Below are 57037 nucleotides of genomic sequence, written 5' to 3'. Positions count from 1 at the left end.
GGCGATTTATGCAAGTAAATGGTTAATCAACAGACGTGTTAAATACCATTCATTATCATGATTAACAACAGAGCCAAGTCACATCTTTCCCCAGCCTGAATAGAATGTAAAAGACTGCATGAACTTTGAATAGGAGGGGAATAGGTGACGCATCAAAACCATGAGCGCCAAGATCAATACTGGGCAAACCATTGGCAAAACCCACAATACCGCAGGATTACGATGGATCAGGCGATGGCGATTGCCTTACAACGTGTGCCAGGTCAGGTTGTAAAAGCGGAATTAGACTACGATGATGGAATGTTAATCTATGAAATTGATATTAGAACAGCAGAGGGACAGAAGTACGAAGTGAAAATTGATGCAAATACAGGAGTCATTCTTAGAGTGAAATTGGATTGACTAGGAGAGCTACAGCGGTAAGCGATACCGTTGTGGCTTTTCTGTCGGGACCTGCAGTACCAATCTCCCTATTATCTCCATGTATAGCCACCAAGCAATAGTGGAACACTTTCTAAATGACGGGAGTGTGGCTACTTATGGTTATGGATGAATTATCGAAGATCCATTTTTGGGAAACGTTACTGAGGACAACACTTGCATTTATCGTTTTACTTATTATGGCAAGGGTAATGGGGAAAAAACAGATTTCCCAGCTAACATTTTTCCATTATGTAACGGGCATTACAATTGGTTCAATAGCAGCAGAAATTGCAGGACAAAACGAAACACCGTTTGTGGATGGGATTATTGCAATGATTTGGTGGGCGCTATTAACGTTACTCATGAGCTATATCGCGCTTAAGTCAAGGAAAGCCCGCATACTACTAGATGACAAGCCGACGATTGTTATGTTTGAGGGGAAACTCATTGAGGATGCAATGAAAAAGTCACGACTCCATTTGAGTGACTTAAACATGATGTTGCGGGAACAAAACATTTTCTCTATTAAGGATGTTCAATATGCAATACTGGAAACGAACGGGAATTTGAGTGTTTTGAAGAAAGCTGGTCAGGAGCCTGCGACAAAAAAAGATGTCAATGCCCCGGCACCTGAGCCCAAATATATTCCATCTGAAATCATATCTGATGGGAAAATTGTTAAAAAGAATTTGGCCGAGCTCAATTTAACGGAAGAGTGGGTGTATGAACAGCTGAAAAAACAAGGTATCGGTAAAGTTGAACATGTATTTTATGCTGAAATACAAACAGATGGAAGTCTTCATGTCGATTTGGGAGCCAAAGAGAATAAGTAGAGAAAAAGCGTCATCAATGCGGTCTGAATCGTATTGATGACGCTTTTCTAATTTGGAGTTATAAGATAGCATACTCTTTAATGGTGGAAGCGCCTGACTCAATCGCAGCTTTACTAACTGCCTCTGCCACAACTTTTACAACCCGCTCATCGAAAGGGTCGGGAATGATGTAATCGTCCCGTAGGTCAGATTCGTCAATCAATGAAGCAATGGCATAGGTTGCGGCCAATTTCATGCTTTCATTTATCTCCCTTGCACGGACATTGAGAGCACCGCGAAAGATACCCGGAAAGGCAAGAACATTATTCACTTGATTTGGATGATCAGATCGTCCTGTTGCGATAATGCGAACTCCGTAATCCTGCGCTTTGTCAGGAGACAGTTCTGGATTTGGATTAGCAAGACCAAAGATAATAGGGTTATCATTCATACAAGCAATGAGCTCCTTCGTCAATAAATTAGCAACTGAAACCCCTATGAACACATCTGCACCAGCCATAGCATCTTGCAGAGAGCCTGTAAGGCCATCAGGATTTGTTAGAGCAGCAATTTCATGTTTGGTGGAATTCATGCCATTTGGTCGTTCTTTATAAATGACGCCCTGTGAATCACAAACGGTAATTTGTTCAAATCCAATTGTAAGTAGAAGTTTTGTAATTGCAATCCCAGCTGCCCCAGCGCCGTTGACTACAATTTTAGCCAATTGTATGTCTTTATTGACGACTTTTAAAGCATTTAATAAACCTGCACCAACGACAATTGCGGTGCCGTGTTGATCGTCATGAAAAACTGGAATATCGCACTCTTCACGTAGTCTCTGCTCAATTTCGAAACATCGTGGCGCAGAAATATCCTCTAAATTGATAGCGCCAAATGTAGGGCTAATTGCCTTTACGGTCTGGACAATCTCCTCAACATCCGTCGTTGCTAAACAGATTGGAAAAGCATCGATGTTCGCATATCTTTTTAACAGCAACGCTTTTCCTTCCATGACCGGTAGAGCTGCCTCAGGCCCGATATCCCCTAATCCTAATACAGCTGTTCCATCTGTCACCACCGCAACTAAATTTCCCTTGATGGTATACTCGTATACTGCTGCGGGATTTTCGGCAATTTCTAAACAAGGTTCGGCCACTCCTGGAGAGTAAGCTAAACTTAAGTCCACTCTATTTTCTAGCGGAACTTTAGACACGGTTTCCATTTTTCCCGTATGAAGCCGATGCATTTCTAATGAAGACTGATAATGATTCGTCAATGAATATCCCCCATTCCCTACAGTATTTTATTGAGTATTAAATTTTTACCATGAAAGCAGAAAAAATACAAGTCAGAAAATTTAGTTGAGTTTGAAAATTCTTTGAAATAAAGCGCTTTCATTGCTTTTGTTATAATGTTTTCAATGAATATAATTTTTTGAAAAATAAATTGTTATTAGTTTGATTTATGTTACGTTATTGGAAGCATTGAGGTTATACTACTGATGAAAAAAGCGGTTATGTGATGGGGGAAATAATCATTATTAGCCTAATGTGATGGATTTTGAGGATGAATTTGTTATTCGATAACGTATTTCTGGAAAAAGAATACGTTATCGAATTTAGAAATAACCGCTAGGAGCGTTCTTTTAAAGCTGAAGACAAATTGTATGAAAAACGAGTTGTACTTTTAGATGATTTCCCACATACGTTGTGTAGCAATAGCCTGTAATCGGGGTTCGGGTCGCACAGCCACAGGATGGCCAACTAGTTCCAAGACCGAAAGGTCTGAAAGACTATCTCCATAAGCAAAGCTATTCTGCCAGTCGATATTTTTCCCTTTCAGGGCCCGTTCAATTTTCTCGTTTTTTCTTAGACCGTGAACATGATGAATCGGTGCTCGGAAATCAATATTTTTCCCATTTACAGGGACTTCTGTGCCAATGATTGTATCGAATTGCAATTCTTTTGTAACGGATTGTAATAATGGAATATAGGCACCGGAAACGAGCATTACATGGACGCCGTCGACAATATGCTGTTGTAATCGTGACAATACGTCTGGATTGAAGCCCTGTTGTACTTTATCGGTCAATTCCTCGAAATACTGATCTAACTCGATTTTCGATTGTTGTCCGAGTGCATCTAAATAGATTTGCATGGACTGTTCTTTCATTTTAGCTTCAGGAACGAGTTTCATTTTATACCCAATGTAAGGCTTAAGGATCGCCCGGTAAAACTTTTTGAATTTTGGATGGTGAACGGGATGATGTTTTAAATGGTCCATTAACAGCTGAAAGGTTTCTTCCGCATAGAGCGTTCCGTCAAAATCAAATATGGCAACTCGCATAACAATCCCCTTTTTTTCGTCATATTCATCACGCCCAGCGTGATTGTGTCGGATTTTTTCGAGTGAGCTCGAAAGGCTTCCTTAGAAATCCGTGACATCCGCTAAAGGCTTTTCTGAATGTAAATAAATAATTCTCTTGTTCAATCATACAGTGTTTGTATTATGGAGGCAATTTGAGGATAATGAAGGTGAGAGTGAGGCGTTTTTAATATGCAAAAAGATCGTAAGAATTCAGTAAACAAAAAAGCAGATACATCGGTTTACACAGTAAAAGAATCGTCGGAGCTATTACCTTTTTTATTGAAAATGATGGTGGGTAGCGGGCGTAATGCAGTGAAATCCATATTGACACGTGGACAAGTGAATGTGGATGGGAAAATGGTGAAACAACATAATCATTCACTTCAGCCCGGCCAAAGGATTGAAATTATTAAGAATCAAGCAGCTTTAAAGGGAGACACATTAGTAGGTGTCAGTATTTTGCATGAAGACGAAGATATTATTGTCATCAATAAAGATGCGGGACTGCTATCTGTTGCCTCAAAAAATGAAACAGAGATGACAGCATATCGTCAAGTACGTGACTATGTGAGCAATGGCAATCCGAATAAGCGAATTTTTATTGTACACCGACTTGATAAGGATACGTCTGGTGTTATGTTATTTGCCAAAAGTGAAGAAGTGAAGGAATCCTTACAGGCGAATTGGAGTAAAGTGGTGAAAGAACGTGTCTATATTGCACTTGTAGAAGGTACTGTTCGCAAAAAGACAGGTAAGATTGCATCGTGGTTGAAGGAAAGTAAAACATTTAAAGTGTATTCAAATCCGACAGACAACGGTGGACAACATGCCGTGACGCATTACACAACACTGCAAGCGAATAAACAATTTTCACTGCTAGAAGTGCAGCTTGAAACGGGACGGAAAAACCAAATCCGAGTCCATATGGAAGAACTAGGCCACCCAGTTGTGGGTGACAAGCGATACGGAGCAACAGGAAATCCCATTAAACGATTGGGCCTTCATGCAACTCGACTAGTGCTGACACATCCACGAACAGGAGAGCTTGTTCGGTTTGAGGCGGATGCACCGAAGTCATTTTATGCAAAATCAAAATGACTAGTTCAAATGGGAATGTAAATCAAATCGAATAAAGAAGAGGTGCTCGCTTTTTGCTAAGTGAGCACCTTTTTGTATAGAAATTATTGAACTGTGTGATTTGGCATCGCCGGTTGACCTACAGTGGCGAATGAATTCAGCAATTGTTGCATATCTTGCTGGGCAAGCTGTGGCACTTGGTAATAATGATGCTTATTTTGATAAATCGCCATTTCGTAGGCCATTTCGATACAGTTGGGTACAGAGTCGGCGAGTACGCGGCGGACGACAGGGTTACATGTTTCGAGTGCAGCTACCGTTTTCATGGATGCTCCAGCTTTGGCGGAACTAAGTAAAAAGCCTGAAATGATTTGGTCTGATATTTCTGAATCAGATTGTATTGGCTTTGTCGGTTGAGATTGCTTCATGCCATAAACGAAGTCATTCCCTTGTTTCATTTCATAGCTACCCGTTGGATGCGATGGGTCTTGCCCGGTTTTAAAGCATTCGACAGTAATATTGTATTCATCTAAAGTAAAGCGGTATTGGCGATCCAAAATATCCAGTAACTCAGGATCTTTGACATGTGGGCGTAACAAAATAGCTTGGTTGAGCGCTCCGACAGTCCCTGATAATGCTTCGTGGATATCGAATAGCTCATGCCCACCGTGATTCATCTGTTGCGAAACAGGTCCGGTATGCATATTTTCATGTGTTTGACCGAATGGATTTTGCGTCACTACATATCCTCCTAAAGATTGATTATTTTTATCGTCAGTAGTATGGATGTTGAAATGAAATCTATACATTAGAAATGATGCATAATTATCACTGCGCAAAAATAGGCTTAGATAAAGCCTCTGGCAGATGTCGCGGATTTTTAAGTGAGCTTAAGAAGGCAGTCTAAGTGTGCCACTTCCTAAATATGTGCCTTAATTTCTGCAAAAGGCACAGAAATACGGCAAATCGAACCCTCTGCAGTTCGATAGGCTTGAAAAAATCCGGACGCCATTACGCCAGGGCGTAATTGATTGATGAAAGGCAGATGATAAACATGCAAATTCATGTAGTTCAAAAGGGGCAAAGTTTGTACGGCATCGCTCAGGCTTATGGTATTAGTTATCAAGATATTGCAACAGCCAATGAAATCCCGAATCCTGCTCAAATTGTAGTTGGTCAAGCGTTGGTCATCCCGATTACAGGCAGCTATCACTGGGTGCAGCCGGGTCAATCGCTGTATCTCATTGCTCAATTATATGGCTTGACCGTCAATGAACTGGCTACGATTAATCGTATCTCTCCGTCTAGCACGCTACAAGTGGGGCAGCGGCTTTACATCCCACCAAGACCTAAAAAATTGGCAGAGGCTTTGCTGTATGTCGAACCAAGAACACCGGTGGCACAATCGATGATTGATGAAGTGAGGAGGCGTGTCGATTCAATAACCTATTTAGCAATGTTTAGCTACGAGGTTATACGCGATGGCTCATTAAAAGCCCCGTCGATTGATGATATTCCGAATATCGCACAATCGGCTGGGGCGGCAAATGCACTTGTTGTTAGTAATTTAGAGGATTTTGCATTTAATGCAGATTTAGCACATGCAATCTTTACAGACCAAGCAGTCCAAGATCGCTTATTCAGTAATCTTATTCAAATCGCCAATGAAATCGGCTATAAAGACATTCATTTTGATTTTGAACTTTTACACCCAGAGGATCGTGAGCTCTATAATAGCTTCCTTCGAAGGGCTAGAGACCGTTTCCATCCAGAAGGGCTGACGCTATCGACTGCGCTTGCTCCTATGACAAGTGATATACGAACAGGGATTTATGGAGCGCATGACTATAGGGCGCATGGAGAAATTGTCGATTTTGTTTCCCTTATGACATATGAATGGGGTTATACGTATAGCGATCCGCAAGCTGTAAGCCCGATTGGTCCTGTGCGGAATGTTGTGGAGTATGCTGTCAGTCAAATCCCAAGGGAGAAAATTTTCTTAGGCCAAAATTTATATGGCTATGACTGGTCTTCCCCTTATCCAAGCCAAGGTGGATCACCCGCTAAGGCACTTAGTCCTCAGCAGGCGTTGGCAATCGCAGTTAGCCAAGAGGTTGACATCGACTATGATTATGTTGCACAGGCTCCGCATTTTAAGTATACGGACGATACAGGTGTACATCATGAAGTATGGTTTGAGGATGCGCGTAGTATCCAAGCTAAATTTGATTTGGTCAAAGAATTTGGTTTGCGGGGCATGATGTATTGGAAGCTCGGCTTGGCCTTCCCACAAAACTGGCTGTTGTTAACAGATAATTTTACGATACGGAAAATCAAATGAAAAAAATGAACCGCTGTGATGTACACAAGCGGTTCATTTTTTAATTGAAAAGGCTTACTCTTTATTAATATAATTGATGAAGCTTTGAAGGACTTCAATATCAGGGTTCAGCGCAAGGACAGGTAAAAACGCAAAGGTCATAAGTAACATGACAACCCCACCTATAGATACTCGAAAAATTTTGCTGATCTTCATAATGCTCTCCCTCTTTCTGTGAGCTACCAATTTTCAAACAACTGTCTAATCCATTGAATTGTTTGACTACTTAAATAATAACTCCTGACCAAAGAAAAGTAAATATTTTTTTAATTCTTTATACATAAATAGGACACAATATAGTATAATTATTGATTATCCACAAAAAATATGTTGTATCTCTTCCTTTTTTCAGCGATAATATTTAAAAACGATTCAATTTTTTGAAATATCAATATACGATTGATATTGGAGATTCACTAAGATTCTCTATTAACTTCATTCACTAGAAGTCTCCGACTTTTGCTGAATGAAGTTAAGTCTCCGGCGGAAGTCACAGATTTTCAAATGAATTTTTCAATCGGGCTCGATGAAAATCTGGACGTAATTACGCCTAGGCGTAATTGATTATATAGCATTTTTACGAAAGGGATGAGCGAGAATGACTAAATTGGATTCAATTCATACAGATAATAAAAAAAGGGCTAATGATTACGTTCATGAAGTATATGAATTAGTGAAGAAGCGTAATCCAGATGAAAAGGAATTTCTACAAGCGACAAGAGAAATCTTCGACTCCCTTCGCCCCGTTTTTGCCCAGCATCCCGAGTATATTACGAATGGAATACTTGAGCGTATTACAGAACCGGAGCGTATTATTACATTTCGTGTTGCATGGGAAGATGATCAAGGAAAAGTTCATGTGAACCGTGGTTTCCGGGTTCAATTTAATAGCGATCTAGGACCTTATAAGGGCGGTATTCGTTTCCATCCATCAGTAAACGCCAGTATTATGAAGTTCCTTGCTTTTGAACAAATCTTTAAAAATTCTTTGACAGGCCAACCAATAGGAGCCGGTAAAGGAGGCTCCGATTTTGATCCGAAGGGGAAATCGGATCGTGAAATTATGCGCTTCACACAAAGCTTTATTACAGAATTAAGTAAGTATATTGGTCCGGATCGAGACGTTCCGGCGGGGGATATCGGTGTTGGCAAAAGAGAGATTGGGTATATGTTTGGGCAATACAACCGCTTGAAGGGCGGATACGAGGCTGGTGTTTTCACCGGAAAAGATCCGAATCACGGTGGAAGTCTTGGTCGTAAAGAAGCAACGGGTTATGGTACTGTCTATTTTGTAGAGGAAATGCTCAAGGTGAAAAATGAGAGTTTCGATGGGCAAACGGTTATTGTTTCTGGCTCGGGGAATGTCTCAATTTATGCAATGGAAAAGGCCATGCAATTAGGTGCAAAAGTAGTCGCCTGTAGTGATTCAGGTGGTTATATTTATGATGAAAATGGCATCAACTTAGATACGGTGAAACGTTTGAAAGAAGTTGAGAACAAACGAATTTCCGAATATACGAAAGAGCATCTGCAAGCAGAGTATCATGACGACTGTTCAGCAATTTGGTCTATTCCTTGTGATATCGCTCTTCCATGTGCAACGCAAAATGAAATTGATGAGATTGCTGCCCGGATGCTTGTAGCCAATTCGGTGAAGGCGATTGGTGAAGGTGCCAATATGCCTTGTACGCTAGAGGCGATGGCATTGTTCCAGGAGAATGGTGTATTATTTGGTCCGGCAAAAGCTGCCAATGCAGGCGGCGTGGCTGTTTCAGCAATGGAAATGTCGCAAAATAGTATGCGTCTGTCATGGACAGCTGAAGAAGTTGATGAAAAACTTCATCTTGTCATGAAAAATATTTATACAAGTTGCGTGGATGCTGCAGATCGCTTTGGTCATCCCGGCAATTTAGTCATGGGTGCCAACATCGCAGGCTTTTTGAAAGTTGCAGATGCCATGGTCGCACACGGTCTTAGTTAAGATATGTTGGGGCAAATAAAACGTCTACACAAGTTACTTATTGTGTGGACGTTTTTTGTTGGTTTTACGGACATGGTCATTCGAAGGTCTGACGTTCTCTTGTAAGATAAACCGGGCTTTCCACTTGATTAGTGTGTGGTGTTCTTTTCAGATGAATCTATTGGTATAATTTCCTCAATAGTGATTACTAGTCATTTAGTAGGTTTAGGTGAATTCTCCCATATTTATTTTGAGTAAAGGTATTATTTATGATAATATGAAAAAATGTGAATAAGGGGAAATTTTGACCAAGTTCACGATGGGATTGTGAGGGGGAAGAAGCTGATGGAAGAAACAGTGGTTAAGAAAAAATCGTTTAAGACTTTAATTGTTCTGATTGTTACGGCTTTAGTCGTGGTAGGCGGAAGTGCATCAGCATTTTTCCTATTGAATAAGTCATCAAAAGTCCAGTACTTTTTGGCTGAAGTGGAGACGTACAAACAAATGAGTACACTCGCAGAGGAACGCTATAAAAATGAAGTGAATTGGATGAAGGTTCAACAAGAGAAACCAGTGGAAACTAGGTATGATTTATCTGGTGAATGGAATGATTCATCTGTTGACTATATGATGCAGGAAATTCAAAGTATCGTCAATAGTGTTACATTGTCTATGAATCAAGTATACGATCCAACGAACAAAGAGCTTGAAGTAGCATTGAGTGGAGAGCTTGGCAATCTATCTGTCGATTTCGGCTCCATTTTTGCGACGACTGAAAAGCTAGTGGCAGAATTGCCGTTTGTGGATGAACTTATCCGATTTGACGATAAGGATTTCGGGAAAGTAATGAGAGAGTTTGACGAGAATTTTGAAGGTAATGAAAATCTGGGATTGCCTCAGTTATTTGAAAGTAGTTCTTCGTCAATGGAAGAAATGAATATGTATATCGAAAAAGAGTATATTGAATTCTTAATAAAAGAGCTTCCAGAAGATGCCTTTACGACTGACAAAGAAGAAATACTTGTAGCAGATCAAAAGGTGAAAGCGAAAAAAATAACAATGAACCTCTCTGAAGAACAAGTGAAAACACTGTTGAAGGATCTATTGGCGAAAGCAAAAACGGATGAAAAGTTGAAAGAAATCGTCAAGAATCAATTGGGTGTTTCCGCATTTGCTGGGGATTTATCTGCAAGTGATCTTGCAATTGTTGTTGAGGAGTTTGACAAAGGCATTGACGCTGCTATTGAAGGTGTGGATACATTAAGCATTCCAAACGGTCTTCAATCAACTATTTGGCACCAGTCTAACCATATTGTGAAGCGGGACTTTGCGTTGACAATTGGTTCTAATGAAGTTGATATAGTAGCAATTAATGTTACGGGTACACAATTACTGGAAAAAACGGCTCAGCAATTAGATTATAAGCTTGCTTTCACAGATTCCTTTGGTGACGAGAATGCTGTGAATATTAAAGGGAATTTATCATGGAAAGATCAAAAAGCTGACGACTCTATTGCTATTTCTGTAGAGGATTTGAAGTTTAGTTATGATGGGCAAGAGGAATTGAAAGATAACAAAAGGACATTTACCCGTACTTTCAAATTTACAGATGGTTTCAGCGAACCAGCACTTATTTGGAAAGGTAGTGCAACGCATGATAGCGATGCAATGAAGGCCAACCATGAATTTACAGTGAGTGAACGAGGCTTAGATGGAGATATGTTCAATTTACTGATAAAGCAACAAGGGAAAGTCGTGAAAAAGGTAGATATGCCGGAAGAAACGGCTAATACGGTAAACGTTGGTCAGATGGACAGAGAACAGATTGAAAGTTTTATAGAATTAGAAGTAGTACCGAAAGTGGAAGACTGGTTTTACGATTTAATGGGTGATGTTGAAGGAGAACTTTATTAACTTGATTCAAGTTAAGCCTCCGACGTACAGGATGTGGCGTTATTGTCGGCCGGCGGATGTTAAGGATTTTGACTGAATAGGATGGAAGTGAGCTGTATGCTGTCTGTTAGAAGATTATTATTTTTTATGCAGCAATATACGAAACAATTGAGGAAGAAGTGGGCGACCCTTCTTCTTCTTTTTCTATTTCCTATTCTTTTAATAGGGCTGTTATTGGGGCTTGTCGCTGGCTTGTTAGTGCCTGATGAACATTCTTCTATTCGGGTTGCCTTGGTGGATGAGGACGACACAAAGGAGTCGCGGTTATTTGCAAGCTTGCTAGAGGAGACGGCAGCGGGCGGAGCCTATATTCAAATCATTGCCTTATCGAAGGAGCAAGCACAGCAACTAATACTGCAAAATGAAATCAGTACATATTTTTCATTCCCAGAAGGGTTCACGGCGGATTTGTATGAAGGAGAATCTGTAACGATTCCGATTGTTGGGAATCCTTCCAAACCTACGGATAGCTATTTGGTGAAAGAGTTAGTAGAAAGTATGATGCGCTATATTGGTGCGGCACAGGCTAATATATTGACCGTTCATGACTATGCTAAAAAAACAGATATGTCGCAAGAACAGCGACAACAATTGATGTTGCAGCAATTTATAGATTTTACATTGTATACACTTGGTAAGGATAAATTGCTGGATGAAGAGGTGCTGACGAATGTCGCCACGTCCACTCCGCTTCATTATTATGTATTAGCGGGCTGGTTTATAAGCTTGTCGATTTGGGTGTTCGCTTTATATAGTATGCTAGGAAAAGAGCAACACCAGGCTATGCATATTCGTCTAACTTTAGCAGGCGTAACACTGGGGCAACGTGTTTTTGCGCGTATGCTCGTTGCTCTAGGTGGAAGTGTTGTCTATGCAGCCATTTTATTTTTCATCGCTAGTCAGTTTGTTCATTATGACTTGTACTTGTTAGACTATTTGCGCTTTGCATTGTTTACCGTTTTATATACCTGGTTACTAGTAGTAGGAATTGCTGTGCTAGATATATGGGTTACGTCGCAGAAACTGGCTCTGCTCTTGCAAGGCTTGTGGACTTTTGTACTGATTTTCACAAGTGGTGCTGTGATTCCAACAATCTATTTTCCACTAGTCGTGCAACAGCTTGTGCCATATATCTTTTCTTATGATAGCTTGAGCTGGATGATTGATATTGTGCTGGAAGAACGTAATTATGCTGATTTCACGTTCCTGATGATTATAGCTGGTGCTGGAATGCTAGTAGTTTGGCTGTCAACAGCTACCAAAGAGAGGTGGACCCGATGAAGACGATTCTGGTTACTCGGTGGATGCGTTGGCAGAAGGAATGGAAAAGCCTCGTATGCTGGTTGCTTTTGCCGATTGTCTTGACTGTTCTGCTCGTGATGAGTATCGGTCTGTGGCAAGAAGAAATGACGGTACCAATTGGACTGATCGTAGAGGAACAGACGGAATTGGTGCAACAGCTTGTTGCAGACATTGAGGGCGTAGAATTGTTGCATATCCATTATATAGAGCTAGAAGATGCACTTGGCAAGCTACAGCAGCATGAATTAGATAGCGTGTTTGTTATTCGAGAAGGTTATACAGACACAATCCTTGCAGGAGGACGCACTCAACTGATTGAAGCTTACTCATCGAATCGTTCTTATGCCTATCAGACTGTTGTTGAAGCGATTACGTCTTTCGCGCAACAAGATGCAGCTCGTTCCAAGGCGGCATTTGTTGTCAAACAATTGTTCAAAGATGCACATATCGAGGATGAATGGAACTACACAGAAATCATTGAAAGTAGTCGCGCACGTCAGCAAAAGGAAGCATTGCTGAAGTCCAGTTTTTCGTATGCCAATAAAGAAAGTGAAGTGCTAGATCAAAAATTACGCATCATACCTGTATGGGGTGTCTGGGCATTCAGTGCGATGATTACCGTGTTTTTCTTATTTGATTGGCTATTGAAGGAAAATCGAACGGCTATGCAAGCTCGCTGGCATTTTACGACGTTGTCATTTTGGCAATATGCAGCAGGTACGTTTATGATTTATACATTTTTGTTAGTTGCTGTGGACATCTTTGCGCTACTGATTTTTGCAGGTTTATGGGATGAAAAAGTAACAGTCCAAGTGATCATATCTCTTGTCACTTTTCGACTCACCATCAATTTGCTCGCCTTTTTAACGGCTAGTGTATTCAGGCAATTGTTCATGTATTATGTGAGCGGCATAGCCATTGCATTAATACTCACTGTAACCGGAGGGGCAATTATACCTCTAGATGGGCTTATACGAAAGTGGCCATGGATGGAAGTACTTAGTCCGGTTCATGCCTTATTGGACGAGGCGATTCCTGTTGTTTGGCTCATGACGTTAGTAGTCTTATGGCTTGTATGGCTTTGGAAAGGGAGGTATTCATATGCTTGAAGTATCTGGACTTCAAAAAAAGTATAAGAATAAGGTGGTCATTGAAAACCTATCATTTCAAATGAAACCAGGGGAGATTGTCGGACTGGTTGGAGAAAATGGTGCGGGTAAATCGACATTGCTGCAACTATTGGCGACGGTGATGCAACCGACACGAGGCGATATTCAATTGGACGGGCTTTGCTATCGACAAGATGTTAAGGGAATTCGACGGAAGATTGGCTATGTGCCGCAAGATATTTCAATTTGGGATGAATTCACCGTAGAGGAAAATATGCTTTTTTTTGAAAAGCTATCGTGGAAAAGACGGTCCAAAGAACAATGTCGCCAGCTGTGCTTAGATATGCAATTAACACAGTGGAAGGAAAGTATTGCGTCATTGTCGGGTGGTATGAAAAGGAAATTGAATTTGGCGATTAGCCTGTTGAATGACCCCATATTGCTACTATTGGATGAGCCAACGGTTGGCATTGATCTTAAATCGAAAACGGAAATTGGAACGTATTTGCATAACTTGGCGAAAAGTGAAGGGAAAATGATTATGTATACATCGCATGATATGGACGAAATTACGAACGTCTGTGACCGCGTTTATGCAATCGGTAAAGATCCATTTTATGCGGATTTATTGCAGAAGAAAATGGCGAAAGTTGAGGTGATGGCATGACAATATCGCAAAGGAAAATTGTACTAGCCTGCCTGGTAGTTGTTGCTATTGGCATTTTCTGCTGGTGGAGAACAGGGAAATGGATAACGGCAGGCATGGAGCCAGTAGCAGATGGCACAAATGACTATGCGATTGTGCTGGGGGCGAAGGTAAAACAAGATAGCCTATCGTTATCATTACGCTATCGTTTGGATGCTGCACTAGATTACGCCAATGAACATCCTCATGTGACACTGATTTTATCGGGTGGGCAGGGCCCGGATGAACCGATGAGTGAAGCCGAAGCGATGCGGCAGTTTTTGACAGACAATGGCATTGAGGAAAGCCGGCTATTGCTAGAGGATGCATCGACTTCAACGTATGAAAATATTCTTTTTTCGAAAAAACTACTGCCAGCCGATGTCGATTCCATCACAATTATTTCAAGTGATTTTCATTTAGCGAGAGCTCAAAAGATTGCGGGGAGTCTGGACTTGCAATCCGATGTAGTAGCGGCACAAACGCCGAAAGTAGTAGAAGCAAAATCGAACTTTCGTGAGCGTCTTGCGCTGGTGAAAACGTTTATTTTGGGGAAGTAAGTGATAAGTCCTCTCTATTTTTACAGGAGAGGATTACTACATATCAATTACGTCTTGGCGTAATTGCGTCCTGATTTTTTCGAGCTCGAAAAGCTCCACTTAAACTTTTCTATTGCAAAAGAAAGCGTAATCATTTATAGTGAAAGTAATCAGAGGATTGTTACTGTTTGGCAGGCAAAACCTGAATTGATTTAATTTATGGAAATGTTTATTTTCTATGAATTACATTAGTTCAGGTTTTTAATTTTTAAAAGGAAAAGTGGTGCCTATGAAAATAAAAAAAGTATTCAATAACAATGTCGTTTTAACAGAAGATGTTAATCAAGTCGAAATGGTTGTTATGGGAAGAGGTCTGTCATTCCAGAAAAAAGTAGGAGACAGTATTGATACCGAACGAATAGAAAAGACATTCGTTATGCCTTCAGAGAGCTTTGCCAATAAGTTATCTGAGCTACTTGACGAGATCCCATATGAAATCATGTCACTTTCAAAAGACATTATCGACCTAGCAACGAAGGAATTACAGACAGAGTTAAATGAATCTCTTTATTTATCATTAGCAGATCATATCCACTTTGCCTTAACAAGGTTACATGAAGGGCTGTCTATTAAAAATGCACTGATGTGGGAAGTACAAAAGTTTTATAAAGAGGAATATCGAGTCGCACGCAAGGCATTAGATTTGATCGAAGCTAGAACTAAAGTAAGATTACCAGAAGATGAAACGGCTTCAATTGCGCTTCATTTGTTTAATGCAAGGCAAGATAGTGCTGGAATGGAAGAGACAATGGAAATGACGAACATTGTTAATGATGTCACGACGATTGTAAAGTATCATTATGGCATTGATTTTGAGGAAGAGTCTATGAACTATAGTCGGTTTATTACTCATCTTCGTTATTTTGCTTATCGAATGCTACGGGGTGAGTTAAATGATGATCACCAGGATGCATTATATGAGCAAGTGAAGAGTCAATATCCAAAAGCTTATGCGTGCACGGAAAAAGTTCAAGCTTATTTAAACAAGCAATACAAGATGGAAATGACAAAAGAAGAATTAACTTATTTTATGATTCATATCCATCGGGTTTCATATCGGGAAAAAAGTGAATAGATAAGTACAGGATTGTTACTGGTAGGCAGGCAAAACCTGAGGAGAAGCATAAATAGACAGCAGTCTGTTTGTATTCTCTTCGGGTTTTTTTCTTTCATTAAAATAGTTAGAACAGGAGGAAGAAGGATGAATAATAAAGAGTTAGGGAATAAAATTATTGACTTGGTTGGTGGAGAAGACAATGTTCAATCACTTGTCCATTGTGCAACACGATTAAGATTTAAGTTAGGGGACCATAGTAAGGCGGATAAAGAGGCATTGGGCAATATCCCAGATGTCCTGACAGTGGTAGAAAATGGCGGACAATTCCAAGTCGTTATTGGAAATAAAGTAGGGAAAGTCTATGCGGAAATTATGAAGGATCACAATATAAGTGCTGGAGATTCAGCTGACAAAGGAGACAATAAAAAGAAAGTCGGTACAATGGGGAAAGTTTTTGAATACATCTCCGGTACATTTTCACCTTTAATTCCTGCGTTGGCAGGGGCAGGGATGATCAAAGCATTACTGGCGATTCTATCAATTTTAAATTGGATAGACGTGGAAGGCTCGACCTATTCCGTATTAAATGCAGCATCGGGTGGAGTATTCTATTTTCTTCCAATATTTATAGGGATTTCGGCCGCTAAGAAATTAAATGTAAATTCATTTGTTGGTGGAGCGATAGCGGCAGGATTGTTGGAACCGAATTTTACAGCATTACTTAGTGCTACTGGTGATATTAGTTTTCTAAGTATCCCATTGATTGCAACGGATTACGCATCAACGGTCTTTCCATTGTTAATTGCAATGGCGATTTATGCTCCTGTTGAACGTTTTTTGAAAAAATATACACCAGATACAATTCAGTTATTCTTTGTGCCAATGGTAGGTTTACTAGTAATGGTTCCATTAACGGCGCTCGTCTTTGGTCCATTTGCGGAGTATATTAGTTTAGCAATTGCGTCTGCAATTACATTTTTGTTTGGCGTATCAAGAATTCTTACTGGGATTTTAATTGCAAGTGCTTGGCCAATCCTCGTTATATTAGGCGTGCATTGGGGTGTAGTACCCATTATGATCGATAATTTCACACGCGGTGGGGATATGATTGGTCCGATTACTGGAGCAGCTGTATTTGCACAGATAGGTATTGCATTTGGTATTTATTTAAGAGTTAAAGATAAAGATTTACGTTCCTTATCCTTTGCAGCGACATTATCAGGTCTATTTGCAGGAGTGACGGAGCCAATTCTTTACGGAATAATCTTAAGGTATAGAAAACTACTACCCTTATTGTTTATTTCGGGTGCAGTTGGTGGCGCAATTATTGCGACGTTTGATGTAAGAGTATTTGCATTTGCATTTCCTGGTTTCTTTACTATTCCAGCGTTTTCACCATTAGTAGGGTATAGTATCGGAATTGGTGCAGCCTTTATTTTGGCAACAATTTTGGCGTTTATCTTTGGAACGACAGGTAAGAAAAAACAAAATGAGGTAGTAAAAGAAAGCCCAACTATAGAAGTAACTAACAATGATTCAAAAGAAACATACGATTTAGCAACACCATTAGTAGGTAAAATGATTCCGTTAGAAGATGTGGATGATCCAGTGTTTTCAAGTGGTGTAATGGGCAAAGGTGTTGCTGTTGAACCAACAGAAGGCGTTGTTGTTGCCCCATTTGACGGAATGGTAGCCACATTATTTCCGACTAAACATGCGATTGGATTAGTTAGTGAAGATGGGGTTGAGGTGTTAATTCATATCGGGCTGGATACGGTTCAGCTGGAAGGACAACATTTCAATGCACATGTTGAACAAGGTGCTATTGTTAAAAAAGGCGATAAGCTCGTCACATTTGATATTCAGGGTATTCAAGAATCGGGTTATAGGGTAACAACGCCTGTGATAATTACGAATACGGCAAATTATTTAGATGTCATCCCCGTACAATCACAGCATGTTACGTTAAATCATAAGGTGCTAACCATTGTAAAATAAAAATTGAGGAGAGATAAGTATGGGACATTTTAAAGCGCAATTTCCAGAGAACTTTTATTGGGGCGGAGCAACAGCTGCCAATCAAATTGAGGGTGGATTTGATGAAGGTGGAAAGGGATTATCTGCAGCTGACTTTGTAGAATATATTCCAAAAGATCAACGAACAAAAGATAATGCAATGGAAATTACAACGGAACAAATACGAAAAACACTAAGTGGCGAATCAACTGCCCGTCATCCGAAGCGTGAAGGCATTGACTTTTACCATCGTTATAAAGAAGATATCGCATTGCTGGCTGAAATGGGCTTTACTGCTTTTCGTCTATCCATTCACTGGGCAAGGATTTTCCCGAACGGTTATGATGAAACGCCAAATGAAGCGGGATTACAATTTTACGATAACGTGTTTGATGAGCTAGCCAAATATAATATCGAGCCAGTTGTGACACTTTCTCATTATGAGACACCTTATGGCTTAACAGAAAAATACAATGGCTGGGTGGGTCGTGAGACGGTTGACCACTTTGTTCGTTATGCTGAAACGGTATTCACGCGCTATAAAGACAAAGTGAAATTATGGATGACGTTTAATGAAATTAATATGATTACGATTAGTCCCTATACAGGTGGTGGTATTTTATCGGACCAAGAAAAAGACCCTGTACAAGCGAAATATCAAGGGTTACACCACCAATTTCTTGCGAGTTCACTTGCAACTAAGAAGTTACATGAGATTATTCCCGGTGGACAAATGGGTTGTATGCTTGCGAGAATGAGTCACTATCCAAACACACCAAATCCTGTGGATGTATTAAAAGCACAACAAGATAATCAAAATAATCTATTCTATACAGATGTACATGCTCGTGGTGTTTATCCAGAATATTTGAACCGTTACTTTGCTGAAAACAATATTCAGATTATCAAAGAAGCTGGCGATGATGACATCATTAAACAATATCCAGTAGATTATATTTCAATGAGCTATTATATGTCTATGTTATCTTCTGCTTCACCAGAGGGAGAAGTAACAGAAGGAAATCTAATGAATAGTTTGAAAAACCCTTACTTAGAAGCTTCAGACTGGGGATGGCAAATCGATCCAATTGGTTTGCGGATTGCATTAAATGAGATGTATGACCGTTATCAATTACCGATCTTTATTGTAGAAAATGGTTTAGGTGCTTATGATAAAGTGGAGGAAGACGGTTCAATTCATGATGATTACCGAATTGATTATTTAAGAAAGCATGTTGAACAGATGAAGGAAGCAGTTGGTGATGGCGTTGATTTAATGGGGTACTTATCTTGGGCGCCAATCGATTTAGTATCCATGTCAACGAGTGAAATGTCAAAACGCTACGGCTTTGTTTATGTAGACAAAGATGATGAAGGCAATGGTACGTTAGAAAGAACTCGTAAGGATTCCTTCGACTGGTATAAAAAAGTGATTGAAAGTAACGGAGAAGAATTATAATTTTAAATAAAAACACATCGACGCCCAATGTCGATGTGTTTTTTTATGTATATAAAATTTATGAAGGAAAACTATTAATCTATGTCGAATAAGTGTGAATAGTCATATTAATCTCGCTGCAGAGGAGGGATGTCGAAAACCAGGTCAATGAGTAAGAAGGAAGATTCACAAAATCGGAAATAGGAGGTAAACAATGTGATGAAAAAGTTCAAATTTCGATTTCTTTTTGTAGTTGCACTCATGTTCCAAATGATGGTAGTACCGTATCATTTTTCAGCGGATGAATTAGATACGAGCTCACCTACTTGGGCAGCACCAATCGATTATCTAGCTATAGGCGATTCATTGGCAGCTGGTGTTACCCCGAATAAGGAGTTAGGAAAAGGCTATGCGGATTATCTTGCGGAACTTCTTCATAGCAATGGGGTATTGAAGTCCTTTAACAAAGGTTTCTCGGCACCGGGATATAAAACGACAGATGTGTTGAACGATATTCAAAAGAATGTGACAAAGGACATTTATGGGGTTGGTTACGCAGAAAAGACAGCACAGCTTCAACAATCTATTAAAGATGCTGAACTAATTACGATAAGTGTCGGGGCGAATGATATTATACCTTTACTACAAAAAGATCCCGCTACTGGAATGGCTTCAGTAGATCAGCATGCGTTATTACAAGCACTTCAGCAAGTCGGTATAAACTACAAAATGCTGATGGCACAAATTAACCAATTGAATCCTAAGGCGCAGGTCTATGTCATGGGTTATTACAACTCGTTCCCTTATATGCCAGCGGTAATGCAACCAGAACTTAAGAAAATGCAAGATGCGTTGAATCAAGCCATTGCAACTGGGATAGTAGGCACACAAGCTGTTTTAGTAGCAACGGGCGATCAAATTGCGGCAGATTATAAGACATACCTTCCAAATCCAGAAGATATTCATTTGAGTGAAGCAGGTTATAAGAAGGTAACGGAGCAATTTTGGTCAAGTATGGAGAAGACTTATCCTTGGGTTTCGGCGAATGCACTATCAGCCACAGCTATTGAAGGGAACTCAGTAAATCTAAACTGGCAAGCAGCTGTTGATAATGTAGGGATTGTAAGTTATGAATTGTTTAATGGGAAAGAAAAACTGGCGACAGTTAATGGGGATGCCACTTCTTTTAAAGTTGAAAAACTTGCGGAAGGTACAGCATATACTTTTTCCGTGATAGCAATTGATAAAGCAGGAAATAAGAGTATTTTTAATCCTACTACCACTGTGAAGACGAAAGGTTCAGCGGGAACACCAACTCCGAAGCCGACGCCAGCACTGTTCTCGGATATTGCAGGGACAAATTTGAAAGCTTATATTGAGCAAGCAGCGGCAGCGGGAATCGTTAGTGGATACAAGGATGGCACATTTAAGCCAAATGAAAACTTAACTCGATCACAAGCGGCTTCAATCATTGTACGTGCGCTAGGCATGAAAACAGATCAAGCAGCTCCATTTGGCGATATTGCTAACTTCTCTAATCAAACGAAAGCTGAGATCAATGCAGCATATAAATACGGTATCATACTCGGAAGTGGGGGTAATTTTAGACCGAATGCAGCAGTGACACGGGTAGAACTAGCGATGATGCTTGAACGTTCATATGTGTTTGCGACAGAATCATCTTATAAGGCTTCTGGACATCCACCGTTTTCTGATATAGGAAATTATAGTGCAGGTACAATTAACGCAATCGCAATGGTTTATGAATTGAAAATCGCGAGTGGATCTGCAGGCAAATTTATGCCGAATAATCCAACTACACGCGGACAAGCTGCAAAAATGTTTGTTAACTTCATGGCTTTGAGCCAAGCGAATTAATAGCATGTGAAAAATGGTCTCGACCTTCAGTCAATAGAAGGTGAGACCATTTTTTTATCTGGATGCAATTACGCCGAGGCTTAATTGATATCATAATAAACGCGAAATCGCATGAAATTCCGGTTGTTGCTCGTCAAATGTTGTAATATAGTCGAATCCAATCGATTGTAGCAATTGTAACGACTCGCGGAATTGGAAGGCGATATCGTCTGGTTTATGCGCATCTGAACCGAGTGTAATAATTTCACCACCACTTTGCTTGTAAAGCTTTAAAATATCGTCACTTGGCATTCCGTTCGTTAATCCATAACGAACACCTGACGTATTCAACTCAATGCCTTTCCCCTCGGGAATGATGACGTTGAAAATCTCACGTAGTTCATCGTGAAAAGGATTATCGCAATGTTGTTTCGTATAACGTTTGACAAGGTCAGCATGTCCGAGAATGTTAAATTGTTTGTAGTTTTGTACGCAGTACAATAACTCGCCATAATAAATCCCATATGATTTTTCAAGGGTTTTATTTTCAAAAAACTCACCAAAATGTAAACCTTTTTTCTCGACGGTATGCATGGAGCAGATGATGAAATCGAATGTCTCATTGTCCATTAATTCTTTGTACTGGTCTAAAACATGGGGCTGTACACCGACTTCAACGCCTTTTTTAATGCGGATACGGCCTTCGAATTGTTGTTGCATGTCATTGATTTTATTGGCGTATTGCTGTTTATCGAAATCAAAAATGAAATCTTCGTATGGATAGTCATAGTCGATATGCTCCGTGAAACAAATTTCTGTAAGTCCTTTTTTGATGGCGCCTTTAATCATTTCTTCCATTGGAATGGGGCAATCAGCAGAAAAAGAACTGTGTAGATGATAATCAAACATAAAAAACTCATCTCCTCTTGTTGACATTTTGTCTGTATACCCTTATAGTACTAAATAACTTTAGTGTAGTAAAGTGATAAAGTAGAGGTGTTGGAATTGGTTAGAAATGAAGTGTATCCCGAACGTATATTAGTAGACAATGAAAAAGTAGAACGAATCATTAAGACCATTAATAAACGTTTTACAACGTATGGCTATAAACGAATTAAAACATCGGCCTTCGAGCAATATGATTTATATTCTAAAGTGAAAAGTTCAATTAATCAAAATGAAATGATTAAGGTTATTGATTATACGGGGCAAGTGTTGGTATTGCGGCCAGATGTGACGATTCCAATTACGCGAGAATTGGCGGAGAATTATCCTAATCTAGCAGATGAGCTGCGTTACTTCTATGTTCAAGAAGTGTTTCGTCAGCCTGGGGATCGTAATGATAGTATTGAAAGTACACAGGCTGGTGTTGAATACTTTTGCCAAAGCTCAGCAGAGGCGGATGCAGAGGTCATTGCACTTGCTTGTCATACGATGAAGGATTTAGGCTTCATGGATATTAAAATCGAGATTGGTCATGCGGCATTTTTCAATGAGCTGGTGCAGGATCTGCCCTTGACAGCACAACAAATTAAGCAGTTGAAAATACTCATTCAAGCGAAAAATGTTGTGGAAATTGGTCCATTCCTTCAACGACTAAACATTGATGAGGGAGTGCGGGATGCCATTGAGCGAATTCCATTCCTCTATGGTAACCCAGAGGAAGTGAGTGAACGCGCACAAGGGATTGCTTTGACACCGAAAATGCAAGATACACTCGATTACTTAATGGATGTTTATCACATATTGAAAATGTATGGGTTGGAGCAGTATATCGTCAGTGATTTAGGGTTAATCAACCATATGGGCTATTACTCAGGTGTTATTTTTCAAGGCTATGTTGAGAAGTTCGGTAAGCCAGTGTTAATGGGTGGGCGTTATGACCAACTAGGTGACGAGTTTGGTGCAACATTGCCGGCAATTGGCTTTGCATGTGAAATTGAATCATTGGTGAAGGCGAAGGAAAGTAGAGAAGTTAGTTCCCGTTTTCCAATTGATGTCAACATCATTTATGACGATACGCGGTTAGAGCAGGCTATTGGGATTGCGAATGAATTGCGAGAGAGAAACTATAGCGTGTTATCATTTCCGATGCAAAAGAAACAAGTGAATCGTCAGCAAAGTGTGTATACCATTCAACTTGAAAAAGAGGGCAATCGACTGAATTATAAAGAAAAAACCATTCCATTTTTAGATTTGAAAGAGGTTTTGGGTTTACTTGTAGGGGTAAAGGGGGCTACACAATGACACATCTTACCGTTGCGATGGCGAAAGGTCGCACTGCTGATCAGGCATTCGGATTTTTGGACAAGGCAGGTATCCGATTTTCTGAATTTCATGATGCCAGTAGAAAACTAGTCATCTATGATGATGCTGACAAAGTGAAGCTTATTTTTGTAAAGGCTGTAGATGTACCCATTTACGTAGAAAAAGGGGCAGCGGATATTGGCATTGTAGGGAAGGATACGATTATGGAAGATCCTGTAGATGTCTATGAGCTTTTGGATCTAGGCATTGGTAAATGCCAGCTGGCAGTCGCTGGATTTCCAGATAAAGAGTTTTCAAGTAGTACTTCATTGACGGTCGCGTCGAAATATCCATCTGTCGCCAAAGAGTATTTTGAAGGTAAGGGTATTCGTGTTGAAACGATTAAATTGAATGGTTCCGTTGAATTGGCTCCTCTCATAGGTATGTCGGACGTCATCGTTGATATTGTAGAATCGGGTGCAACATTAAAGGAAAATGGTTTAGTCGTTTTAGAGGAAATTGCCGATGTCAGTGCACGATTGATTGTCAATAAGGCGAGTTACGCAACGAAAACGACTCAGATTCAGCAGTTCATCTCAGACTTAAAAGTGGCATTGGAGTGATGGGTTCATGCGAATTGTAACTGTGGCGCAATATAATGATGAAAACAGCCAGGCGAATGCTGTGCAACATAACGACCTCGATTTTGATAAAACTGTGCTTGAAATAATCGGAACAGTTCGTGAAAGTGGAGATGAGGCATTGCTAAGCTATACCGAGCAATTCGACGGTGTGCGATTGGAGCGGCTTATTGTGACGGACGAAGAGTTTGAGGAAGCACAGACGCTTATTACGGAAGAGTTTCTGCGTGCATTACGGAAAGCGAAGAACAATATTTCAGTATTTCATGAAGAGCAGAAAGAAAAATCCTGGTTTATTAATCAAGACAAAGGGATTGTGCTTGGGCAGAAAGTGACACCTCTTGAGAGTGTAGGCATTTACGTGCCAGGCGGAAAAGCGGCGTATCCATCTACAGTTCTGATGAATGCTCTACCAGCGAAAATTGCAGGTGTTGGAAAAATTGCGATGGTGACGCCACCGCAGCGAGACGGAAAAGTGAATCCACATGTTCTCGTGGCAGCACGGGAAGCAGGTGTCGATGTTGTCTATAAAATAGGCGGTGCACAAGCAATTGCGGCGTTAGCCTATGGTACGGAAACGGTAGAAAAAGTAGTGAAGATTACAGGACCGGGAAATGCCTATGTGGCACGTGCGAAAAAATGGGTGTTTGGGGATGTCGCGATTGATATGATTGCGGGTCCAAGCGAAATTTGTGTTGTAGCGGATGATACAGCGGTAGCAGAGTATGTCGCTGCTGATTTACTATCACAAGCGGAGCATGACGAGCGTGCGACAGCGATTTGTGTGACGACGAGCGCAGCGTTTGCTGAAGCCCTACAACAACAAGTGGCCGAGCAAATGGCGTGTGCGGATCGTAAGGACATCATTGAAGCGTCAATCATGGATAACGGCCGTATCGTGCTCGTCGATTCGCTGGATGAAGCATATAACTTCGTCAATGAGCTGGCGCCGGAGCATTTACAGCTCATGGTGGAAAATCCGATGGAGCAATTGACCTTCATTCATAATGCGGGAGCCATCTTTTTAGGAAACTATTCACCAGAGGCATTAGGCGATTATATGGCAGGACCTAATCACACGTTGCCAACAAGTGGCACATCGGCATTTTCTTCGCCACTAGGCGTGTATGATTTTATGAAAAAATCAAGTATTATCCATTATACAGCGCAAGCGTTGCAAGACGTTGCGGATGATATTATCACGATTGCGAATGCAGAGGGCTTAACGGCTCATGCAAATTCGATTCAAGTAAGAAAGGCGGAATACAATGCGTAGTAAATCGATTTCAAGGCAAACGGCAGAAACGAAGATTAAGCTAGACTTCGCCATTGACGGTAGTGGGGAAACAGATATTCAGACAGGTGTAGGGTTTTTCGATCATATGCTGACATTATTCACAAAGCATGGACGATTTGATTTAAAAGTAGATTGTGATGGGGATACAGAAGTGGATCAGCACCACTCGGTTGAAGACATCGGCATCGTATTAGGACAAGCGTTTTATGACAGCATTGGTACGAAAGAAGGCATTGAGCGCTATGCGACAGTGTCAACACCAATGGATGAAGCACTTTCTACAGTGTCTCTCGATATTAGTGGCCGTTCGTTTCTCGTCTTCAATGTTGAAGGCATGAAGGACAAAGTCGGTGATTTCGATACGGAACTCGTGGAAGAATTCTTCTTAGCTTTTACCAATAATGCAAAAATCAACTTACACATCAATTTACAATATGGCAAAAACACACACCATATTATCGAATCGATTTTCAAAGGCTTCGGCAGAGCGTTGCGGGTAGCGAGTACGATTAATCCGGATGTAAAAGGTGTACCATCTACAAAGGGAATGCTTTAAGGTTTATCTTTTGCTTGTGCTGCTTGAATGTAGTAGGAAACTAAGCGCAGGTGCCTTAACGGGGGCAGCCAACCGAACAACGGAGAGTTCGGTTTGTATAATTTCTGTGCTCTTTGCAGAAATTATACAGAAAATGCAAAGGAGCAACTGGCTTATGGCGGGAGGGCATCCCCCAGCACCGTAGCGGATTTGAAGGAAATATTTATATAAGCACTATAAAAGGGGGTACCAACATGATTTTATTTCCAGCCATCGATATTCGAGATGGGAAATGTGTTCGATTAATTCAAGGGGATTACGATCAAGAAATTATTTACAACGATTCACCAACTGCGATGGCGAAAGAGTGGGAACAGCAAGGCGCTGCTTACATTCATGTTGTGGATTTGGACGGAGCAAAAACGGGTAATTCATCGAACAAAGAAGCGATTCGAGCGATTGCTGCGAGTGTATCTGTCCCTGTGCAAGTCGGTGGAGGCATTCGGAATATGGAAATCGTCGATGCACATATTGCATCAGGCGTCAGTCGAGTGATTATCGGAACAGCCGCCATCCAAAATCAGCAATTTCTAAAAGAAGCCGTTGACAAGTACGGTGACAAAATTGCGGTGTCTATCGATGCAAGGGGCGGCTTTGTGGCGACAGATGGTTGGACAGAGTTGAGTGATGTCAAAGCGGTTGACCTGCTGCAACAGCTAGTAGAAATTGGCGTGAAAACGGTTGTCTATACCGATATTTTGAAAGACGGCATGCTACAAGGTCCTAATTTAGTTGAACTAGACATGATGAATAATGCATCGAGCATTGATATTATCGCATCAGGTGGCGTTTCTACAGAGCAAGATATCGCAAAATTACGCGAATTAAATATGTACGGCGCAATTATCGGCAAAGCGTTATATGAAGGGAAATTATCCTTAGTTAAACTATTGGAGGACGACAACGATGGCAAGTAATCGAATTATTCCATGCTTAGATTTTGATAACGGCAAGGTTGTAAAAGGGAAGAAGTTTCTTGAGGTGAAAGAAGTTGCAGATCCACTCACATTGGCTAGAAAATATGTGGCTGATGGTGCAGACGAACTGGTATTTTACGATATTGCTGCCTCAACGAATAACCGTGCCATGTTTCTTGATTTGATTGCCGAAATTGCGAATGAAGTGCCGATTCCATTTATCGTCGGTGGTGGTATCCGGACGATTGAAGATATCCAAAAGGTTTTTGATGCAGGTGGCGATAAAGTGTCTATCAACAGCGCGGCGCTGACGAATCCATCTTTAATTGAAGAGGCGGCGAAAAAGTTTGGCTCTGGACGCATTATCTTGTCGATGGATGTCAACGAAGTGGGGCCTGGTAAATGGTCGGTATTTGCCAAGGGTGGCATGGAAGATACGGGGATGGACGCCATAGAATGGGCGATTGAAGGCGAAAGACTAGGTGCCGGCGAATTAGTCGTCAACAGTATTGGAGAGGACGGCGTTAAAGATGGTTATAACCTCGAATTGACACGCACAATTGCAGAGGCCGTCACGATTCCTGTCATTGCCAGCGGTGGTGCAGGTAAGCCTGAGCACTTCCGTACCGTATTAACAGAAGGAAAAGCTGACGCAGCGCTTGCAGCATCGGTTTTCCATTTTGAAGACATTCACATTGGTGAATTAAAAAACTACTTAGCTGAACAAAATACATCTGTTGGGAATGACTAACTATGACAATCGAAATCGACAAATTGACATTTGATAATAACGGCCTAATTCCTGCCATCGTGCAAGATGATCGGACAGGAAAGGTTCTGATGCTTGCTTATATGAACGAAGAAGCATTGCAAAAAACGATTGATACGAAAGAAACATGGTTTTACAGCCGCTCTAGACAAGAGTTGTGGAATAAAGGAGCAACGTCTGGCAATCGCCAGCAAGTCCAACGTTTACTATTCGATTGTGACCAGGATGCGATTTTAGTACAAGTTACACCGCAAGGTCCAGCTTGTCATACAGGTGAAGAGACTTGCTTCCATAAGAAAGCGTTTGAACAAACAATCTCTCACCGAGAAGTCGTGCAGGAAGTAGTCGATGAAATTAAAGAACGTCATCAAAATCCAGTAGAAGGCTCGTACACGACGTATCTATTCCGCGAAGGGTTAGATAAAATCCTGAAAAAAGTCGGGGAAGAAACAACTGAGGTTGTCATTGGCGCGAAAAATCGTGATAAAGCAGAGGTGACGAGTGAACTAGCGGATTTGACATATCACTCGCTTGTGCTAATGGAAGAACTCGGTGTAACGGTGGAAGATGTCAAAAATGAATTGCGAAAAAGACGACCGAATCGTGAAGTGCTGCGCGATGAGTAAATTTTGGAGTAGCATGGTGAAACGGGCGGAGCCATATGTACCAGGTGAACAAGTAAATCAACAGGAGATTGTGAAGCTCAATACGAATGAAAACCCATATCCGCCAAGTCCGAAAGTGCTGGAGGCCATTCATGGAGAGATGGAGCGTAATCTTCAATTGTATCCATCTCCGACTGCAGATGATTTGCGTGCAACGGTTGGTCAGCGGTATGGACTCACTGCTGACGAAGTGTTCGTTGGCAATGGATCAGACGAAGTATTGGCATTTTCCTTTATGGCGTTTTTTGAACCTGGTCAACCTATCCGTTTTCCAGAAGTTACATACAGTTTTTATCCGGTGTATGCAAAGCTATTTGATATTCCTTACGAGGAAGTTGCGTTAAATAAGGATTTTACATTGCAAATCGATAAGTTCTTTCAGTCGGAAGGTGGCGTCATTTTACCAAATCCGAACGCACCGACGAGTCTTTACGCGGAACTGGATTCGATTGAAGAGATTGTGAAAAATAATCCTCATCAAGTTGTCATCATTGATGAGGCTTATATTGATTTTGCAACGAAGTCTGCGGCTGAACTGATCCAGAAGTATGATAATTTACTGGTCGTTCAGACGACATCGAAATCACGTTCATTGGCGGGATTACGTGTTGGTTTTGCAATGGGTAATGCTTCGTTGATAGATGCGTTAATTCGTATTAAAGATTCATTTAACTCCTATACATTGGATCGGTTGGCATTGGTCGGAGCCAAAGCGGCATTTGAGGATGAAGCCTATTTTAAGGGGAGTACAGCAAAAATCATTGCAACGCGCGAGAATACAACTACAGAATTAGCACAACTTGGATTCATTGTCCTCCCTTCGCAAGCAAACTTTGTATTTGCTCGTCATGAAAAATTTTCGGCGGAGTTATTATACAATGAATTAAAACAAGAAGGTATCCTCGTCAGATATTTTAACAAGCCGGGCATTGACAATTATTTACGGATGACCATTGGGACAGATGAGCAAATGGAACGGTTGGTTGTAGCGTTGGAAAAGATTGTGAACAAATAAAAATGGTAAGCCACTTCATGGGTTGAAGGGCTTACCATTTTTTTATACTTTTATAAGTAACTGCTCATTAATTTCATGAATAGTGCGTGCACCAGCAAGTGCCATAGATACTTCCAACTCATGAAGAATCTCTTCGATTACTTGCTGTACACCTGCTTCTCCGTCTACAGCTAATCCATAAATATAGGGGCGACCAAGTAAGATTGCATCAGCACCAAGCGCTAGTGCTTTAAAAACATCGACCCCACTACGGATGCCACTATCTAGTAAGACCGGAATGCGTCCCTTTACAACGTGGCAAATGTCAGGAAGTGCATCCAATGATGAGATGCAGTGATCCAATTGTCGTCCGCCATGATTGGAAACGATAATTCCGTCGATTCCATGTTCAAGGGCAAGCTGTGCATCATCTGGATGTAAAATACCTTTTAGTAAAATCGGCAATTTTGTATAAGAACGTATTTTTTGTAATTCATCCCAATGGAGTCCTGGTCTATCGATGATATCAATTTGTTTCTGGAAAGCTGCTTTTTGATCTTCAGAAGGTGACTTTTCTAGCAACTGACAAAATGCAGGATCAGAAATATAGTTGCCGCAGCCATTACCTTCGAAAAGAGGCGAGTAATTATTGTGTTGATCCGCTTTGCGAACACCGAGTACAGGGGTGTCGACTGTAACGACGATGGCACTGTAACCGCTCGCTTCCGCACGTTTAATAAGACTTTCTGTAACGGAGTCCTCAAGAGAGCAGTAAAGCTGAAACCACCGCGTGTTGTTGTCGAGTACCTGTGCAATTTCTTCCATGGAATACGATGCTGCACTACTTACGACGTAGGGGATTGCAAAAGTCCCAGCAACTTTTGCTGTGGCAAGTTCACCATCGGGATGGACAATACGTTGCACACCAATTGGAGCAAGAAGCAGCGGCGTTTGTATTAATTGATCAAAAAGGGAAACGGAAAAATCGATCTTGGATACATCACGTAATACGCGTGGACGAATTTTCCACTTGTCGAAAGCATGGAGGTTTTCTTGCATGGTTGCCTCCACACCAGCTCCTCTAGCAATGTAGTCGAAGGCTTCTTTTCTTAGTTTTTCAGATGCTTGTGATTCCAGGTGGCTTTCAAAACGTGGAATCAGATCGGTTTTTTTTCTCATTGTGTGCCCACCATTCTAAGTAGTTACGTGAACTTTTAGGTACTATTGATAGTTGAGTAAACTTTACATGATTGAATAATGAAAAAGCAAGTACATAATTGAATTTGTATTTGCTTTAGTATGAATAAACTTTTTCATTACGATATATGTTGAAAGTAAGAACCCTACTCACAACGCTTACCCAGGTAAGGCGCTTTGGCTGGAAAATATAGAATCATTAAGATCAATATATAATAGAATGATAAATTGTAGGAAGCTGTTATACTTGTATAAACAAAGACAAGCGGAAGGGGGACTTGATGATGTTGAAATCAAAATATATCGATCTTGCACTTATATTATTCATGGCTTATTTCGCATTTACTAGGTTTGAAAAAGGTCAAATTGGTTTTGGAATCTTTTTCACTGTATTGTGTTTTTTAAATATCGTAACAGTTGCGGTAAAGATCAAGCAGGAAAAAGAAACAAAAAATAGTGTCAATTGATGGTGCAAGCAAGTAGTAAAGTAAATAAGGATAACCTAAGAAATAACGGGTTATTCTTATTTTTTTATGGCCATTTGAGAAATAAATAAACAGCTTAACTTTGTGGCTAGAGGAACGCGGATAATAGGACGTTATTTTGTATGAATGAAATTAGTTGTTCCAATTCGCCATTTCCTGTAGTATAATATGAGAATTGCATTTTTTGAAAAGAGGAGTATTTATGAAAAATTCTATATATGGATTAACGATGGAACAACTGACAGAATGGTTATTAGAGCGAGGACATAAAAAATTCCGGGCATCTCAAGTTTGGGATTGGTTGTACAAAAAGCGTGTCACAAGTTTTGAGGAAATGACAAACGTTAATAAAGAATGTATTCAATTGTTGGAAGACAATTTTGCAATTCAAACATTGGAGCTATCAGTGAAGCAAGAGTCGGCGGATGGAACGATTAAGTTCCTATTTAAAATGCAGGATGGCAATCTCATTGAGACGGTACTGATGAGATTCCCTTATGGTCACTCTGTTTGTGTGACAACACAAGTCGGCTGTAATATTGGCTGTAGCTTCTGTGCTAGTGGATTATTGAAAAAGAGCCGCGATTTAAATGCGGGCGAAATCGTGGAACAAATTATGAAAGTACAGTTCCATCTTGATGCAAAAGAGCAAGAGGATCGCGTCAGTCATATTGTGGTCATGGGCATTGGCGAACCATTCGACAATTACAAGAACTTGATGGATTTCCTTCGTGTCGTTAATGACCAAAAAGGACTAGCAATCGGTGCGCGCCATATTACGGTATCGACAAGTGGAAATCCACATAAAATTAGAGAATTTGCTAATGAAAATATCCAAGTTAACTTGGCCGTTTCTTTGCATGCGCCAAATAATGATTTGCGTACACGTATTATGAAAATTAACAAAGCATTCCCGATCGAATCATTGATGGATTCCATCGATTATTACTTGGAAACGACAAACCGTCGAATTACGTTTGAATATATCATGCTACAAGACGTTAATGACCATGTGGTAGAGGCGCAGCAATTAGGAAAACTACTTGAAAATAAACGCCATCTATCTTACGTCAACTTGATTCCGTACAATCCAGTTGACGAACATGACCAATATCGCCGTAGTACACCAGAAGCGATTGATGCATTTTACAAAGCACTTCGTAAAAAAGGCATAAATGGCGGTGTCCGCCTCGAACAAGGGACAGACATTGACGCAGCATGTGGACAGTTACGCAGTAAGCAGATTAAGAAAGAAAAAGTGGTTTGATTCGATGAATAACAAAAACGCATCCAAAGGTTCATACGGATGCGTTTTTTGTTATTTATTTTTTCGCGTGAGAATCACAACAGCTTGGACCATGAAGGCGATGCCTAATCCGAATGAAGTGATGATGAATAAAGACAAAATGCCTGCCAGGTCACCAAAGCCATCTTTATTCATCAAGAAATTACGGAAAAGCTCTACGAATCCAATTGCGACAGCAATGATGAAAATTCGAAAAGCAATGTTCAATTTGTAGAATAGCAAAAGGGTAGAAAAAACGCCTACAATTAATCCGAATATAGCGAACGCTAAATAATTTCTCCATTCAAGCTCTTGTCCCAAAACAGTACGTACGCCAAGTATGAGAAGAACGAAAGACGTTAGTCCTGTAAAAAAACCAATCTTCCATAATTTGTTATCCATAAACTGCACCTTCTTTCAATACTATCATACCGAAAGAAGGGTAGATTGCGCCACTGAATGCATTGTATTGCCAAAAAGACGAAACAATGAAAATCCCATTCGCCGGGGGGAGACGAATGGGATTGGTTATTTTTTAGCAATAATGATGAGTTTACCTTGATCGAGCTCTTCTTCAGCAGCTGCAGCTTCTTCCTTCGATAGACCTGCGGCTTCCATTTTACTCCGCAATTCATCACCGCGAGAAGTGAACATGTTTTTCATGCTTTTGAGGAACCCCTGGTCTTTCATGCTAACTGTTTCTGTGTCGAGGGCATCGTTAATATGATTGCCTCTTTTTTTATCATGTGCAAACACGTAGATATCATCATGCGTATACCCTTTCGTGACTAAATCATCAATTTCTTTCTTTGCTTGTAGCCCATTTTCTACAGTTCGTTTGATTGGCAATGAAAATTCCCTCCCGTTTATTTGTCCATGTTATCATTGCCAATAAAGACTCGATTTTAAACACATTGAAAAAGGAAATCATTGCCGTAACTTTCTATATGCTTGAATGAAAGAAGTCGGGTCGGTATCTATCTCAAACATAAATACACCTTGGTTTGTATGCAAATAAAACAATCCAGCCCCGCCAGAAAAAGGCTTATAGGACATATCCAATACATGCTCTAATTTGAAGCTGTTTTTGGTGGTTGAAATTGAATCGGCATATAGATGAATGTAGTGAGCGGTACGATTTGTTGTTTGATCATACCAACCAGCAATACGTTCGACTAGATGATATGTAATTGTGCAAATGGCTTGATGTTTTGATGTATGCATGCGATCCCTCCACTAGTAAGATGCCCGTGACGGAAAATATATAAGCATATCATAACAGTTTTAATCGAATGGCAGAAAGTTTTTTATCTTGTTCTAATTTCAATAGCATTGCCAGAAGGGTCTACAACAGAAAGTGTTCCATTGCTGGTATCGAAGGGGATATCCAGATGTTTGAGTTGAGCTTCCGCTTCATCCATCTCTTGCTGGGTGAAAAAGATTATAAACTTCTTCAAGCCTCTTGCGTTTTCTGGTGGTGAAGGTATGCCAATGCCCGACCATATATTCAACGCGATATGATGATGATAATTGTCTTTTGAGATAAACAAGCTGCCATTGTCATTACTCGTAATAGTAAATCCTAAACCGTCTACGTAAAATTGCTCGACCTGTTCAAGTTCAGCAACTTGCAAATGCATATGCCCAATCCGTGTGCGGTCCGGTAGGCCTGTCCAAGGAGGGTTCGCCTCATTAACCAATCCCTCAATATCAATTGGATATGATCCACCTACATAGCCGCCGTCGGCATCACGTTCCCACTTTTCAGATGGATAGTCCACATAAAGTTCAATCCCGTTATTATCCGGGTCTGCAAGATAGAGGGCATCGCTATATTGATGGTTGGCTGCACCTTGGACAGGATATTCGTTTTCGGCTAAATGGAGGAGTGCATTGGCTAAACTTGGCCGATCCGGAAACAGAATTGCAAAATGATAGAGACCCGTTGTTCCAGGGGGCCTTTCCACGGAATTATTCACTTCTTCTAATAGGAGTAGAGGAGTGAATCCATCAGCCGTTAATGTCACTTTGTTCGCCTCTTGCGTTAAAATATCAAACCCAATCATATGCTGATAAAATTTAACAGAACGCTCAAGATCAGAGACGACTAGATATACTTCTCCTACTCGAGGTAGGGTGTCCGTATCATATGTTTCATAAGCTGAGTTTTTATTAGTCAGCAGGGCAATAAGTGAAATGACTAAAACCACTGAAACGACAATGCCAATAATGATTCGTTTGTTTTTCATTGTATAGTTCTCCTTTTTAAATAGACTACTTGACGTAGTGTAACAGTCTTTCAGTTAAACTTCAGCTAGAAGATGTTACAAATTTGTTAATTGAACTATTTGTAATTAACAATTCTTGACGAGATAACACTATCAAACTACAATGAGTAGTGTGAGGTGAGCAAGTCATGAAAATCCGTAAATTCAAAATGAATGAAAGTGGGCTGAATCGTTTTTTCGGACCGCTTGAAGCGAAAATTATGGACGTTTTATGGAACGATGTAGAAATGACCATTAAAAATGTCCAACAAGTGCTTGAACAGGAAAAATTAACGAATTTCAACACAGTCATGACGGTTATGAATCGATTAGTCGATAAGGGCATTCTTCAAAAGAGGGCAGCGGGGAGATCATCTATGTATAGACCGATTCTTTCGCGAGATGAGTTTTTGAATACGCAATCAAAGGAAATGACCAATGAGCTGATGGACGAGTTCGGAAGTGTTGTCGTCAGTCATATGTTAGATGCTCTGGAAGATGTAGATGATGATCTTGTCGCTAAACTTGAGGCGAAAATTAAAGAATTGAAAAAGGACATGTAGCCTATGTTCAAACGTCAATCATCTATCATGCTCATCGTGTCACTTATCATTTCGGGAACTATTTTTCTGCAAATGGGTTTGTACTTCATCGCAATGATAGCTGGCTGGAACGTACGGTATAACCTTGTTGCCGTCTGTCATAGTTGGCTGAAAGCGATAGGGTTGTCCTCGCTTGATTATGTACTTGATGTACTCGTCATTTATACCTTGTTTTTTACACTGTGGAAAATAGCATCACAATTCTATCATGCTGTTCGTATGCAAAAACGATTTGAGCAATACAGAGAAAATAGGCTTACAATCGATATGAATCGAACGTATGGAGAAGGGCAAGATGCATTTATGGTCATCTCGCATCCTACACCACTGGCAATTACGATGGGATTTATACGGCCTCAAATTGTCTTATCGACAGGTTTGATGAGTCTATTAACAGCGGATGAATTAAAGGCTGTCATTTCACATGAGATGTATCATAAAGAACATCGTGATCCACTTAACATCTTTTTGATGACTCTTTGTTCGTCCACAATGTGGTATATTCCGATTCTAAAGTGGTGTAATCAAAAATATAGAATTGTGAAGGAATTGCTGGCGGATGAATATGCAATCGAAAAACAACAGACTTCTGTCAACTTAGGTAGTGCACTGTTAAAGATGCTAAAAGTGAGCAAACAAGAAAAAATGCCGTTTGCTTATGCATCATTTGCAGATACGTCTGTCAATTATCGGATTGACTATATTTTGGATCCATTACAAGAAATTGATTGGAAGCTTCCGATGAAGACCACGATCCTATCGTTAACGATTTTTAGCGTCATTTGTACATTATTTATTTACGCCTTAGCATTGGCGTAAATTTTTCGGCCCATTACACTACGTTATGTAGTTTGAATTAGGAGTGTTCTACTATGAACAAGAGGATATTTTGGATTATAGGTCTAGTTGCTGTTTGTATCATTGGAATTGTTATGTTAACGAATGTGAATGAAAAGTCAGTCGTTATTGACTATGAAGGGCAGCCATTTTTAGGGGAAGCCTCGGCTCCGGTAGAAATTGTTGAGTTCGGTGACTACAAATGCCCAAGCTGTAAAGATTTTAATGATAGACTTTTTCCGATTATTTATGAGGAGTTAGTTAAAACAGGAAAAGCGAAGTTTTACTTTATGAATTTCTCCTTTATTGCCCCGGATTCAACGACAGCGGCACAGTTTGCGGAAACGGTCTACAAAGAACTGGGCAATGATAAGTTTTGGGAATTCCATAACTTATTGTTTGCCAATCAAACAACAGAATCAGGACAACCGACTTTATTTAACGATGCTACCTTGGAAGAAATGCTGGCGAAAGTTGCAAGTGAAGAGGAAACGAGTAAAGTGATGGTAGCTTTCGGGGAAAGTAAGGGCAAAGAAGCTTGGGAGAAGGATATGAGGACGGCTAATGGCTTGGGTGTATCATCAACACCGACAATCTTTATAGGCGGCAAGCAATTTAATGGCAGTACGATAAATGATTTTATAAAAATGGCGGAAGAGTCAGCTGCTAGTGGTCAGTAAGTCGTTGCTATTTGCCTGGTTGACGTCGATTATTGCGATGGTAGGAAGTTTGTTCTTTAGTGAGCGAATGGGCTTTGTGCCATGCACATTATGCTGGTATCAGCGTATTTTAATGTACCCTCTGGTTCTTTTCTTAGGTCTCGCATTTTATCGCAATGACCGAGAAATTTATAAGTACGTTCTTCCAATGTCAATCATCGGCATGGTTGTTTCCAGCTATCATTATGCATTGCAAAAGTTGCCTTCCTTGCATGAATTCGGCACCTGTACGAGTGGAGTACCGTGTTCAGGACAATATATTAACTGGTTTGGTTTAGTGACGATTCCATTTTTAGCGTTTATTGCATTTACATTGATAACAATCCTCATGTTAATATTACGGAAACATAAGTAAGATGAATTGAACATAGGATAGCCTCCCCAAGTGAACAGGGGAGGCTATGTTAATTCCACAAATAATAATCTTGTGCTTGAACACTCACGAATCCAATATTTTCATATAACCGAAGGGCATGGCTATTTTTTGCCTCGACATCAAGTCCGATATTATACCCTGCATCATGTTGTTGCTTGACGATATTGCGGAGCGCTTTCCCACCATAGCCTTTGCCTTGGAATTCTGGTGAAATAGCAAAACCATAGATATACGCTTCTCCATCTATTTTGCTAACACGGATTTTGCCGACGTCGTTGCCTTCAGCTACGATGATAAAACGGTATTCCTCTGTCCTATTCTTGACATCTTCATAATGATGCCATGCATCTTCCTCACTCATTTGGAAGGCAAGTACATCAAGTTGTATCTCAAAGGCAGAATCGGAAGATATTGCTTGACGTAGCTCAATATCTTCACTTGCTTCAAGTGATCGTTGCACCCACTGCATCTGAAACTCTGAAAATTCATACGTGCATGGTTGGGCTGCAAGCCACTCCTTAGCGGGTATCGAAGAGGCTGGTGCATTCAATAAAATCTTCTGAAAGCCTTTATCTTCAATCACTTGAAGTGCTTGTTTCCAAAGGCTCGAAAAGTGATGCTTTCTTCTTTCACTTGGCTTGACCATCCCGCAAACTTCTACTGATGAGCCGAAACCATATAAAGCTAAATAAGCAATGAGTTGTCCATTTTCTTCGTAGAAAAAATCCATACTTAAATCATCTCTTTGCCGTAGCATATCCCAGTTTAGTTTTAATTGAATAGTATCGGCGTGCTCGCATTCTTTTTGAAGAACTTCAATAGCATGTAATTGTTCACTAGTTAGCATGTTTTTTCCCCTTTATCATAAGATACTATTACTATATATGAAAAAATGGGGGAGTGGCTAGGTTAATCTGTTTCGTGACAATTTTCATAGAAAGAAGTATGATGAATAAGGCTGTTTTAACTTCATTTAACTTGAATCAGCAAATGTGTTTGTACTGAAAGCGAAGCGTCAGCTAGAGAAGTTCGCCACTCCTATAAGTCCAATTACGCAGAGGCGTAATTGATTAACTATTTTTGTAATGAAAGCGAAACGTCTGCTGAAAAGGGGAACTCACACTAAGTTCTTGTCGTCCTTTATTGATGGTAGTCTAGTTGAGCGCGATTCAAAGTCTAGACGCAATTGCGCTGAGAAACAACAGACTTAACAAATAATTGTGAAAGTGAGTACGTATATGACAATCATTCAGAACTTAATTAGCTTTATTTTGCATATCGATCAGCATTTGGTTGAAATCATTCAACAATTTGGCTCATGGTCGTATGTGATTTTATTTTTAATCGTTTTTGTGGAGACAGGCATTGTTATTTTCCCTTTTTTACCGGGTGATTCCTTATTATTTGCGAGTGGGGCACTAGCGGCGATGGATGCTTTTAACATTGTTTTGCTCATCATTGTATTTTTTGTGGCAGCTGTCATTGGTGATACAGTAAACTATCAAATTGGTAAAAAAGTAGGAATGTCAATCCCGCCGAATAGCTTTATGGGCAGAATGATCAATCAAGAGAAAATGACCAAGGCTCAAAATTTCTTTAATCGACATGGTGGTAAAACAATCGTAATCGCACGCTTTATGCCTTTTATCCGCACATTTATCCCATTTGTTGCAGGGGCTAGTCGCATGAATTATGGCTATTTCCTTTTATATAATGTTTTGGGTGCAGCTCTTTGGGTAGGGATTTGTACGATAGCAGGCTATTTCTTTGGCAATTATCCCCTAATTAAAGAGAATTTTTCAACAGTCATTTTACTCATTATTTTTGTATCTGTTTTACCTGTTCTGATAAGCGTTGTGAAATCACGTTTGCAAAATAAATAATAAAACAGCTCTCGGATTCGAAATCCGAGAGCTGTTTTTAATAAGTTTGAATTTTTTTAATGTCTTTCATTAATTGTTCTGCGTAAGAGGAATCAACGTAATTATATTCTTTGATGATAACACCTTGCTCATCGACCAGATAGAAGTTAGTGCCGTGAAGAACTTGATTAGATGTTTCAGGTTTGAGAATAATTGTTTTGAACTCATTCATCGCAAATTCTTCAATATCTTTTTGGGAATAGCCAGTGAGCATATGCCAGTTGGACTCGTCGTCCGAATATTGACTGATGTATTCCTTTAATACTTCTGGTGAATCAACTAAAGGATCCACCGTAAAGGTGACAAATTCGACTTGTAGACCTTGTTCCTCGAACTGTTTCTGTAAGGTAGCAGCTTCAAACATCATGGGTAGGCAAACAGTCTGACATTCGGTGAATATAAAATCGGCAATCCAAACTTTACCGGCTAACTCTTCGGTTCCAAAGGCTTGTCCATCTTGATCTGTAAAAGAGAAAGCTGACACAGGTTTACTCATTAAAGGTTTTGCACCACAAGCTGAAAGCAGTAGCAGGAAGACAATAGAAAACAGTAGACCGTTTATTTTTTTCATGTTAGATATCTTCTTTCTCATCGATTGGTAAACCAGGTAATTGAATTGTGACGGTTGTTCCTAAATTAGCATCGCTAGTTATTGTAAACTGACCATTATGAAGGCGAATAATCTCTTTGACGATAGTGATGCCTAAGCCGGTTCCACCTGTTGTCCGGGTGCGTGCTTTGTCTGTTCGGAAAAAGCGCTCGCCAATCCGTTTAAGATCCTCGTCATTGATATGTGTTCCTTTGTTCACTAATCTAAATTGAACAAAGTTGTCCTCGTCCTTCAGTGTAATAGCAATCGTCCCATTGGCAACGGAATACTTAATGGCATTGTCGATTGTATTGTAAAAAACTTGCTGAATTCTTTTTGAATCACCCATAATAATAAGGTCTTCCCCAATGTTTAAATCCAAACGTAAATTTTTCTCGGTGAAATGAATAGTGAAAAGATCAATCGTATCGACAAGTAATTGCGCGATAGCGATCGGTTGGCTATCAATGGAATACATATCTTCTTGTAAATGATTCAGTTCGATTAAATCGTTGATCAGCTTATTGAGTCGGATTGTTTCTTTTTCGATTGTACTTAAATAATTTTCCGCTTCTTCTGGAGATGAGTAGATTTTTTCCTTTAGCACATGCGTATAGCCGCCGATATACGTTAATGGTGTTCGCAGCTCATGGACAATATTGGAGATGAACTCCTTCTTACGAATCTCTTGCTGCTCAAGCGATTGACTCATGGAGTTGAATGCTTGCGTCAATTGACCGAGCTCATCTTGGCTAACGGTTTCAATACGGTTTGAGTAATTGCCCTTCGACACTTCAACAGAAAGTCGCTGTAGCTCTTGAATAGGCTTGAATAAAGATTGCCATACGCGATTGACGACAAGAAAAAGTATGAAGAAAAATAAGACACCTACAATAATTAGAAGAGGAATACTTTCTTGGAATACGTCTTGAATGGCTGCAAGAGGTACATAAATATAGATGAAGCCAAGAAGTCCACCTTCTCCTTTAATTGGGAAAATTGCTCCAATTATTTCACGATCAAGCTCTTCGACAAATCCTTCTTTCATCACAAATGACCCTTGTTCTAGAATGGGTAGGTCGTCAGCGTCAACAAGCGATTCATAATTGATTTTGTAAGGAAATGAAGTCGTAAGCTCCTCCAAATTATCGACAACAATAATTTCGTATTCTGAAATGACGTTGTACCATTGGATTTTATTGATGATATCCTCACTTAATTCCCCAAAATGATAATGAGCTGCCGTTTTTTGTCCTTGATAGACGATAGATTCCTCAATACTTGTTAAATATAATTTTGAATACAAATAGTAAATGAAGAAAAAGGAAAATAAAATTGAAAAACCGATACTAGCGCCGAGCACGACGAGGATTTTCTTACTTAAAGTTATGTTTTTCATGTTACACCTCAAACTTATAGCCAAGACCCCAGACGGTTTCAATTAGATCTCCTTCACTGCCCATTTTGAGTCGTAATGTCTTTATATGTGTATCAACGGTTCTTGCGCTACTTTGATGATCTTCTCCCCAAATAAGCTGCAATAGTTGTTCGCGTGTATAGACGCGACCTTTATTTTTCACAAGTAAATGGAGCATGCCAAATTCCTTCGGTGTTAAAGATAATGGTGTCCCATTGAGTGTTACAGTATGCGCCTCGGTGTCAATCACAATCGGCCCGATTTTCAAAATATCGCTAAGCGGCTTATGTTGGTAGGAGCGCCTTAAGACAGATTCCACCCTTGCCAGAAGTTCATCGGGTAAAAATGGTTTGACGATATAATCATCACCGCCTAGCTTTAGGCCTTGTACTTTGTCCCATTCCTCACCTTTGGCGGATAAAAAAATGAGTGGAACGTTAGAGCTACGCTTCACTTCACGTGCAAAGGTAAAGCCGTCCATATAGGGCATCATCACGTCTACAATTAAAAGCTGCGGAGCAGTTTTGTCGATTAAAAACAACGCGTGCACACCATCAGTCGCTTCAACGACTGTGTATCCTTCTTTTTCTAATAATGTTCGAATCAATTGCCTCATTTGTTCTTCATCGTCTATAATCATAATCGTTGATTTATTCATAAAATAACCTCACTTTGATAAGAGATTTATCCATCCATTATTTTCTCAAAAAGATGTGAAGACTATGTGAAACTTCGGACTTCACAATTACTTCTTACTTTCCTTATATAATCATACTGAATTTACTGTGGTACGTTAAGTAATACGATAGCGGAGGGAACTTGAATGAGACGAAAATTATGGTTGTTAATGGTGGGGCTAGTGCTGGCGACGATGGCGGCATGTGGTAATGAGAAATCAAAGGAAGTTGTTGCTGATGCAGTACCTCAACCGATTATTGTAGATTTGACCGTGACTGAAGAAGTTGAAGTGAATGGACCTGTGAGCATGGCGGCAGTCGTGACACATGGGGATGAAAAAGTAGAAGATGCAGACGAAGTTCTATTTGAAATTTGGGAAGAAGGCAAGAAAGAGGATAGTGTGAAGATGGAATCCGTCAATGAAAAAGACGGTTTGTATACAGCTGAAACAACCTTCGATCATGATGGTGTTTTCCATGTTCAAGTGCATGTAACGGCAAGAGGTTTGCATACGATGCCGATGAAAAAAGTGATTGTTGGTAGCGGTGCACAGGATGTAGAAGAGCATGACGATGAAGAAGGGCATCAAAGTGAAGACCATCATGGGCAGTCAGAAGGATTCTCGATGCATTTCACAGAGCCTGAAAATGTGAAGTCAGCGAGTGAAATTGGACTTGTCGTTCATTTACAGGTCGATGGGAAACCGCTTGAACAAGCACGAGTTCGGTATGAAATATGGGACGAAGCGAATCCTGATAAACATGATTGGATTGACGCTACAGAATCAGAAGCAGGTGAATACGCTTCTGATTATACATTTGCACAAGCTGGAGCGTTCAGCGTACAAATTCACGTTGAAGACGACAAAGACTTGCACGAGCATGAAGTGTATACAATTGAAGTTGAATAAACATGTGTGACCTCCTTGACGAATATGTCAGGAGGTTTTTTAATTCTGAATAAAGTGAGTTGGCATTCAAATTAGAATTATGGTATAACTAGATTATTAAGTAGAGTAATTAAGTCGGAATAGTAAATTTAGTGACTCTATACATTGAAATAAAGAATCTTACCTATAATGCTTGGCGCTTGGGGATGCCTCCCGCAATAAGCCTGATAGAAAACCACTATCAGTCTTATCGCTTCGGCTACCCCAGTCGACGCCTTCGCTGGAGATTACATAGAATCATTAGTTCAACATATAGAGGATCTGACAAACCAATAGGGGGAATGATGATGATGAAAATGAATGTGGAAAGTTTTAATCTAGATCATACGAAGGTTGCTGCGCCGTTTGTTCGTTTGGCAGGTACGAAACAAGGGAATCATGGAGATGTCGTCTATAAATATGATGTTCGTTTTAAACAGCCGAACAAAGAACATATGGAAATGCCTGCTTTGCATTCGATTGAACATTTAATGGCAGAAAATATTCGTAATCATTCAGATCAAGTGGTTGACTTGAGTCCAATGGGCTGTCAAACAGGTTTTTATTTATCTGTCATTAACCATGAGGATTACGAGGATATTTTGGTTATTTTAGAAAAGACGTTAGAAGATGTAGTCGTTGCAACAGAAGTGCCAGCGTGCAATGAAGTGCAGTGTGGATGGGCAGCGAGCCATAGCTTAGAAGGTGCACAACAATTAGCGAGAGAGATGCTAGCGAAGAAAGAGGAGTGGCGTCAAATTTTTGCGGATTAATAGAGAAGAGAAGCCATTCACGATGTTGTGAATGGTTTTTTTTACTTGACTCAGCAAATGTGTTTGTACTGAAAGCGAAGCGACAGCTACAGAAGTCCCCCGCTAAGGAGAAATTTAGTTCCACTTCTCCTTAGCGGGGGATGGATGCTAGAAAAGCATTTCAATCAGAGGAAGTTTGAGGAAATATCAGTGATTCATTGTATAATGGGAGTCATTATACAAACTTTTGTTGGAGGGATTTATAATGGCAGAGCATTACTTTCATTTAACAGCGAACTGGCCTGGCTTGCGGAATGATGTGGGGACAATAGAAACGGGGAATTTAGTAACAGAGGTGTCGATTCCGCCAGAGATGGATGGACCGGGGATTGGTACCAATCCAGATGAAATGCTATTAGGAGCGGCGGCCACTTGTTATATCATTACACTCGCAGCTATGATGGAGAGAAGTAAGCTAGAGAAGGAGGCTTTGACGATGAAGTCCGTCGGTGTTGTAGATGTGACGAATGGTGTCATTACTTACAAGAAAATTATCCATAAACCGCATATTGTGTTGAAAGCGGATGCAACGGAAAAAGATGAAGCACTCGCGCAAAGATTAGCTGAAAAAGCGGAAACCACATGTATGATTAGTCGAGCTATCAAGGGAAATGTCGACATCGGGTTGGAATTAGTAGTGAGCAAATAAAATAGAGAATGAAAGGAAAACCGTGCACAATAGAGTACGGTTTTTTATTTCGTCCAAAAAGAAGTTGATAAAAACATAGATGAAATATATAATTATCTATGATTATATAGATTTAAACGAAAGGTGTTTATGTTAATTGTGAATAACTTAGAAGGTGTTTCTGTGGGAGTGATGGAAAAAGGCTATACGGAAGAGAAGCACGATTACTGCTGTCTCCTTTGTGATAAAAGGGTTGCTAAGGGAGTCATTTACCCTGTCGGAGAGGTACTTTATGAAGATTGGCGTTATATGGAGCATCATATCGAAGAAGCGCATGGTTCAATTTTTGAACATCTATTGTCAGGAGGAAGGGAAAATACGGGTCTGTCCGATCAGCAAACGAAACTACTGTTACTGATTTACGCAGGGAAGTCAGATAAAGATATTCAGCAGGAACTACAAATCGGTAGTCTGTCAACCATTCGTAATCATCGTTTTGCGTTAAGGAAAAAGGAAAAACAGGCAAAAACACTTGTGGCTGTCATGAATTTATTGAGACAGCAAGAATTGCAGTCGATTGAACCGGTAAATAATAAGCCGATTGGCAAATCTTTTGAACCTCCTGCAGAATTGACGCGCTATTTTTCTGAAGAGGATGGTCGTTTGGTATCGTATCAACTAAAAGAGTATGAAAAAGAGCAGTTGGTAGCAGAAGTAGCGCTGCTATTTAATCCAAAGAAAGTTTATACAGAAAAGGAAGTCAATAAAGTATTAGTGGAGGTTTACGAGGATTATATGCTGTTACGGCGGGAGCTCATCGATCGGGGCCTGTTGACGCGTAATAGTGAAGGAAGTGAATATCGCCTTGTGTCTAATTTAGAAGATGGAGAGGATAGCGAAATGGATTTTAAGAAAGAAATGAAATTGAAGGCGAAAGAAGAGAAACCGAGTTATGGAGTCTTTCAAATCAAGAATTTGACCAACGGAAAAATATTTGTCGGCTCTACGCCGAATTTTAAAACGTTAAACGGATTGAAATTCAGCTTAAATAATGGTGTCAGTACGCATAAAGATCTTCAAGCGGATTGGAATGCCTGTGGAAAAGAACAGTTTGAATTTATAGAACTAGAAACCGTAGATGAAAAAGATTGGAAGGGGAAAAGTAAAAAGGAAATCCTTGAGAAGCTGTTGGATAAATGGCTAGAGGAATTACAGCCATTTGGAGATAGTGGGTATAATGGAGTGAAAAAAGAGTTGTAAAAAAGACGGTGCTCAGGTTTAACCCTGGCGCCGTCTTTTTGCATGATCACTTTTCTAAAGTGCCTGGCTGTGGTTTTTTAATCGGTACGAGATTAAAAATATCATGATCCTCAAAGGCATCGACAAGTCGGTCGAGCCATTCGTAGTAATCACGCATATACTGTAACTTTTCAATATCTATATGGGCCAACTCTTTTACTTCATCACTAATAGATGGGTCCACCACTAATTCTTCTAGTTCTACTAACGACCTTCTAATTGCGACTGAATGCTGGTTAACCGATTTTCTCCATTTAATTGAAAATAAATCAATAAAGCTTTGGTACCAATCATCGGTTACCTGATAAAGATCTTTTCGGACGCCTTTTTTCCAAGCGCGCTCGACTAATTTTAAATCGGATAATGCCCGTACAGAAGTACTCATGCTCGTTTTGCTCATCCCGAGTTCTTCCGTCATATCATCTAATGTCAACGGCTCATTATGAAAAAACATAGTGGCAAACTGCCTTCCAGAAGAAGGTGTCAGGCCATAAAGATGTATATTTTGTGCGATGGATTCAATAATCCGTTCACGCGTTTTTTCAAGTCTTTCTTTACCGTTCATGCTAGTTTTCCCTCCACTGTCATCGGCATTCGTTAACCAACCCAGTTATTTTCTTCTAGCGTATTATATTGACTCCAAAAAAGCAATTTATAATTATTATAACTAAAACAGTTTTTACTGTACAAACGATTAATTTGGTCTTAACGGTTGAATTTATTTTTTTATAGGTCTATACTAGTAAACATTCATAAGCTTTAATTTGAATCAGAGGTAGTTCAAACTCTTTGCTGATTCAAGTTGAGCCTCCGGCGGATGTCGTAAATTTTGAAGGGAGTTAAGGAAGGCAACCAAAGAGCGCCGCGTCCTAAAAGTGCCTTAGTTTCTGCAAAGTACGCAGAAATACGGCCAATCAAACCGTTCGCTGTTCGATTGATGATGGTTGAATACCTGCATCCTGTAAGCCACAAGCACAATTCAAAATTTGGACGCAATTAAGCCACGGAGTAATTGATAATTGTAAGGAGTGTACGCATGAGTGATCAAATTGCCATAAAAAAAATCGAAGTGCACAACACGACGAAGATTTTCGGCAAAAACAGTAAACGAGCGGCACAGCTGCTCAACGAAGGAAAGACGAAAAGTGAAATATTGAAAGCGACTGGAGCGACAGTCGGTGTGAAAAAGGCATCCTTTGATGTCTATGAAGGTGAAATATTTGTCATTATGGGCTTGTCCGGCAGTGGGAAATCGACGCTTGTCAGATTGCTAAACCGCTTGATTGACCCGACGATGGGTACGATTTTGCTAGATGGCGAGGACATCGTCAAGATGAATAAAGAACAGCTTCGTGAAGTGAGACGTAAAAAAATTGGTATGGTCTTTCAAAATTTTGCGCTCTTCCCTCATAAGACGATTCTTGAAAATACGGAATATGGGCTAGAAATTCAAGGCGTAGCGAAAGTAGAACGTCAGGAAAAGGCTAAAGAATCCTTGAAACTAGTTGGTCTTGCTGGATATGAAGACCAGTATCCGAACCAATTAAGTGGTGGGATGCAGCAGCGTGTTGGTCTTGCTAGAGCATTAGCGAATGGACCCGATATATTATTAATGGATGAAGCGTTTAGCGCACTTGATCCACTCATTCGAAAAGATATGCAAGATGAGTTGCTACAGCTTCATAATGATATGGGAAAAACGATTATCTTCATTACCCATGATTTGGATGAGGCCTTACGCATTGGCGATCGAATTGCACTGATGAAAGATGGAGAAATCGTTCAAATTGGGACGCCCGAAGAAATATTAATGAGCCCATCAAATGAATATGTTGAACGTTTTGTTGAGGATGTAGATTTATCGAAGGTGTTGACAGCAGGTCACATTATGATAAAAGCTGACACAGTCCAAATCGACCGCGGACCTAGGGTTGCGCTTCGACTGATGAAACGTCTTGGGATTTCTTCTATTTATGTAGTGGATAAAGGAAATCGTCTACTCGGTGCGGTAACAGCGCAGGATGCGGTAGATGCAGTTGAATCAGGTAAAACGTTGGATGCGGTTCTCATCTCCGATCTTCCAATGATATCTGCGGATACATTGCTGATTGACCTATTTGACATTGTTTCAACAGCGACGATACCTGTGGCTGTGGTAAATGAAGATAATAAGCTACAAGGGATTATTATTCGCGGTGCACTGATTGGGGCATTAGCTGGCGACAATCAGTTTATTAATAATGATGGTGTTGTTGATTCCGTCGAGCAAAACGATTCGGAGGTGAAATCAAATGAATAACTTACCTCGTCTACCGTTTGCGGACTGGATCGATAATGGTGTCGACTGGCTTGTGACCACGTTTGGTACTGTGTTTGATGGTATTGCGGATTTACTTGCGGGGATTGTTGAAGGGTCAGTTGAAGGACTTAATATGGTACCATCGATTCTGCTTGCCGTTCTATTCTCCTTGCTTGCGTGGCTAATTTCCACGCGGCGGATTGCTCTGATGTCACTGGTTGGTTTGCTGTTCATCGATTATTTAGGCTATTGGTATCCGATGTTACAGATGCTAGCACTTGTCGTTACATCTGTAGCGATAGCTATTGTGATAGGCATTCCACTTGGTATTTGGGGTTCACAGCAAGCACGTGCGCGTAAGATCATTAATCCTATTTTGGATCTGATGCAGACGATGCCTGCGTTTGTTTACTTGTTACCCGCAATTTTCTTTTTCAATATTGGTGTTGTTCCAGGAGTGGTTGCATCGGTTATATTTTCGATGCCACCAACGATTCGTCTGACAATGCTAGGTATCGAGCAAGTGCCAAAAGATTTGATCGAGGCAACAGAAGCATTTGGTTCTACAACGTGGCAGCGGTTAATAAAGACACAAATACCACTAGCTAAACCGACGATTATGGCCGGCGTCAATCAAAGCATTATGCTGAGTTTATCTATGGTCGTCATCGCATCAATGGTTGGTGCACCGGGTCTCGGTGAGGAAGTGTACCGGGCTGTTACACAATTAAAAACAGGCGTTGGGTTTGAAGCGGGTCTAGCAATTGTTATTGTGGCCATTATTTTGGACCGAGTTACACAATACGCAGGAAAGAAAAAACAAGGGGGAACTACATTATGAAATTGACAAAAAAGGTATTAGGACTTGGAGCGGTTGCTCTACTGGCGGTTGGACTTGCAGCATGTGGGAACGATGATGAGAAAGCAGGGACGGATTCAACAAAATCTGTCGGCGAATCACTGAACTATAAAATTACTGGGATTGACCCAGGTGCAGGTATTATGGAAGCTACAGAGAAGGCTATTGAAGAGTATGGCTTAGATGAATATGACCTGGTAACAGGCTCAGGTGCGGCGATGACGGCAGCGTTGAAAAAAGCTTATGATAAAGAAGAGCCAATCGTCGTAACGGGTTGGACACCGCATTGGAAGTTCGCCGAATATGATTTGAAATACCTTGAAGATCCAAAAGGTGTATACGGTGAAGAGGAACAAATTCGTTCGATCGGTAGACTCGGTCTGGCAGAAGATTTACCAGAAGCACATAAAATTTTGTCGCAGTTCAACTGGACAGAAGCTGATATGGGTGAAGTGATGATTGCTATCCAAGAAGGCGAAAAAGAAGAAGCTGCTGCACAAAATTGGGTTGATGCGAACGCGGATAAAGTAGCGGAATGGACAGCAGGCGTAGAAAAAGTAGATGGCGATAAAATTAAACTAGCTTATGTGGCATGGGATAGCGAAATTGCTAGCCATAATGTGATTAAATTAGTGTTAGAAGATATGGGGTATACTGTAACGTTGGTTCAAGTTGAAGCAGGTCCTTTATGGACGGCGGTAGCAGATGGTAGTGCAGATGCATCGCTTGCAGCATGGTTACCATTGACACATAAAACGTATGCAGAAAAATTTGATGGCAAGTTTGAAGAGCTTGGTGTTAACATGGAAGGCGTTAAAACAGGACTTGTTGTGCCGGCGTATATGGACATTACATCAATTGAAGATTTGAAGAAATAAGTAACATGAAAAGACTCAGTTCCAGTTAAATGGAGTTGAGTCTTTTTGATTATATGAGGGTAATATGTTATCTTATCATCAGTACGTTTTAGAAAAACTCTTCGGGGCAAGGTGAAATTCCTTACCGGCGGTGATCGAGCGATTGCTCGTTAGTCCGTGACCCGCCCTTCCTATTTGGAAGGCGGTGGAGCTGGTGAAATTCCGGCACCGACAGTTAAAGTCTGGATGGGAGAAGCTGTTTGACTATATGTACTATGCTTATTTAACTTGCTTGAGTAGGATTAAATCCTACTCAAGCAAGTTAAAGCCTCCGGCGGATGTCACAGATTTTGAAAGGAGTTAATCGAGCAAGCTCGATTCAAACTCTGGACGCAATTACGCCGAGGCGCAATTGATCTCTGCCCTTTCATAACAGTGAAAGGGGGAATGCTGATGGACCATAGATATTGTATGGGAATTACTCTTGGACTTGCGTACAGTGCAAGAGGACAGAATTCACCGAATCCTTTCGCCAATGGAACAGGAATCGGGCTTCTTAAAGTTGCCGAAATGGAAGCTATCACCGGCATTTTACAGGAAGAGGCAGAGCAGATGAATCGAGCATTTTTTCACCTTATTAATTACTACGGGAAGCCGTATGTCACCTTGAAAGCCGCCGCAACTCTCGACGGTTGTCTTTCAACGCAGACTGGGGACAGCAAATGGATTACTTCGGATGCAGCAAGAACCGATGTCCATCACCTCCGCCATACCCATGATGCTATTTTGGTCGGCATACAAACCGTACTTCATGATAACCCTTTCCTCACCACCCGTTTGCCCCATGGTGGAAAGAATCCAATTCGAATTATCTTTAGACAGGCATCCTAGGATGCCAACAACAGCAATATTACGACGAGACGCAATTGATCAGAGTCGGAAATTAATTAGCCATGGTGCTTCTTTATTCATGGACAATACAAGGAACCGGATGACGAATCACTCCGTTTTTTAGATGTGCCACAAATCGGGGATGATATTCGATTGAGTGCCAGGTTCGTGAAGGAGGATTGACAGTAATTGTTTACTGGAATTATTGAAGAAATCGGAACAGTTTCAGCGGTAAGGCCAGCGACGAATTCATTGCAACTATCGATCCGTTGTAGCAAAGTGCTAAGCGATGTTAAAAAAGGAGATAGTATTGCAGTGAATGGTGTTTGTTTGACGGTCTCACACTTCTCAAGCAACCAATTTACAGCGGATGTCATGCCGGAAACAGTTAAGGCGACAACACTCCAAGCATTGCGTGCGGGAAGTCCCGTCAACTTAGAGAGAGCGATGGCGGCGGATGGTCGCTTCGGTGGTCATCTAGTCAGTGGACATGTTGATGGCACGGGCGAAATTATATCGATTAGACAGAAAGAAAATGCGGTGTATGTGGAAATCAACGTGGATGCTAATCTGTTAAAGTATTTTATCCCAAAGGGTTCTGTAACAGTGGATGGCACTTCACTGACTGTCTTTGGTGTGACGGATAAAGGATTTATCATCTCACTCATCCCAGTCACACAAGATGACTCAATCATAAGCAGGAAAAGGACTGGGGATCGAGTGAACGTTGAATGTGACATGCTCGCAAAATATATTGAACGGCTAATGACTACAAACAAAGAGAATTCGGCTGGTGGTTTAACTATGGATACACTCATCACCAGTGGTTTCCTCGGTTAAGGGAGGACGACAGATGTATACTACTGTTGAAATAGCAGTCGAGGAACTGAAAAAAGGGAAAGCGATTATCGTCGTTGATGACGAGGACCGAGAAAATGAAGGGGACTTTGTTGCACTCGGGGAATTTGCTACACCTGAAATGATTAACTTTATGGCAACGGAGGGTCGTGGACTAATCTGCGTGCCAATAGATGAGGAGAAATCACGGCAGCTCGAACTTGGGCTCATGACAGAAAATAATAGTGATGTGCACGGAACTGCATTTACCATCAGCATTGATCATTCGGAAAGTCACACCGGAATCTCCGCGTTTGAACGTTCAGAGACCGTATTGAAAATGCTTGGGAGTGATGCAGGATCAACCGATTTTAGAAGACCGGGACATATTTTTCCGTTGATTGCAAAAGAGGGCGGAGTCCTGAAACGGGCCGGCCATACGGAGGCTGCTGTTGACTTAGCTAGGCTGGCTGGAGCAGAACCAGTCGGTGTTATTTGTGAAATTATGAATGTCGATGGAACGATGGCAAGTGGGCCGCAGCTGAAAGAGATTGCGGAACGATTGAATCTTGTTATTTTGACGATCCAGGAACTGATTACCTATTGCGAAGAAAATGAAAAACGTATCAAGCATATCGCTGATATTGAATTTTAAGGGGGATTTATGATGAGAACAATTTACGAAGGACATTTAGTTGGAACAGGATTGAAAATTGGAATCGTTGTTGCGAGATTTAATGAATTTATTACTGGAAAATTATTAGATGGCGCGGAAGATGCATTGCGTCGTCATGGTGTTGCTGAAAGTGATACGGCAGTTGCGTGGGTGCCGGGTGCTTATGAAATTCCTCTTGTGGCTAAGAAAATGGCGGCTTCGGGGAAATATGATGCTGTCATTACGCTTGGTACAGTAATTCGTGGCGCAACACCACATTTCGATTTTGTGTGTAATGAAGTGGCAAAAGGTGTGGCCGCCATCAATATGCAAGAAGGCGTTCCGGTTATCTTCGGTGTCTTAACGACAGATACAATCGAGCAGGCAATTGAACGCGCAGGGACGAAAGCCGGTAATAAAGGCTGGGATGCAGGGGCGTCTGCTATTGAAATGGCGAATTTATTGAAACAAATATAAAGAATAGGACGGGCTCAGCTGCAATTAATGGGTTGAGCCTTTCTATTGATCTTATGTTCTTTCCAGAAATCAGAAGCTGGTGAGAGTGAACTTTATGTGGAATAAATGTGAACGATACGTGTCTGAAAATATTTTTTTCGCTATGTCGATGTGATTACAGCCTTTGAATTGTCGCAAAAACGAATGAAAATCGTTATGATAAAGATAGAAGTTATTGTAAAAGAAGGAGCGATTTAAGATGACTGCTTTTCCAGAAAAGACATGCTCAATTGAAAAACTAGTTACAATCCCAGAGGATGTTCAAAAAGTATTGAATGGTCAAAAGACGGCTACGCGCCGCAATGGTGTGTACGCTTATCCGGGAGAGATTATGGTACTGGATGGTCAAGAGTTTAAGGTGGATGCACTTTATTCACAAACACTTGGTGAAATGACGGACGAACACGCAAAGCAAGAGGGCTATACGAACATGGAGGAGTACAAACAAGCGATTTTGTCTATGCATGCAAAAATGCCATGGATTCCGACGATGAGCGTGTGGGTCCATGAATTTAGCCCGATAGCGAAGTAATCGTGAGATGAAATCGGAAATCTACGGAATAATTGTTTTTCTCCATGTGCTGAGTGCAGTTCTGTCCATTGGTCCGTTAACAATTTTGATGCCGGTTATCAAGCGTCTACATGGTGTTGAAGCTGGCATAGAACAAGCATACTTATCCGTAATTAAGGTTGTCATTCGAATCGTTATGCACGCAGGGCATGTCCTTGTAGTTAGTGGTGTCTTGCTACTGATTTTTGGACCTTATCCATGGACTACATCATGGGTGATTCTAACGCTTGCTGTTTTACTTGTATCAGGTGTTTTCTTATCAAAAGGCTTTACAATTGTGTTGCGCCGGTTTCATAAGCCTGATGCCGATAAAACCGATATTCTTAAAAGGTTGATGACCACGTCATGGGTTTATCTTGGGCTAATGCTCCTCATGCTTTGGCTGATGGTACAAAAGCCGATGATTTGGTGAATAAATATTTGTGATACATAGAAAGAGATGTGCGCCTTTGCAGGTGCATATCTTTTTTATATTCTTTATCGATTCCTTTTATGGTGTTGTTCGTCTAGATAGGAAAGGGGGTGGGACAGTGGAGCAAAGTGAGGAGTCAATTTACCTTGAACATAGTGATCGCATTTATCGATATATTTTTTTACAAGTCCGTCAGAAGGAGTTGGCGGAAGATTTGACGCAGGAGACATTTTATCGGGCATTTAAAAATCTGCATACCTTTCAGAAGCAAGCAAGTCTATCGACATGGTTACTTAAAATAGCAAAAAATGCAACTTATGATCATTTTAGGCGTAAGAGAATCATTCAGTTTTTTAGTATGGGGAAAGAGGAAGTCACAGATGCGATTAGTTTTTCTCCAGAGGATGAATACTTGAAAAAGGATAGCACTCAAAGACTTTACAATGCGTTGGCGAGCCTAAAGAAGGACTATCGTGAAGTACTTCTTTTACGAAAAATTAACGAAAGTTCGATTAAAGAAACGGCATATATATTGGGTTGGACGGAGACCAAAGTGAAGTCGACAATGGCGCGGGCATTTGCTGCACTGAAAAAAGAAATGCTAGAACGGGAGGGAAGAATCGATGAGTGATTTCGACGAATATGATGTGGAATTTGACAAGTTGAAGGATCTTGAGAGAACCGATATTGCACGGGTGGCTAGTTTTAATAAATTGGAGGATCGTAGCAGGAAGAAGAAATTGCGCATACTCCCGATGATTGCTTCTAGTGTAGTGGTTTCTGTAGTTGCCTTGTTTTTAGTTTTGACGCTGTTTGAGTATGTACCTAATTTAGGTAGTGGGAAATCCATTATTGACGATCAAACCGAACTGGAAATTCCTATTGTTGAAGTAACGGCGAATATGTTCACAGTTGAGTATGGAATCGATAATATGGACCGAGGAAATCATGATTATGAAACCACCGGTACTGATAAACGAATTGTAATAGACCTTGGAGTATCAAACTTCAAGCGAGGAGATATCGTCTATTTTAAAATGCCTGTCTATTCGAACGAAAATTCTGGATTAAATTTGAAAGAACATCAACTATCACGAATTGTTGGCCTACCTGGGGAGAAAATTGAAATTAAAAAGGGGCAAGTCTTTATTAATAATCAGAAACTCGAAGCCTTTTACTCAATTCCAACTGTGAGAGGAATGGCAATGGAAGAGTATTTTGAAAAAGTTAGTTCTCAAAACACCATGATGAACGAAGAAGATTTTCAAGAAAATATGGAGTCTATTTTAGTTCCTGAAGGCTCGGTGTTTGTTTTAGGGGATCAATGGTGGAGGAGTGTTGACAGTCGTCATTTTGGACCAATATCTTTAAGTGACGTCGAGGGAAAAGTGCTAGGATATGATCGTTGATACTAAGTATGGAGGGGTAGCAGAAGCCGCTATAGCGGCTTCCGTGAAATCATTCCATTTGCTTTACTAGGCCCATACACATTTTTTATGGAACACGAAATCCACTAAAGCGTTAAACTACGAAATCGCTCCGCAACAAACGCTAAATCCTCTAAAAATAAAGCCCTCAAATTAGGTCGTCGTCGAACGGCAAGGGGATGATAAGCCACAGCAGTGGGGTAGCCTTGAATGTTATGCCATTGTCCGCGTAATGATTTCACGTCAGCCTTTGGATTTCGAAAAAAGGATTGGACTGCGACATTGCCTAGACAAAGAATAAGCTCTGGCTTTTTCATTTGTATTTGTTGCTCTAAATGTTGCATACATATTTGGCGTGTTTGGTCTTTATCATAAGCACGCACAGGTTTTCTTTTTAGGATGAAGGTCACATACATATCTTCCGTTTTCAATCCAGCTTCATTGACTGTTTGCTGTAAGGTTTGCCGTGTTCCGCAAATAAAAGCATTGCCTTCACGGTCTTCTCGCGCTCCCGGATTATCGAGAATAACTAGAATGGGAGCATCTGGATTCCCTTCTCCCCAAACCATACGCGTTCCATGTTTATCAAGCCCGCATTCACAACAGTCTTTTGCGTTATCAGGTACTGGTTCTTCTGGCCATATTGTCGGGCAAAAATCAGACATCTATATCAGCTCCTTCCACTATGTTTTATTATCTCCATTTTGGGGAACAATTATGTGTGGTCTATTTGAATCTATTCAGATAAATGATAAAGTAGGCTTAGTGATGAAAAACGAAGGAGTGAAGGGAAATGGCAGTTGATGTCTATTTTAATTTTAATGGGAATTGTCGCGAGGCAGTGATGTTTTATGCAGAGGTTTTTGAAACAGAAGCCCCAAAAATTATGACGTTTGGAGAAGGACCACCTAATCCGGAGTATCCTTTGCCAGAAGAAGCGAAGAATTTAGTGATGCACACACGACTTAATATCAGTGGTAGCAATGTGATGTTTTCGGATATTTTTCCAGGATCACCTTTTACGCTAGGAAATAACATTACACTTGCAGTTGTCAGTAAAGACGAGAATGAAATTAAATCTGTGTTCAGTAAGCTGAAAGAAGGCGGCAAAGTAAACTTGGAGCTGCAAGAAACATTTTTCAGCAAATGTTATGGGCAAATAACGGACAAATTTGGTATTGAGTGGCAATTAAGTCTGGACAGTGGCGAAACATTCGGGTAATTTGAAGGATATGGTACCTTTCTTTTTTGGAGAAAGGTGTCATATCCTTTTTTTAATAGTGTTTGAGGAGGAATGGCAATGGAATTTAAACAGTATGCTGATGTGCATGATTTTGCGCTACAAGCTGAGCCGATTTTGACAGAAAAAGAAGATGTCTACAGTCTGTTTTTCGGTGTGTTACAGGCCATCAAAGCAGGTCGCTATGACAATCCTTTTATGGCGGCGATTGAAAAGGATGGGGAAGTGCTGGCATTAATGCAAATGACACCGCCCCATCCGTTAAATCTCATTCTTGTGGATGACACACGATTAGAGGAAATCATGGATTTGGTAATTAAAAAATTAGTGGAACTAAAGATTGAAATGAGTTCTGTCATTAGTCTTAAGCCGATGGCATACCTTTTTGCAGAGAAATGGGAAGCGCAAACAGGGACGGCTCATCAATTGTTGATGGATCAAGGGTTGTATCGGTTAGAAGAAGTAAATATAGAATTACAACAAAGTCCTGGTAGCTGGCGTTTGGCGGGTGAGGAGGATTGTCCTTTGATTGAGAGATGGTTTACGATATTTGAGGAGGATACTGGACTTCCAATTACACCCAAAGAAGATGTGGAAACGCGTGTGGCCTTATTTGTTAGTGAACGAGAAGTGTTTTTATGGGAGCATGAAGGGAAAGTTGTGTCGATGATGAAAAAGTCGCGTCCTACCGAGCACGGTGTCACGGTATCCCTGGTTTTTACACCCCATGAGGAGCGAAAAAAAGGCTATGCCCGAACGATGGTGGCGGCTTGCTCAACAGAACTGCTAAAAAGCTATGATTTTTGTGTGCTCTATACAGATTTGATGAACCCGACGTCCAATAAAATCTACCAAGAAATTGGTTACAAACGCATTGCCGATTCCGTGCAGTTAGGATTTGCCATGCCCATAACAGATTAATTGAACAGCATCAGTAAGTTCCTCAACCATAATCAATAACATATAATAGCTGGAGAGCTGAAAGAATCATTCGGTAAAATGGTTAGAGGGGCGATGATTTTGCGACGAAATGATCCGGTCATTCACGATAAAATAATGTCTAATGATAACTCCTTAAATAAGGGGGCTAAAATTTCGCTGTTAGGGTCAGTCATTTCAACATTAGGTGATGCCTTACAAACAGTTGGTGGAGCGATTTCAATAGAAGAGGGCTTGATTGCTGATGCACAGCAACAGCAAGGACTTGACAAGCTCCAAAGTCAAATCGACGAATTGAAAAAAGAGCAGTCACGGAATGATACGATGAATGCA

General features: G+C 40.6%; 63 protein-coding genes and 1 riboswitch (1 of these 64 running past the window's edge). Of the genes, 47 read left to right on the top strand and 16 right to left on the bottom strand.

Features of this window, described 5'->3' with window-relative positions:
- Positions 1-144 precede the first annotated feature (144 nt).
- Together R2B77_RS06400 and R2B77_RS06395 are read left to right on the top strand one after the other, a co-directional pair.
- A complete protein-coding gene (locus R2B77_RS06400) occupies positions 145-402 on the top strand; it encodes a PepSY domain-containing protein (protein ID WP_203247144.1) in 258 nt (85 codons plus the stop codon).
- Between the two features lie 143 nt (positions 403-545).
- Complete coding sequence (locus tag R2B77_RS06395; RefSeq protein WP_404830739.1) at positions 546-1256, top strand: YetF domain-containing protein; 711 nt, start codon at positions 546-548, stop codon at positions 1254-1256.
- A 58-nt stretch (positions 1257-1314) separates the two neighbouring features.
- On the opposite strand, the gene R2B77_RS06390 is transcribed toward R2B77_RS06395, so the two are convergent.
- On the bottom strand, positions 1315-2481 hold the full coding sequence (locus R2B77_RS06390) for an NAD(P)-dependent malic enzyme (RefSeq protein WP_203247292.1): 1167 nt from the start codon (positions 2479-2481) through the stop codon (positions 1315-1317).
- Positions 2482-2921: 440 nt separating this feature from the next.
- Entirely contained in the window at positions 2922-3581 is a 660-nt protein-coding gene (locus R2B77_RS06385) for an HAD family hydrolase (protein ID WP_203247146.1), read from the bottom strand.
- Positions 3582-3791: 210 nt separating this feature from the next.
- On the opposite strand from R2B77_RS06385, the gene R2B77_RS06380 reads away from it, so the two are divergent.
- On the top strand, positions 3792-4700 hold the full coding sequence (locus tag R2B77_RS06380) for an RluA family pseudouridine synthase (protein WP_203247147.1): 909 nt from the start codon (positions 3792-3794) through the stop codon (positions 4698-4700).
- Positions 4701-4783: 83 nt separating this feature from the next.
- On the opposite strand, the gene R2B77_RS06375 is transcribed toward R2B77_RS06380, so the two are convergent.
- Positions 4784-5419 carry a spore coat protein gene (locus R2B77_RS06375; protein WP_203247148.1) on the bottom strand — a complete coding sequence of 212 codons (636 nt, stop codon included), beginning with the start codon at positions 5417-5419 and terminating at the stop codon, positions 4784-4786.
- A gap of 314 nt (positions 5420-5733) precedes the next feature.
- Here R2B77_RS06375 and R2B77_RS06370 point away from each other — a divergent pair, with 314 nt between their 5' ends.
- On the top strand, positions 5734-7020 hold the full coding sequence (locus R2B77_RS06370; protein ID WP_203247149.1) for a LysM peptidoglycan-binding domain-containing protein: 1287 nt from the start codon (positions 5734-5736) through the stop codon (positions 7018-7020).
- Positions 7021-7074: 54 nt separating this feature from the next.
- Here the strand turns inward: R2B77_RS06370 and R2B77_RS06365 are convergent, their stop codons facing one another.
- The gene (locus R2B77_RS06365) at positions 7075-7215 is read right to left on the bottom strand and encodes a hypothetical protein (RefSeq protein ID WP_203247150.1); all 141 of its coding nucleotides are present in this window, start codon (positions 7213-7215) and stop codon (positions 7075-7077) included.
- A 442-nt stretch (positions 7216-7657) separates the two neighbouring features.
- Here R2B77_RS06365 and gdhA point away from each other — a divergent pair, with 442 nt between their 5' ends.
- The 10 genes from gdhA to R2B77_RS06315 all read left to right on the top strand — a co-directional run bounded on the left by gdhA (position 7658) and on the right by R2B77_RS06315 (position 21056).
- Positions 7658-9040, top strand: a complete 1383-nt coding sequence (gdhA, locus tag R2B77_RS06360; RefSeq protein WP_203247151.1) for an NADP-specific glutamate dehydrogenase — start codon at positions 7658-7660, stop codon at positions 9038-9040.
- A gap of 324 nt (positions 9041-9364) precedes the next feature.
- Positions 9365-10933: a DUF6583 family protein gene (locus R2B77_RS06355; protein WP_203247152.1), complete on the top strand. Its 1569-nt coding sequence runs from the start codon at positions 9365-9367 to the stop codon at positions 10931-10933.
- 96 nt (positions 10934-11029) lie between these two features.
- Positions 11030-12253: an ABC transporter permease gene (locus R2B77_RS06350; protein WP_203247153.1), complete on the top strand. Its 1224-nt coding sequence runs from the start codon at positions 11030-11032 to the stop codon at positions 12251-12253.
- Positions 12250-13383, top strand: a complete 1134-nt coding sequence (locus tag R2B77_RS06345) for an ABC transporter permease (protein WP_203247154.1) — start codon at positions 12250-12252, stop codon at positions 13381-13383. Before R2B77_RS06350 ends, R2B77_RS06345 begins: the two co-directional genes overlap by 4 nt.
- Positions 13376-14050, top strand: coding sequence for an ABC transporter ATP-binding protein (locus R2B77_RS06340; protein ID WP_203247155.1), 675 nt, complete (start codon positions 13376-13378; stop codon positions 14048-14050). Before R2B77_RS06345 ends, R2B77_RS06340 begins: the two co-directional genes overlap by 8 nt.
- Positions 14047-14628: a YdcF family protein gene (locus R2B77_RS06335; RefSeq protein ID WP_203247156.1), complete on the top strand. Its 582-nt coding sequence runs from the start codon at positions 14047-14049 to the stop codon at positions 14626-14628. The genes R2B77_RS06340 and R2B77_RS06335 overlap by 4 nt, the downstream gene beginning before the upstream one ends.
- A 268-nt stretch (positions 14629-14896) precedes the next feature.
- Positions 14897-15742 (top strand): BglG family transcription antiterminator LicT, encoded by an 846-nt coding sequence (licT, locus tag R2B77_RS06330; RefSeq protein WP_203247157.1) that lies wholly within the window; start codon positions 14897-14899, stop codon positions 15740-15742.
- Positions 15743-15868: 126 nt separating this feature from the next.
- Entirely contained in the window at positions 15869-17722 is a 1854-nt protein-coding gene (locus R2B77_RS06325) for a beta-glucoside-specific PTS transporter subunit IIABC (RefSeq protein ID WP_203247158.1), read from the top strand.
- 19 nt (positions 17723-17741) lie between these two features.
- Positions 17742-19199: a glycoside hydrolase family 1 protein gene (locus tag R2B77_RS06320; protein WP_203247159.1), complete on the top strand. Its 1458-nt coding sequence runs from the start codon at positions 17742-17744 to the stop codon at positions 19197-19199.
- Between the two features lie 198 nt (positions 19200-19397).
- Complete coding sequence (locus R2B77_RS06315) at positions 19398-21056, top strand: S-layer homology domain-containing protein (protein ID WP_203247160.1); 1659 nt, start codon at positions 19398-19400, stop codon at positions 21054-21056.
- 90 nt (positions 21057-21146) lie between these two features.
- Here R2B77_RS06315 and R2B77_RS06310 read toward each other — a convergent pair whose 3' ends face one another.
- Positions 21147-21944 carry a histidinol-phosphatase HisJ family protein gene (locus tag R2B77_RS06310; RefSeq protein ID WP_203247161.1) on the bottom strand — a complete coding sequence of 266 codons (798 nt, stop codon included), beginning with the start codon at positions 21942-21944 and terminating at the stop codon, positions 21147-21149.
- A gap of 96 nt (positions 21945-22040) precedes the next feature.
- Between R2B77_RS06310 and hisZ the strand changes: the two genes are divergently transcribed.
- From hisZ to hisC, 8 genes are all read left to right on the top strand, one after another.
- Positions 22041-23282, top strand: coding sequence for an ATP phosphoribosyltransferase regulatory subunit (hisZ, locus tag R2B77_RS06305; protein ID WP_203247162.1), 1242 nt, complete (start codon positions 22041-22043; stop codon positions 23280-23282).
- The gene (hisG, locus tag R2B77_RS06300) at positions 23279-23905 is read left to right on the top strand and encodes an ATP phosphoribosyltransferase (RefSeq protein WP_203247163.1); all 627 of its coding nucleotides are present in this window, start codon (positions 23279-23281) and stop codon (positions 23903-23905) included. The genes hisZ and hisG overlap by 4 nt, the downstream gene beginning before the upstream one ends.
- A gap of 7 nt (positions 23906-23912) precedes the next feature.
- Complete coding sequence (gene hisD, locus R2B77_RS06295; protein ID WP_203247164.1) at positions 23913-25199, top strand: histidinol dehydrogenase; 1287 nt, start codon at positions 23913-23915, stop codon at positions 25197-25199.
- On the top strand, positions 25192-25776 hold the full coding sequence (gene hisB, locus R2B77_RS06290) for an imidazoleglycerol-phosphate dehydratase HisB (protein WP_203247165.1): 585 nt from the start codon (positions 25192-25194) through the stop codon (positions 25774-25776). Before hisD ends, hisB begins: the two co-directional genes overlap by 8 nt.
- 233 nt (positions 25777-26009) lie before the next feature.
- On the top strand, positions 26010-26732 hold the full coding sequence (gene hisA / locus R2B77_RS06285; RefSeq protein ID WP_203247166.1) for a 1-(5-phosphoribosyl)-5-[(5-phosphoribosylamino)methylideneamino]imidazole-4-carboxamide isomerase: 723 nt from the start codon (positions 26010-26012) through the stop codon (positions 26730-26732).
- A complete protein-coding gene (gene hisF / locus R2B77_RS06280) occupies positions 26722-27483 on the top strand; it encodes an imidazole glycerol phosphate synthase subunit HisF (RefSeq protein WP_203247167.1) in 762 nt (253 codons plus the stop codon). Before hisA ends, hisF begins: the two co-directional genes overlap by 11 nt.
- 2 nt (positions 27484-27485) lie before the next feature.
- A complete protein-coding gene (gene hisIE / locus R2B77_RS06275) occupies positions 27486-28127 on the top strand; it encodes a bifunctional phosphoribosyl-AMP cyclohydrolase/phosphoribosyl-ATP diphosphatase HisIE (protein WP_203247168.1) in 642 nt (213 codons plus the stop codon).
- Complete coding sequence (hisC, locus tag R2B77_RS06270) at positions 28120-29181, top strand: histidinol-phosphate transaminase (protein ID WP_212391353.1); 1062 nt, start codon at positions 28120-28122, stop codon at positions 29179-29181. Before hisIE ends, hisC begins: the two co-directional genes overlap by 8 nt.
- A 42-nt stretch (positions 29182-29223) precedes the next feature.
- Here the strand turns inward: hisC and R2B77_RS06265 are convergent, their stop codons facing one another.
- The gene (locus R2B77_RS06265; protein WP_203247170.1) at positions 29224-30339 is read right to left on the bottom strand and encodes an alpha-hydroxy acid oxidase; all 1116 of its coding nucleotides are present in this window, start codon (positions 30337-30339) and stop codon (positions 29224-29226) included.
- A gap of 302 nt (positions 30340-30641) precedes the next feature.
- Here R2B77_RS06265 and R2B77_RS06260 point away from each other — a divergent pair, with 302 nt between their 5' ends.
- Positions 30642-30824 carry a hypothetical protein gene (locus R2B77_RS06260; RefSeq protein ID WP_203247171.1) on the top strand — a complete coding sequence of 61 codons (183 nt, stop codon included), beginning with the start codon at positions 30642-30644 and terminating at the stop codon, positions 30822-30824.
- Positions 30825-31044: 220 nt separating this feature from the next.
- The gene (gene rlmN / locus R2B77_RS06255) at positions 31045-32109 is read left to right on the top strand and encodes a 23S rRNA (adenine(2503)-C(2))-methyltransferase RlmN (protein ID WP_203247172.1); all 1065 of its coding nucleotides are present in this window, start codon (positions 31045-31047) and stop codon (positions 32107-32109) included.
- Between the two features lie 51 nt (positions 32110-32160).
- Here rlmN and R2B77_RS06250 read toward each other — a convergent pair whose 3' ends face one another.
- From R2B77_RS06250 to R2B77_RS06235, 4 genes are all read right to left on the bottom strand, one after another.
- Complete coding sequence (locus tag R2B77_RS06250) at positions 32161-32529, bottom strand: hypothetical protein (protein ID WP_203247173.1); 369 nt, start codon at positions 32527-32529, stop codon at positions 32161-32163.
- 126 nt (positions 32530-32655) lie between these two features.
- Positions 32656-32976, bottom strand: a complete 321-nt coding sequence (locus tag R2B77_RS06245) for a general stress protein (RefSeq protein WP_203247174.1) — start codon at positions 32974-32976, stop codon at positions 32656-32658.
- Positions 32977-33054: 78 nt separating this feature from the next.
- Positions 33055-33351, bottom strand: coding sequence for a hypothetical protein (locus R2B77_RS06240; protein WP_203247175.1), 297 nt, complete (start codon positions 33349-33351; stop codon positions 33055-33057).
- 83 nt (positions 33352-33434) lie between these two features.
- The gene (locus R2B77_RS06235; protein WP_203247176.1) at positions 33435-34376 is read right to left on the bottom strand and encodes a VOC family protein; all 942 of its coding nucleotides are present in this window, start codon (positions 34374-34376) and stop codon (positions 33435-33437) included.
- A 167-nt stretch (positions 34377-34543) separates the two neighbouring features.
- Between R2B77_RS06235 and R2B77_RS06230 the strand changes: the two genes are divergently transcribed.
- From R2B77_RS06230 to R2B77_RS06215, 4 genes are read left to right on the top strand one after another with little or no spacing between them, the layout of a single operon-like run.
- A complete protein-coding gene (locus tag R2B77_RS06230; RefSeq protein WP_203247177.1) occupies positions 34544-34957 on the top strand; it encodes a BlaI/MecI/CopY family transcriptional regulator in 414 nt (137 codons plus the stop codon).
- Between the two features lie 3 nt (positions 34958-34960).
- On the top strand, positions 34961-35815 hold the full coding sequence (locus R2B77_RS06225; protein ID WP_203247178.1) for a M56 family metallopeptidase: 855 nt from the start codon (positions 34961-34963) through the stop codon (positions 35813-35815).
- A 53-nt stretch (positions 35816-35868) separates the two neighbouring features.
- On the top strand, positions 35869-36513 hold the full coding sequence (locus tag R2B77_RS06220; protein WP_203247179.1) for a DsbA family protein: 645 nt from the start codon (positions 35869-35871) through the stop codon (positions 36511-36513).
- Positions 36503-36907: a disulfide oxidoreductase gene (locus R2B77_RS06215; protein WP_203247180.1), complete on the top strand. Its 405-nt coding sequence runs from the start codon at positions 36503-36505 to the stop codon at positions 36905-36907. Before R2B77_RS06220 ends, R2B77_RS06215 begins: the two co-directional genes overlap by 11 nt.
- Positions 36908-36956: 49 nt before the next feature.
- On the opposite strand, the gene R2B77_RS06210 is transcribed toward R2B77_RS06215, so the two are convergent.
- Positions 36957-37775 (bottom strand): GNAT family N-acetyltransferase, encoded by an 819-nt coding sequence (locus tag R2B77_RS06210; protein ID WP_203247181.1) that lies wholly within the window; start codon positions 37773-37775, stop codon positions 36957-36959.
- Between the two features lie 391 nt (positions 37776-38166).
- Between R2B77_RS06210 and R2B77_RS06205 the strand changes: the two genes are divergently transcribed.
- Positions 38167-38811, top strand: coding sequence for a VTT domain-containing protein (locus R2B77_RS06205; RefSeq protein WP_203247182.1), 645 nt, complete (start codon positions 38167-38169; stop codon positions 38809-38811).
- A gap of 37 nt (positions 38812-38848) precedes the next feature.
- On the opposite strand, the gene R2B77_RS06200 is transcribed toward R2B77_RS06205, so the two are convergent.
- The 3 genes from R2B77_RS06200 to R2B77_RS06190 are packed head-to-tail and all read right to left on the bottom strand — an operon-like array spanning position 38849 to position 41514.
- Complete coding sequence (locus R2B77_RS06200; RefSeq protein WP_203247183.1) at positions 38849-39421, bottom strand: SCO family protein; 573 nt, start codon at positions 39419-39421, stop codon at positions 38849-38851.
- Position 39422: 1 nt separating this feature from the next.
- Positions 39423-40838: a sensor histidine kinase gene (locus R2B77_RS06195; protein WP_203247184.1), complete on the bottom strand. Its 1416-nt coding sequence runs from the start codon at positions 40836-40838 to the stop codon at positions 39423-39425.
- A gap of 1 nt (position 40839) precedes the next feature.
- Complete coding sequence (locus R2B77_RS06190) at positions 40840-41514, bottom strand: response regulator transcription factor (RefSeq protein WP_203247185.1); 675 nt, start codon at positions 41512-41514, stop codon at positions 40840-40842.
- A 165-nt stretch (positions 41515-41679) separates the two neighbouring features.
- Between R2B77_RS06190 and R2B77_RS06185 the strand changes: the two genes are divergently transcribed.
- From R2B77_RS06185 to R2B77_RS06170, 4 genes are all read left to right on the top strand, one after another.
- Positions 41680-42444, top strand: a complete 765-nt coding sequence (locus tag R2B77_RS06185) for a FixH family protein (protein WP_203247186.1) — start codon at positions 41680-41682, stop codon at positions 42442-42444.
- Positions 42445-42767: 323 nt separating this feature from the next.
- Positions 42768-43235, top strand: a complete 468-nt coding sequence (locus R2B77_RS06180) for an S-ribosylhomocysteine lyase (protein ID WP_203247293.1) — start codon at positions 42768-42770, stop codon at positions 43233-43235.
- A gap of 244 nt (positions 43236-43479) precedes the next feature.
- Entirely contained in the window at positions 43480-43923 is a 444-nt protein-coding gene (locus R2B77_RS06175; RefSeq protein ID WP_203247187.1) for an OsmC family protein, read from the top strand.
- 138 nt (positions 43924-44061) lie between these two features.
- On the top strand, positions 44062-45162 hold the full coding sequence (locus tag R2B77_RS06170; RefSeq protein WP_203247188.1) for a DUF2087 domain-containing protein: 1101 nt from the start codon (positions 44062-44064) through the stop codon (positions 45160-45162).
- A 46-nt stretch (positions 45163-45208) separates the two neighbouring features.
- Here R2B77_RS06170 and R2B77_RS06165 read toward each other — a convergent pair whose 3' ends face one another.
- Positions 45209-45766: a GbsR/MarR family transcriptional regulator gene (locus R2B77_RS06165; protein ID WP_203247189.1), complete on the bottom strand. Its 558-nt coding sequence runs from the start codon at positions 45764-45766 to the stop codon at positions 45209-45211.
- 471 nt (positions 45767-46237) lie between these two features.
- Between R2B77_RS06165 and R2B77_RS06160 the strand changes: the two genes are divergently transcribed.
- The 11 genes from R2B77_RS06160 to lepB all read left to right on the top strand — a co-directional run bounded on the left by R2B77_RS06160 (position 46238) and on the right by lepB (position 54507).
- Positions 46238-47500, top strand: a complete 1263-nt coding sequence (locus R2B77_RS06160) for a quaternary amine ABC transporter ATP-binding protein (RefSeq protein ID WP_203247190.1) — start codon at positions 46238-46240, stop codon at positions 47498-47500.
- Positions 47493-48341, top strand: coding sequence for an ABC transporter permease (locus R2B77_RS06155; RefSeq protein WP_203247191.1), 849 nt, complete (start codon positions 47493-47495; stop codon positions 48339-48341). The genes R2B77_RS06160 and R2B77_RS06155 overlap by 8 nt, the downstream gene beginning before the upstream one ends.
- A 2-nt stretch (positions 48342-48343) precedes the next feature.
- Positions 48344-49237 (top strand): glycine betaine ABC transporter substrate-binding protein, encoded by an 894-nt coding sequence (locus R2B77_RS06150; RefSeq protein ID WP_203247294.1) that lies wholly within the window; start codon positions 48344-48346, stop codon positions 49235-49237.
- 93 nt (positions 49238-49330) lie between these two features.
- Positions 49331-49478, top strand: a riboswitch (FMN riboswitch).
- 191 nt (positions 49479-49669) lie between these two features.
- Complete coding sequence (locus R2B77_RS06145; RefSeq protein ID WP_203247192.1) at positions 49670-50107, top strand: bifunctional diaminohydroxyphosphoribosylaminopyrimidine deaminase/5-amino-6-(5-phosphoribosylamino)uracil reductase RibD; 438 nt, start codon at positions 49670-49672, stop codon at positions 50105-50107.
- Between the two features lie 189 nt (positions 50108-50296).
- Positions 50297-50947: a riboflavin synthase gene (gene ribE / locus R2B77_RS06140; RefSeq protein ID WP_203247193.1), complete on the top strand. Its 651-nt coding sequence runs from the start codon at positions 50297-50299 to the stop codon at positions 50945-50947.
- A 13-nt stretch (positions 50948-50960) separates the two neighbouring features.
- Positions 50961-51599, top strand: coding sequence for a 3,4-dihydroxy-2-butanone-4-phosphate synthase (gene ribB, locus R2B77_RS06135; protein ID WP_203247194.1), 639 nt, complete (start codon positions 50961-50963; stop codon positions 51597-51599).
- Between the two features lie 12 nt (positions 51600-51611).
- Positions 51612-52076 (top strand): 6,7-dimethyl-8-ribityllumazine synthase, encoded by a 465-nt coding sequence (ribH, locus tag R2B77_RS06130; RefSeq protein WP_203247195.1) that lies wholly within the window; start codon positions 51612-51614, stop codon positions 52074-52076.
- Positions 52077-52314: 238 nt separating this feature from the next.
- Positions 52315-52647: an ASCH domain-containing protein gene (locus R2B77_RS06125; RefSeq protein ID WP_203247196.1), complete on the top strand. Its 333-nt coding sequence runs from the start codon at positions 52315-52317 to the stop codon at positions 52645-52647.
- 7 nt (positions 52648-52654) lie between these two features.
- A complete protein-coding gene (locus tag R2B77_RS06120) occupies positions 52655-53098 on the top strand; it encodes a hypothetical protein (protein WP_203247197.1) in 444 nt (147 codons plus the stop codon).
- 118 nt (positions 53099-53216) lie between these two features.
- The gene (locus R2B77_RS06115) at positions 53217-53729 is read left to right on the top strand and encodes an RNA polymerase sigma factor (protein WP_203247198.1); all 513 of its coding nucleotides are present in this window, start codon (positions 53217-53219) and stop codon (positions 53727-53729) included.
- Entirely contained in the window at positions 53722-54507 is a 786-nt protein-coding gene (gene lepB / locus R2B77_RS06110; protein ID WP_203247199.1) for a signal peptidase I, read from the top strand. Before R2B77_RS06115 ends, lepB begins: the two co-directional genes overlap by 8 nt.
- A 104-nt stretch (positions 54508-54611) precedes the next feature.
- Here the strand turns inward: lepB and R2B77_RS06105 are convergent, their stop codons facing one another.
- Positions 54612-55190, bottom strand: coding sequence for a uracil-DNA glycosylase (locus tag R2B77_RS06105; protein ID WP_203247200.1), 579 nt, complete (start codon positions 55188-55190; stop codon positions 54612-54614).
- Positions 55191-55318: 128 nt separating this feature from the next.
- Here R2B77_RS06105 and R2B77_RS06100 point away from each other — a divergent pair, with 128 nt between their 5' ends.
- The 3 genes from R2B77_RS06100 to R2B77_RS06090 all read left to right on the top strand — a co-directional run.
- Positions 55319-55747 carry a VOC family protein gene (locus R2B77_RS06100; RefSeq protein ID WP_203247201.1) on the top strand — a complete coding sequence of 143 codons (429 nt, stop codon included), beginning with the start codon at positions 55319-55321 and terminating at the stop codon, positions 55745-55747.
- Between the two features lie 78 nt (positions 55748-55825).
- Positions 55826-56686 carry a GNAT family N-acetyltransferase gene (locus R2B77_RS06095; RefSeq protein WP_203247202.1) on the top strand — a complete coding sequence of 287 codons (861 nt, stop codon included), beginning with the start codon at positions 55826-55828 and terminating at the stop codon, positions 56684-56686.
- Between the two features lie 99 nt (positions 56687-56785).
- On the top strand, positions 56786-57037 hold the 5' portion of the coding sequence (locus R2B77_RS06090) for a hypothetical protein (protein WP_203247203.1). 81 nt of this gene lie beyond the right edge of the window; the window shows 252 of its 333 coding nt (coding positions 1-252); its start codon is at positions 56786-56788; its stop codon lies off the right edge, out of view.

The organism is Sporosarcina beigongshangi, assembly GCF_033485195.1.
Classification (GTDB): domain Bacteria; phylum Bacillota; class Bacilli; order Bacillales_A; family Planococcaceae; genus Sporosarcina; species Sporosarcina beigongshangi.
The sequence above is the reverse complement of the archived record's forward strand: the minus strand, read 5'-3'. Positions and strand labels throughout refer to the sequence as shown.

What these genes read in the sequence shown, in the direction of transcription:
- R2B77_RS06340 (WP_203247155.1), top strand. Translation starts at nt 13,376, where the DNA reads ATGCTTGAAGTATCTGGACTTCAAAAAAAGTATAAGAATAAGGTGGTC.
- R2B77_RS06145 (WP_203247192.1), top strand. Translation starts at nt 49,670, where the DNA reads ATGGACCATAGATATTGTATGGGAATTACTCTTGGACTTGCGTACAGT.
- R2B77_RS06165 (WP_203247189.1), bottom strand. Translation starts at nt 45,766, where the DNA reads ATGAACGGTAAAGAAAGACTTGAAAAAACGCGTGAACGGATTATTGAA.
- R2B77_RS06235 (WP_203247176.1), bottom strand. Translation starts at nt 34,376, where the DNA reads ATGAAAAACAAACGAATCATTATTGGCATTGTCGTTTCAGTGGTTTTA.
- R2B77_RS06160 (WP_203247190.1), top strand. Translation starts at nt 46,238, where the DNA reads ATGAGTGATCAAATTGCCATAAAAAAAATCGAAGTGCACAACACGACG.
- R2B77_RS06240 (WP_203247175.1), bottom strand. Translation starts at nt 33,351, where the DNA reads ATGCATACATCAAAACATCAAGCCATTTGCACAATTACATATCATCTA.
- R2B77_RS06385 (WP_203247146.1), bottom strand. Translation starts at nt 3,581, where the DNA reads ATGCGAGTTGCCATATTTGATTTTGACGGAACGCTCTATGCGGAAGAA.
- R2B77_RS06350 (WP_203247153.1), top strand. Translation starts at nt 11,030, where the DNA reads ATGCTGTCTGTTAGAAGATTATTATTTTTTATGCAGCAATATACGAAA.
- lepB (WP_203247199.1), top strand. Translation starts at nt 53,722, where the DNA reads ATGAGTGATTTCGACGAATATGATGTGGAATTTGACAAGTTGAAGGAT.
- R2B77_RS06185 (WP_203247186.1), top strand. Translation starts at nt 41,680, where the DNA reads ATGAGACGAAAATTATGGTTGTTAATGGTGGGGCTAGTGCTGGCGACG.
- ribH (WP_203247195.1), top strand. Translation starts at nt 51,612, where the DNA reads ATGAGAACAATTTACGAAGGACATTTAGTTGGAACAGGATTGAAAATT.
- R2B77_RS06155 (WP_203247191.1), top strand. Translation starts at nt 47,493, where the DNA reads ATGAATAACTTACCTCGTCTACCGTTTGCGGACTGGATCGATAATGGT.
- R2B77_RS06120 (WP_203247197.1), top strand. Translation starts at nt 52,655, where the DNA reads ATGAAATCGGAAATCTACGGAATAATTGTTTTTCTCCATGTGCTGAGT.
- rlmN (WP_203247172.1), top strand. Translation starts at nt 31,045, where the DNA reads ATGAAAAATTCTATATATGGATTAACGATGGAACAACTGACAGAATGG.
- R2B77_RS06315 (WP_203247160.1), top strand. Translation starts at nt 19,398, where the DNA reads ATGAAAAAGTTCAAATTTCGATTTCTTTTTGTAGTTGCACTCATGTTC.
- R2B77_RS06320 (WP_203247159.1), top strand. Translation starts at nt 17,742, where the DNA reads ATGGGACATTTTAAAGCGCAATTTCCAGAGAACTTTTATTGGGGCGGA.
- R2B77_RS06310 (WP_203247161.1), bottom strand. Translation starts at nt 21,944, where the DNA reads ATGTTTGATTATCATCTACACAGTTCTTTTTCTGCTGATTGCCCCATT.
- R2B77_RS06195 (WP_203247184.1), bottom strand. Translation starts at nt 40,838, where the DNA reads ATGAAAAACATAACTTTAAGTAAGAAAATCCTCGTCGTGCTCGGCGCT.
- R2B77_RS06200 (WP_203247183.1), bottom strand. Translation starts at nt 39,421, where the DNA reads ATGAAAAAAATAAACGGTCTACTGTTTTCTATTGTCTTCCTGCTACTG.
- R2B77_RS06220 (WP_203247179.1), top strand. Translation starts at nt 35,869, where the DNA reads ATGAACAAGAGGATATTTTGGATTATAGGTCTAGTTGCTGTTTGTATC.
- R2B77_RS06210 (WP_203247181.1), bottom strand. Translation starts at nt 37,775, where the DNA reads ATGCTAACTAGTGAACAATTACATGCTATTGAAGTTCTTCAAAAAGAA.
- R2B77_RS06125 (WP_203247196.1), top strand. Translation starts at nt 52,315, where the DNA reads ATGACTGCTTTTCCAGAAAAGACATGCTCAATTGAAAAACTAGTTACA.
- R2B77_RS06190 (WP_203247185.1), bottom strand. Translation starts at nt 41,514, where the DNA reads ATGAATAAATCAACGATTATGATTATAGACGATGAAGAACAAATGAGG.
- R2B77_RS06365 (WP_203247150.1), bottom strand. Translation starts at nt 7,215, where the DNA reads ATGAAGATCAGCAAAATTTTTCGAGTATCTATAGGTGGGGTTGTCATG.
- R2B77_RS06175 (WP_203247187.1), top strand. Translation starts at nt 43,480, where the DNA reads ATGGCAGAGCATTACTTTCATTTAACAGCGAACTGGCCTGGCTTGCGG.
- R2B77_RS06225 (WP_203247178.1), top strand. Translation starts at nt 34,961, where the DNA reads ATGTTCAAACGTCAATCATCTATCATGCTCATCGTGTCACTTATCATT.
- hisF (WP_203247167.1), top strand. Translation starts at nt 26,722, where the DNA reads ATGGCAAGTAATCGAATTATTCCATGCTTAGATTTTGATAACGGCAAG.
- R2B77_RS06325 (WP_203247158.1), top strand. Translation starts at nt 15,869, where the DNA reads ATGAATAATAAAGAGTTAGGGAATAAAATTATTGACTTGGTTGGTGGA.
- R2B77_RS06390 (WP_203247292.1), bottom strand. Translation starts at nt 2,481, where the DNA reads ATGCATCGGCTTCATACGGGAAAAATGGAAACCGTGTCTAAAGTTCCG.
- R2B77_RS06250 (WP_203247173.1), bottom strand. Translation starts at nt 32,529, where the DNA reads ATGGATAACAAATTATGGAAGATTGGTTTTTTTACAGGACTAACGTCT.
- hisG (WP_203247163.1), top strand. Translation starts at nt 23,279, where the DNA reads ATGACACATCTTACCGTTGCGATGGCGAAAGGTCGCACTGCTGATCAG.
- hisD (WP_203247164.1), top strand. Translation starts at nt 23,913, where the DNA reads ATGCGAATTGTAACTGTGGCGCAATATAATGATGAAAACAGCCAGGCG.
- hisA (WP_203247166.1), top strand. Translation starts at nt 26,010, where the DNA reads ATGATTTTATTTCCAGCCATCGATATTCGAGATGGGAAATGTGTTCGA.
- gdhA (WP_203247151.1), top strand. Translation starts at nt 7,658, where the DNA reads ATGACTAAATTGGATTCAATTCATACAGATAATAAAAAAAGGGCTAAT.
- R2B77_RS06180 (WP_203247293.1), top strand. Translation starts at nt 42,768, where the DNA reads ATGATGATGAAAATGAATGTGGAAAGTTTTAATCTAGATCATACGAAG.
- R2B77_RS06370 (WP_203247149.1), top strand. Translation starts at nt 5,734, where the DNA reads ATGCAAATTCATGTAGTTCAAAAGGGGCAAAGTTTGTACGGCATCGCT.
- R2B77_RS06095 (WP_203247202.1), top strand. Translation starts at nt 55,826, where the DNA reads ATGGAATTTAAACAGTATGCTGATGTGCATGATTTTGCGCTACAAGCT.
- R2B77_RS06260 (WP_203247171.1), top strand. Translation starts at nt 30,642, where the DNA reads ATGTTGAAATCAAAATATATCGATCTTGCACTTATATTATTCATGGCT.
- R2B77_RS06230 (WP_203247177.1), top strand. Translation starts at nt 34,544, where the DNA reads ATGAAAATCCGTAAATTCAAAATGAATGAAAGTGGGCTGAATCGTTTT.
- R2B77_RS06345 (WP_203247154.1), top strand. Translation starts at nt 12,250, where the DNA reads ATGAAGACGATTCTGGTTACTCGGTGGATGCGTTGGCAGAAGGAATGG.
- R2B77_RS06335 (WP_203247156.1), top strand. Translation starts at nt 14,047, where the DNA reads ATGACAATATCGCAAAGGAAAATTGTACTAGCCTGCCTGGTAGTTGTT.
- hisB (WP_203247165.1), top strand. Translation starts at nt 25,192, where the DNA reads ATGCGTAGTAAATCGATTTCAAGGCAAACGGCAGAAACGAAGATTAAG.
- ribB (WP_203247194.1), top strand. Translation starts at nt 50,961, where the DNA reads ATGTATACTACTGTTGAAATAGCAGTCGAGGAACTGAAAAAAGGGAAA.
- R2B77_RS06105 (WP_203247200.1), bottom strand. Translation starts at nt 55,190, where the DNA reads ATGTCTGATTTTTGCCCGACAATATGGCCAGAAGAACCAGTACCTGAT.
- R2B77_RS06395 (WP_404830739.1), top strand. Translation starts at nt 546, where the DNA reads ATGGATGAATTATCGAAGATCCATTTTTGGGAAACGTTACTGAGGACA.
- R2B77_RS06265 (WP_203247170.1), bottom strand. Translation starts at nt 30,339, where the DNA reads ATGAGAAAAAAAACCGATCTGATTCCACGTTTTGAAAGCCACCTGGAA.
- R2B77_RS06380 (WP_203247147.1), top strand. Translation starts at nt 3,792, where the DNA reads ATGCAAAAAGATCGTAAGAATTCAGTAAACAAAAAAGCAGATACATCG.
- R2B77_RS06205 (WP_203247182.1), top strand. Translation starts at nt 38,167, where the DNA reads ATGACAATCATTCAGAACTTAATTAGCTTTATTTTGCATATCGATCAG.
- hisIE (WP_203247168.1), top strand. Translation starts at nt 27,486, where the DNA reads ATGACAATCGAAATCGACAAATTGACATTTGATAATAACGGCCTAATT.
- R2B77_RS06355 (WP_203247152.1), top strand. Translation starts at nt 9,365, where the DNA reads ATGGAAGAAACAGTGGTTAAGAAAAAATCGTTTAAGACTTTAATTGTT.
- R2B77_RS06100 (WP_203247201.1), top strand. Translation starts at nt 55,319, where the DNA reads ATGGCAGTTGATGTCTATTTTAATTTTAATGGGAATTGTCGCGAGGCA.
- hisC (WP_212391353.1), top strand. Translation starts at nt 28,120, where the DNA reads ATGAGTAAATTTTGGAGTAGCATGGTGAAACGGGCGGAGCCATATGTA.
- licT (WP_203247157.1), top strand. Translation starts at nt 14,897, where the DNA reads ATGAAAATAAAAAAAGTATTCAATAACAATGTCGTTTTAACAGAAGAT.